The following is a 57,671-nucleotide window of genomic DNA, read 5'->3' on the forward strand; positions in this document are numbered from 1 at the left end:
TTGCATGTATTAGGCACGCCGCCAGCGTTCGTCCTGAGCCAGGATCAAACTCTCCATAAAAGAAGAAAATGAATAGCTCATTTCTTGCTGACTTTGAATCCGAAGATTCGTTTGTGTTTGTACCCCAACAGAGTTGGTTCAACAAACTGTATTTGTTAACGTTTTGCTGTTCAGTTTTCAAGGTTCATATCGTTACTGCGTTTCAGCAGCAACTCTTATATCATATCAAGTTGTCTTCTTCGTGTCAACAACTTTTTTAATTTCTTTTTTTCAAAAAGTAAACCGTTTGTCTCTCGGGCGTTTTGCTTAACTCCCTCAGCGACGTTTACTATGTTAGCACGGTTCATATTCCACTGTCAACAAAAATATTGGAGCAATTTTAAAAATCGCTCCAACACCGCATTCCCATCACTCTACTCTGTAATCTCTATGAAAGATGAACTCGTTTTTCGAGTCACTTTGCACCACTTTAATGATTCCTTTTTCAATCAAAAATTCGATAAACACTTCAAGATCGATTGAATATAATCTTGCCTCCTCATGCTCATGTAACTCTTGAATGGTCCATTGCTCTTTTTCAGCCAGCACATCCATCAAGTGGCGGGCTCCGTCAATCGTCCGATTATGGATGAAAAATTCACTGGCTAGAAATAATAGTTCTAATCTTTTTTCCAGTGGCTCTTCACTCATAATCAGTTCTTTGTACAATTTATAAATAGCCGGATCAATTTTCTTCACTTGGGACCATACTGTCACTTCCGGAACTAATCCATTTTCAATTACCGCCAGTCTCGCTAAATGATGGAGTGATTTGACGACGTGGTGATACGCGTCCATGCCATTTCCTTGTTCAAAAAAAGTTTTCCCTTCCATATAGTCTCTGACTAGTTGTGAAAACTCGAGTCCCATTTTAATATTTCGACCATGGAACGGATATTCTTGAAACTCTGTTTTTAATCGTTCCACGAATTCATTCCGATCGAAATAGACCTTTCCATAGAATAACCAATCTACCACTTTCCGCTTCGATCCCTGCAATAACCATTTCCGCAATTGTTTTTCACTAATGATATGCATGGCGGCTTTTTCATTTCCGTCTGTGTAATGTTTTGTAAAGATAGGGGGATCTTCGTCAGCAGTAATAATAAGGAGGATTGCATCAAAAGTATCGGTTGTCGGATCCCCTTTTCCTCTCTTTTCTACAATGATGACTCCTAACGTTTCCGGAAAACTTGCCCGTTCCTGATAAATCGGTCTTAAAACTTGTTCCACTTCCACACCTCCATGCCGATTCTTTTCGACAAAGCTATCAAATTATCCTTTATTCAAAGTGACAGTTTGAAATTTATGCTATAGTAATTGAAGATAGTTCAAGGAGGTCCATAAGATGAAACCCTATAAAAATAAGATAAACCGAATACGTTCTTTTGCCCTTTCTTTAATCTTCATCGGGGTTGTCATTATGTATATCGGCATTTTCTTCCGGAATAACGAGATCGTCATGCTCAGCTTTATGGTACTCGGTGTTCTTGCGATTATTGCCAGTACGGTTGTGTATGCTTGGATCGGTTCGCTTTCCACACGGGCAGTGCAGATTCAATGTCCGACCTGCGGAAGACATACAAAGATGCTTGGACGTGTCGATATGTGCGGACATTGCCGTGAGCCGCTAACACTCGATCCTACGTTGGAAGGTAAGGAATTTGACGAATCTTATAACCGATCCCGTCCAAAATCAAAATCAGAAAAAACACAACAAGAAAACAACTCATAAAAGTACAGAACATCCTAGCACTTGTACCAAGACAGAAAAAAAGCGTCTGGATCCTTTTCATATAGAAGGATCGCAGACGCTTTTTCATTTCGTATCCGCAACGCGCGCGGCGCAAGTAGGACATGTTCCGTATACTTCCAAACGGTGTGAATTCACTTTAAATCCAGTCACATGAGAAGCTAAATGTTCCACTTCCTCAAGGCCAGGATGATGAAAATCTACAATTGTTCCACATTCATCACAAATAATATGATAATGATCATGTGTCACAAAATCAAAACGACTGGAGGAATCCCCATATGTGAGCTCCTTGACGAGCCCGGCATTTCGAAATACACGTAAGTTATTATATACTGTCGCAACACTCATATTTGGAAAGTCATCCGCTAGTGCTTTATAGATCTCATCAGCCGTTGGATGTGTGTCAGAAGATATCAGAAATTCTAATATCGCATGCCTTTGTGGAGTAATTCTTACACCACTTGTTTTCAATGCGTCCAGCGCGTCTTTTAATTGGACTTCAGACATCGCTCATGCACCTCAATTCGAAAAGATTCTTTCTTTATAATCATTATAATTAGTTTACTGAATGGAGGTGCTATTGTCAACAGATGTGCTGTCGTCCCCACGGAGGACGTGTTTATATGTAAGTGTCATTCTCAATAACCTTTCTTCAAGTCGACCAGATTGTCAAATGTATGGTCGCCTTTCAACCATTTCTCCAGATTCTTTTCAAATATGATAAGAGACCTCTCAACATATTTGCCGGAAAGGCTGGAGACATGAGGAGATACCGTACAGTTCGGCAATGTCCAAAATTCATTTTCGACCGGGAGCGGTTCGGTTTCAAAGACATCCAGTACCGCATGACCGATCATTTCATTTTTCAACGCCTTGATCAGAACGGATTCAGCAACTAGATCGCCACGACCAAAGTTCATGAAAACACTCGTATCTTTCATCGCTTGGAAATGTTCTTCTGTCAGCAATCCTCTTGTCTCTTGCGTACTCGGCAATACCGATATGACGTAGTCCGCTTCGGGCAAGCGATCGAGTAGCCCATCAAATCGGATCATTTCATCCATTAATGGATTTGCATTCCCGGAACGGTTGCACCCGATCGTCCGAACACCGAAAGCTTGAAGTAATCTACCGATTTCAGAACCAATCGCACCAGGTCCTAGAATCAGTGCAGTTGACCCCTTCAACTCCGACGAACGGACTCGCCGGTTCCATTCTTTCGCTTCCTGATTTTTGTACATGAACGGCAAGGAGCGCTTTAGCGCCAAAATATGCGCTAACACCGATTCGGCCATCGGTGTCTTATGGATGCCACGAACATTCGTGACCATAATGTGCTTTTCCGCAATTTCCGCAAGCGGCATTGTATCAATACCTGCAGAGGCGACCATGAGCCACTTTAATGACTTCGTCTTTTCCAGCAGAGTGACATTGATGTTGCTACCATAGCTGACGATTGCAGCTGCTGTTTCAATCTCTTTGTCGTCCGCTGTTTTATCGAAATGAAAGGTTACGTCCGGAAACTTTGTCACCAATCTTTCCTCTTGAAACGGTTTTAATTTTATCGTGAACAGTACTTCCATTCTCTTTTCCCCCAAACCCCTTATGATTGCGTCAGTTGTTCCAGTGTAGCAAGTGCTTCTTCGATATGGCCTTTCACTTTCACCTTGCGCCATTCCTTCACAACCGTCCCCGTCGGATCGATGAGGAATGTCGACCTCTCAATACCCATATACTCTTTCCCGAACATCTTTTTCAGTTTCCATACGTCATATTTTTCTGCAACCGCGTGGTCTGCATCGACGAGTAAGGAAAAGGGCAAGCCGTGTTTGCCAATAAACTTTTCATGTGAAGCTTCACTGTCCGGGCTTACCCCAAGTACAACGGCATTTAGTTTACTAAAATCTTCATATGCATCGCGGAAATCGCATGCTTGCGTTGTGCATCCCGGTGTCGAATCTTTTGGATAAAAATAAAGGATGACATATTTTTCACCTGCAAAGTCTTTCAGTGAGATCGTTTCCCCTTTTTCGTTCGGCAATGAAAATTCCGGTGCTTGCAATCCTTCCAGCTTTGTCATGTTCCATTCCTCCAATATCTTTTTTTGTTTAGGCTCCGGGCGCCAGATGCTTGGGTCATAAGTCGTTCCGGCTGTGAGGCTAAAAGCGCCTCTTCGCCGCCCCGCCTTATGCCTGTCGCATCTAAGCAGGCACCCTACGCTTTTCTTTTTGTTTAGGCTCCTTGTTCAGAGCTTTCTCCTTTCTTCATCGTACCGAACAAGCTGGACACTTTCAATTTCTTTGGCGTAATGGGCGTGTTTTGTTTAGAATAGAAGATGTAAAGAAGGGAACGGAGGAATTATTTATGAACAGAACAAATTCGGAACAGATCTATGCGCAGGCTTGCGAACATATAGTAGGTGGGGTAAATAGCCCTTCACGCGGTTATCGTGCGGTTGGCGGCGGTGCACCTACCGTTATGGAACGGGCAGAAGGCGCCTACTTTTGGGATGTCGATGGCAATAAATACATCGATTATCTAGCTGCCTATGGTCCGATCATTACCGGACATGCGCATCCACATATTACTGAAGCTATCGTGAAAGCTGCACAAACAGGTGTCCTCTACGGTACACCGACGAAACATGAAGTGAAATTCGCGAAAATGTTGAAAGAAGCCATGCCAGGCATGGATAAGGTCCGTTTCGTCAATTCTGGAACTGAAGCTGTCATGACAACAATCCGTGTAGCCCGTGCATTTACCGGCCGCACAAAAATCATGAAATTTGCCGGTTGTTACCATGGCCATTCCGATCTCGTACTCGTCGCAGCTGGATCAGGTCCTGCAACGCTTGGCACTCCGGATTCTGCCGGCGTTCCGAAAACGATCGCTGAAGAAGTTATTACAATCCCGTTTAACGACCCGGAATCCTATAAAGAAGCAATGGCCAAATGGGGAGACGAAATTGCCTGTGTTCTTGTCGAGCCGATTGTCGGTAATTTCGGGATCGTCGAGCCGAACGAAGGCTTCCTACCGCTTGTCCATGAACTCGCAGCTGAAAAAGGGGCATTGATCGTCTACGATGAAGTCATAACAGCATTCCGCTTCCACTATGGCGGCGCACAGAACTTGCTCGGTTTGACGCCTGACCTCACTGCATTTGGAAAAATTATCGGCGGTGGCTTACCAATCGGGGCTTACGGCGGCAAGAAAGAAATCATGGAACAAGTCGCTCCACTGGGTCCGGCTTATCAAGCGGGGACGATGGCAGGAAATCCGGCATCTATGCTGGCGGGAATCGCTTGTTTGGAAGTGCTCCAACAACCGGGCATCTATGAAGAAATGGATCGCCTTGGCGCGCTATTGGAAGAAGGGATTTTGAAATCCGCAAAAGAACATGGCATTACGTTAACGACCAACCGATTAGGCGGTGCGCTGACGCTCTTTTTCACCGATGTCAAAGTGGAAAACTATGCGCAAGCTGAAGCGACGGACGGGGAAGTATTTGCGAAGTTCTTTAAACTGATGCTCAAAAACGGCATCAATCTTGCGCCTTCCAAATATGAAGCATGGTTCTTGACGACTGCACATACTGAGAAAGATATTGAAGATACTTTGGTTGCGGTCAATAAATCCTTCCAGGAACTCGCTACACTCCTCAAGGATTAACCCTTTTCAAGTGACTTAAAAATAGCAATATAAGAAAGGAATTACTGCATGAAACTTGGTGCCCGCATCTTTAAAACGGGCATTGCAATTGTATTCGCATTGTTCCTGGCAGACATTTTGCAATTGCCCCATCCTGTATTTGCAGGAATCGCAGCGATCTTCGCCATCCAACCTTCCATCTATCGATCGTATTTGACGATCGTTGAACAGATTCAAGGGAATGTCATCGGTGCGGTGATCGGGATTTCGTTCGTCCTTCTATTCGGTCATCAGTTAGTGGTCATCGGGTTGGCAGCCGTCATCATCATTTTAATCATGCTGAAATTAGGACTTGAAAAATCCATCTCTTTAGCACTCGTCATGATGATTGCCATTATGGAGATTAAAGGAGACGATTTCCTCTCCTATGCATTGCTCCGTTTCCTGACGCTCATCATCGGTGTGTTGGCGGCATTTTCAGTGAATTTATTGTTCGTGCCTCCAAAATATGAAACGAAGCTGTTTCAATCGATCCACTCTGCCCAAGATGAAATCATCCGGTGGACCCGGCTCGCCGGCAGACAGGCATCCGAACATGTGGCAACGAAAAAATCGCTGAACAAATTGAAAGAACGGCTTTCACAGGTCGATCAATTGTACAGCCTCTTTAGAGAAGAACGGAGCTATTTCAAAAAGAGCTCCCGTGCCAAAACGAGAAAACTTGTCATTTATCGGCAGATGATCGCCACGTCAAGAAGCAGCTACGACGTGTTGAAACGGCTTCACCAATTTGAAAATGAGCTGATCAATCTGCCTGAGCATTTTCGGATGATGGTGCAGGAACGCTTGGATTCCCTGCTCAATTATCACGAACAGCTCCACCTGAAGTTTACCGGCCAACTGAAATCCGACAAAGAGACGATGAACGCCAACGAGGATTATATCCAGCGTCATGAAGTGATGGAAATTTTCGTGAAGGAAATAGCGCTGACAAAGGAAGAAGAGGAATTTTCCGCCTACCATCTTCTACACATCCTATCAGCCATTTTGAATTACGAAGAACAGCTTGAACATCTCGACAAGCTCATCGTATCATTTCAAAAACATCACAATAATGAAGTGAACGCGGAATTGAAAGAAGAGATCTATTAAAAAATCCCGGAAGTCAACATTTCATTGACTTCCGGGATTTTTCATTGGATTTATTAGGTGCACTTGATGGATGAACTTTATTTTGCAGATTCTGCATCTTCATCTTCTGTAAATTCTAGGTTAGAAAGCATATCCGGACCAGTTGCATACGGAAGGTAACCGATTATAAGCTTATCGCCAGCAAGGAGTGGCTTGACTGCGCTATTTACGGAAGGCTGTTCAAATAACTGAAGATCTTCATAGCCTTCAATCACTGCGCCGTCAGCTGGATTGATGCCATCTGCGAGATCGATATCGCCGGCAAGTAATGCATTCAGACGTGCAGTGTCATTCGGAATCGAACGGAAGATGACTTTTTTCAGTTTCGGTAAACCTTCCTGCCAATACTCATCGAATTTGTCAATCGTAATTGTTCCCTCGGGTTCCCATCCTACAAATTTGAATGGTCCTGTACCGACAGGATTCTCTTCGAATTCATCGTCCCCTTCTTCAAATGCGGTCGGACTGGCGATCGCGAACGAATCCATTGTGATGTCTTCCAAGAATGATGCTTGCGGGCGCGTCAATTTGATAATGACCGTATCATCGCCATCCGCTGTCACCGATTCGATAACATGGCCTTCTTCCCCTTTGAAACCACCAAACACGGCATGATAATTCGGGAATTTTTCCGCGCTCCCTTTAGCCCAACGCTCGAAGTTTTTAACGACCGCTTCTGCATTGAAGTCCGTTCCGTCATGGAATTTAACCCCTTCTCGCAGTGTAAATGTATACGTCAACCCATCGTCACTTGTCTTCCATTCTTTCGCTAGACCTTCAACGATCATCGCATCCTGTTCATCGGATTTCAATAATGTTTCATAAAGATTCTTCGTCACTTTAAACGTCTCGTCATCTGTTGCACTCGCCGGGTCGAGTGAAGTCGAATCTTCACCTCGTCCAAATACAAGTATAGTTTGTACAATTTTACCACTTTCCGTCTCATTGTTTGCATCGCCCGCGTCTGACGAACAAGCTGCAAGCACTATCGAGAGAACAAAAAGCAATAACCACATTTTGATTTTTCCCACGCTGACTCCTCCAACTGTTTTATATCTCTACTTCACTCTTATTAAGGCAATGCTCTAATCATAATATAAAAATCAATACCACACCACTGAATAAAGAATATCAGTGGTGTGATGACGACAGCTCATGTTCCAAGCCTTTGTACTTGGAACAAACTATAATAGATGCCTTGCTGTTCCATCAGCTGCTCATGTGTCCCCATTTCTTTCAATTTACCGGCATCAATCACGACAATCTTGTCCGCATGCGTAATGGTAGAAAGTCTATGTGCAACGATAAATGTTGTGCGATTGGACGCCAAACGGTCCAGCGATTCCTGAATGAGCGCTTCACTTTCGAGATCGAGTGCTGATGTCGCTTCGTCCAAGACGAGAAGCGGCGGATTTTTCAAGAAAACCCGGGCGATGGCGACCCGCTGTTTCTGTCCACCTGATAACTTCACACCTCGCTCCCCGACTTTCGTCTCGTAACCTTGTGGTAATGATTCGATAAAGTCATGTGCATTCGCAGCTTTGGCCGCTGCGATCACTTCTTCATCTGTCGCATCGGGTTTCCCCATCAGGATATTACTTTTGACAGAATCACTGAACAGAATATTATCCTGCAAAACCATTCCGATCTGACTTCGTAAAGTTTTCACTTGCACATCCCGCAGGTCATATCCATCGATGCGGACACTGCCTTCTGTGACATCATGGAACCTCGGAATAAGGCTGACAATTGTCGATTTCCCTCCACCGCTCATACCGACGAAAGCGACTGTCTCTCCAGGCTGCACGGTCAAATTAATCCCGTCCAGGACCATTTCCCCTTCTTCCTCATAAGCAAAGCTAACGTTTTTGAACTCAACTTCGCCCCGAATGGCCGGAAGTGCAACTGCCTGTTGCTTATCCGTAATCTCATACTGTTCCTCCATCAAATCGAAGACACGATCCATCGACGCAAATGATTGTGTAAGCGAAGTCGATGCATTGACAAGACGGCGAAGCGGATTGTACAAACGGTCAATATACGCAATGAACGCGACCATCGTCCCGACTGATAAATGCCCATGGATGACTTGGTAGCCGGCATAAGCAAGCACCAGAAGCGGCGCAACATCCGTAATCGTATTGACGACAGCAAACGCCTTCGCGTTCCAACGTGTATGATCAATAGCCTTGTCTAAAAAATTTCCATTGGTCTTTTCAAAAAGGCGCTGCTCCTTCTCTTCCAACGCAAAACTTTTAATGACGCTGACACCCGCCACCCGTTCGTGTAAATAACTTTGGACATCCGCTAGCGCTTGTGAACGCTTCCTTGTCAACTCACGCAATTTCCCGAAGAAATGTTTCACACTGTATGCGTAAAACGGAAATGCAAGAAGTGTCACAAGCGTTAATGGAATGTCCATTGTCAACATGATGCAGACGGCGATGATGATGGTTGCCAAATCCAGCCAGACGTTCATCAACCCGATCATCACGAAGTTTTTTGTTTGTTCCACGTCATTGATGACGCGCGAAATGATTTCGCCTGCACGTGTATTCGAGTAATAACGAAGACTCAGCTTTTGCAAATGCGCGTACAATTCCTCACGGATATCGTACAAAACTTTATTGCTGACGTACTGCGCATAGTATTGCCTGTAATATTCAACTGGCGGTCTGATAATGAAAAAGAGCAACACCGTCCCGCCTAGCCAATAAAATAATTGACGCGTCATTTCTTCTTTTGTCAGCACATCCGAGCCGATGATATCGTCAATGACAATTTTCATAAGAAGCGGAATGAATAACGGAATCGCAAATTTGACGATGCCGATTAAAATCGTCAAGATGATTTGCCAAGTATACGGTTTGACAAATTGTAAATACCGTTTCATGCTATCTCCCATCAGCTCCACCTCCCAGATATCAAAAAACCTGCCGCAGCCCATTCGGCGGTCAGGTTTTCCCACTGATTTTTCACCTTATTTATAGAATTCATATCTGGATGTCCACACATCGATGAAGTCTGGGGCAAACGGACCTCTTCGTTGCTTGATCCATCCGAGCAGCGTATCCAAATTCCGATGCAAAATTTGATCGATCACTTCAGGATATCCCATTTGTTTTTTATGTTCGGCATATTCATCCTCATCCAAAATCATATAACTCATATCAGGAAACACTTTCACATCAAGATCATAATCGATATATTTCAACGACTGATTGTCATAGACAAATGGTGAGCTCATGTTAATGTAATAATAAACGCCGTCTTCCCTCAACATACAAATAATGTTGAACCAATATTCTGCATGGAAATAACAAATGGAAGGTTCGCGCGTAAGCCATGTACGCCCATCCGCTTCTGTCACAAGTGTCCGCTCATTCGCCCCGATCACAATATTGCGGGTTCCTTTCAACACCACTGTTTCCTGCCAAACACGGTGGATGCTTCCATCATGCTTGTAGCTATGTATCTGAATCCTATCTCCTTCTGTAGCAATTGCCATACGTACACCTACCTTTTAGTTGCCGGAAAATTTGGAAGCCAATATGATTTCCCTATTATACCAAGAACCCTCGAGGATTTGAAACGTTTCAAGTTACCTCAGCGGTTTTCTTCCTCAAGACAATAAAAAAACCGGCAGAAGTTCATTCCTCTGCCGGCCGGTGATGTCCATCCACTTATTTGGTCCCGTTTTCGTAACGATTCGCGCGCGGACCGGAAGCATTGTTTTTGTTTGCTTCAGATTGTTGGTTTTGTCGTCTTACTTCGTTCACGTCCGTTTCAGAACCGAATTCCTCAGTCATTCCTTGTTGAGAAAGTTGGTTCTGCTGACGAACTTGCCTCGCGTTTGTTTTACTTGGGTCGCTGTTTTTATTAGCCATGGATTTTCACCTCCGTGCTAATTATCATGTCCACTGTTCCAAAATTTATGCCACTGGAAATTTTTTAATAAAATATTTACAATTCCTGTAAATTAATTATGTAGTTCCTTTGATTTCATTCCAAATTTTAATAACAGGCACGGGTTTCGGCAATGCTTCTACTTCTTCCTCCGTAAAGAATTGAGCATCATCGGGTATTTGTGTCATTGATGACAGCTCTGCCAAATAACTTTGCATTTCCCATGTGATGTGGGAAAAAACATGTTTAAAGTCGAGTAACGCCTTGCAATGATGTAGTTCAATGCCAAATTGCTCACGCATTTTATCTTGCAGTCGTTCTTCACCTGTCAACTCAATCATCGGGAATTCCCATAAGTTTGCCAAGAGCCCTTTGGCAGGACGTTGACGCAGCAACCATTGTCCTTGCTCGTTCCGAATGGCAACAGAGACGACCGGGGTGATTTTCATCTTCGTTTTCTTTGTTTTCACTGGCAATTCCTCTTGCCGTCCTTCTAGGAACGCCGCGCAAAAGTCGCGCACGGGGCACAGCAGACATCTCGGCTTCGGCGTACAAATCGTAGCGCCCAGTTCCATCAGGCCTTGATTGAAAGAAGAGGGATCTTCTTTATCAATCAAGTCCATGACCACTTGTTCAAATATCTTTTTCGTTTTGGGAATTGCGATATCTTCTTCTATAATTAATAAACGTGATAGGACACGCATGACATTACCATCGACGGCATGCTCCGGGATGCCGTATGCAATGCTGAGTACCGCCCCCGCCGTATAGGGACCGACACCTTTTAGCGCAGAAATTTCTTTGCGGTTTGCAGGCACACTGCCGCCATAATTCTCCACCACTTCACGGACACCTGCTTGTAAATTCCTCGCGCGGGAATAGTAGCCAAGCCCCTCCCACTGTTTCAATAGTTCCTCTTCCTCTGCCTCGGCAAGTGCCGACATCGTAGGAAATTTTTTGATAAATCGCTCATAATAAGGGATGACTGTGTCGACTCTTGTCTGTTGGAGCATCACTTCTGAAATCCAAATATAGTACGGGTTTGAAGTGCGTCTCCATGGCAGATCCCTTTTTTCTCGTCGGTACCAAGATAGGAGGGATTCGCGGAATTCGTCTTGATGTTCTAAAATTTGCATGTTTTCCTCCTTATCACATATGCTTATTGTTGATCGGAAACGGGTATAGGAAAGTGATTATTGAATTTTCCAGCGCCTTGATTGGACTTCAGGTTTAAGGAGTGATTGTTTGGATACTGGAACACATATTGTCATGGGGATTGCACTCGGCGGTCTGGCCATGGTGGATCCGGTTGTCGCATCCGAGCCGGCAACAATGAGCACAGTCGTTGCTGGTGTCATTGTCGGATCCCTTATCCCGGACATCGATACCATTCTAAAACTGAGGAATAATGCGGTCTACATTAGGCATCACCGAGGGATCACCCATTCTATTCCTGCGGTATTATTATGGCCGCTACTCATTACGCTATTATTTTCGCTCATTGCTCCCGAGGCGAATTTCATCCATTTATGGGCATGGACATTTCTTGCCGTTTTCCTACATGTATTCGTTGATATTTTCAATTCATACGGGACGCAGGCGCTTCGTCCTTTTTCCAACAAATGGGTCGCTATCGGGGTCATCAATACGTTCGACCCTGTCATTTTCATCTTGCATGCAATCGCGTTGATCATCTGGGGAATCGGTGCTGATCCTGTCTATACAATCATCACCCTGTACATCGTCATATTCTTTTACTATGTACTCCGTTTTATCATTAAAGCAGCCGTGAAAAAAGCGGTCCATTTTACAATACCCGATGCAACTGAAATCATTATCGCTCCGACGATGCGCTTCTTACAATGGCGGATTGCCGCTTCTTCGGAAAATTGTCATTATGTCGGACGTGCCTATGGCCGCTCCGTCAATATTTACGACCGCTTCGAACGAGAGCCGATGCCGACATCGCCCCAGATCGAAGTGGCGATGAGTGATCATAATATACAAGCATTTACATCTTTTTCTCCGATTTACAGATGGTCCATTTCGTATATCGGCGACTTATGTGAAGTGCGCCTCATCGACCTACGCTACCGAAGTAAAGGCTATTATCCGTTCGTTGCCGTCGCCCACGTAGATAAGGACTTGAATATTCTCAACTCCTACACGGGTTGGATTTTTTCCGAAGACAAACTGCGGAAAAAGCTAAAATTCATGCCGAATTCATAACAAAAGCGAAGGCGCCTGATCAGGGGCTGGAGTCTAGACGATAACAAAAGCGCAGGGCGCCTGTCTAATCAATTACGCCTCGGCGTAATTGCGTCCAGATTTTGAATTGCGCTTGCTAATGGCTGGTGCCTTAATTTCTGCAAAGAACGCAGAAATTAAGGCAAATCGAACCCTTCGCTGTTCGATTGGCTATAGACATGAATCTGCGTCTGTAGCCTTAGCCGTTGTTGTGTTATTTACCCGTTTTCACCGATTTGAGCATCGCGATCGGCAACGCTTCCTCGGCGCGCTCACCACCAAGTCGATAGCCCCATGCAAAGCGTCCTTTCAAATAATCGACATGGAAAAAGACGCCTTCATCCCCATCGATTCGGTAAATTTCACCCGGTTCGATCGTTTTAGGATCGACTAGAAATGACTGCGCCATGACCGCTTTCCGCTGGTAGACCGCATACTCATTGACGATGCCGAGCTGCTCTGCCTTCCGTGCCTTCTCCATCAGTCTGCCGATTTCAGTACGTAATTCATGTTCAGTCATTTCACTATATTTTTTTTCAATCTCCATCTTCTTCATTCTCCTTCTTTGCAATAAACGCATCAATCCGGTCAAACGGGATACCCTTTTGATACATCGCCTGTTTCACACGATTATTCAAATTCCGTCCACTGAATTTCGAGCTATAGCGACGCCAAGCCTTCTCTCCGACCGAGTCGGTTATCCCGGCCCATTCATCTTCTTCTCGATCAAAGTCAATGCCTTCAAGCGCTTGTTTAATAATATCAAATGAATACCCTTTACGGAGCAACGCATTTTGGATTTTCTGTTTCAGTTGCGCAGGTGCAATAGTGCGGTTCGCATTGGCTGCTTTCTCTGCCAGTTTTGTAGCGATTTGAAGCTGTTCATCTTCCGAATAAGATTCGAGCACTTGGGCTTGCAGCTCCTTCCCGATTCCTTTTTTTTGCAATTCTTGGCGAATCGCCCTTGGGCCTTTACTAGATGCATTTTTCTGCGTTTGAAGAAGGGCTTCCGAAAATGTCTCATCATTCAAGAAACCGAGATTCCTCAATTTCACCATCGCTTCCCGAACAACCGCTTCACCAAACCCTACATCCAGCAGCTTTTTCTTCACCTCATGCTCGCTCCGCATCCTGAATCCAAGGTAATGGAGAGCACGATTGAATGCTTTTCGGATTTCATCTTCATAGACCATGTCATCAATCGACCAGTCCTCCAACGTCATCCCTTTGGTAAGTCCAAATTTTACGAGGATCGCTTCATCCACACTGAAAGCATATTTTTCATCTAAAAAAATATTGTATCGTTCGCTATCTTTTTTCTGTTGTGTTATTTTCGTAATGACAGGCAATTCGCATAAAACCTCCCTGCTTCTTCTATTCAGTATACATGTTCTATCCATCACATTCAGCTTTATCGTCCAGTTTTTCAAAAGGTCATCTATTGGAGGTGGAAACTATGAAAATCGTTATTGCCGGCGGTTCCGGTTTCGTCGGGCGGGAGTTAACCACATTATTATTGGAAGAAGGACATGAACTCATCATTTTAACCAGAGGCGCATCCAAAAGAGTTCGCAACATTTCCTATGTCCAATGGCTTCAAGCAGGGGTAGCTCCTGAAAAAGCAATCCAGTCTGCGGATGTATTCATCAATCTTGCCGGCATTTCCATCAATGCCGGGCGCTGGAATCATGAGCACCAACAGCAAATTTACGATAGTCGGATGACAGCGACGGAGGAATTATTACGGATCATCGCTACTTTGGAAACGAAGCCGTCTGTCCTTATCAATGCCAGTGCTATTGGGATTTATCCCGTTTCTGATGACATCGTCTATACGGAGGATTCGATGGATTTAGCTTCGGATTTTCTTGCAAAGACAGTGGCGGACTGGGAAAAGAAAGCGGCACAAGCGGAAAAGGATTCGGTTAGGACAGTCTTCATGCGATTCGGTGTCATTCTTGGGAAAGATGCCGGTGCGCTTCCGCCCATGATCTTGCCCTATAAATTATTTGCAGGAGGAACAGTCGGGACAGGCCGACAGTGGATTTCATGGGTCCATATACAGGATGTGGCGCGTGCCGTTTCGTTTGCCATTCAAAATGAGAATATACAGGGTCCCGTCAATGTGACAGCCCCCTTTCCGAAAAGGATGGCGTATTTCGGCAAGACGATCGGTGCGATATTGCATCGTCCCCATTGGCTCCCCGTCCCTTCCCTTATGATGAAGATAGCTCTCGGTAAAAAAAGTGCGCTTGTTCTCGAAGGACAGCATGTAGTGCCCCAAAAATTGCTCGACAACGGTTTCGAATTTCAATATCCGACATTGGAAGCCGCCCTAAAAAATTTATTGTAACCTTTGCATAGTGTACCCATTTTGACGCATCCTACGAGTAAAAAGAAGGGTGCGTTTTGGATGTTCAAACAACATGTTTCCGGTATTGTATTGGCTCTTGCCATCATACTGGCTGGTTTCCTATTCAATCCTTTCACTGCGGGAGCGGAGGAATTCCATTGGGGCTTCAAAAAAGCGACTAATGGCGAACCACCTGATGCGGGAGCCGCATTGAATACTTTATTGGATGATTATGGGGCAATTTATAAAGGGAAGCCAGATGAGAAAATTGTTTATTTAACCTTTGATAATGGTTATGAGAACGGCTATACGGAAAGCATTTTAGATACGTTAAAAAAAGAGGAAGTACCGGCAACCTTTTTCCTGACAGGCCATTACTTGAAAAGCGCTACCCCCCTTGTCAAACGGATGATTAAAGAAGGGCACGGCATCGGTAACCATACGTACGACCATCCGAATTTGACAACTGTTTCCGTCAAGCGAATGGAAGAAGAATGGACAAGATTCGACAAATTATTGCATGAGCTAACTGGCGTTAAACGAACTGTCTATACAAGACCCCCTGAGGGCGTTTTCAATGAAAAAGTACTCGCCAAAGGAAATGAGCTCGGTTACCGGCATATTTTTTGGTCCATCGCTTTCATCGACTGGCACAAAGATAAACCACGCGGCCGTGATTATGCCTATAACGAATTGATGACCCAGCTCCATCCCGGTGCAGTCATTTTAATGCATACCGTCTCACCTGATAACGCACAAGCCCTGCCTTCCTTTATCCAAGACGCAAAAAAAGCCGGCTATACATTCCATACACTGGATGACCTTGTAATGGAACACGAAAATATCCATTCTTTCTTTAGATAATGTAAAGGCCCAGTCCATATCTGATTGTCAGAATACGGCTGGGCCTTTACTTATGTTCGCTATCTTCATTTTCCATTTTCATTTGCATAATTCGTAGTCGTTTCCAAGCGTAAGGCTATCGAACGTTTACGGATCCCCTCCTTCAATATCAGGATTCGATACGTTTTTCACTACGCCCTCCTTTTCATTTAATTACTTGTAGCTTATCACATTATCAACCTATTGTAAAGATTCTGTTAATAATTATTTACAATTCATACGAAAGTCCCGTCACACTTCATTGATAATTTCTGTTTTTTCGTTTACGATAACGTAGGATGAAAGAAGGAAGGTGTACAGATGGATAAACCACAAACAAACAGCACGATTGAAAGTTTGAAGTCAAGATTGCATCAATTCCTTGAGACATTGGATTCGATTGAACCAGAAACAGCTGATTTGCAAGACATCGATCATCTCATCAGCATGATCGATGAACTCGAAGAACAAATGGATAAAATAAAAACAGATAACTAAACTATTGGGGGAAATTTGGGAATGTACATAGAACAAATTGAAAAAAGTCTTTATGAACTCATTTGCGAAACCTCAACAAATCTACCTAAAGATGTACGGCGGAAAATCCGGGCTGCCAAAGAGCAAGAAGATGCCGGTACCCGTGCAGCAATGAGCCTCGATACCATTGCGCAAAACATCAATATGGCGGACGAGAAAATCTCCCCGATTTGTCAAGATACGGGTCTGCCGACATTTAAAATCAAAACACCAGTAGGCGTCAACCAACTGGAAATCAAAGCTGCGATCAAACGAGCCATCGTACAGGCAACAAAAGACGCCAAACTTCGCCCGAACTCCGTCGATTCATTGACCGGAGACAATAGCGGAGACAATCTTGGAGAAGGTGTACCTGTTGTTAAATTTGAACAGTGGGAACAAGATCATATCGAAGTCAAATTGATTTTAAAAGGCGGCGGCTGCGAAAATAAAAATATCCAATACAGCTTGCCAACTGAACTGGAAGGCCTCGGACGTGCCGGCCGTGACCTCGATGGCATCCGTAAATGTATTTTGCATTCTGTCTACCAAGCACAAGGACAAGGGTGCTCGGCAGGATTCATCGGCGTAGGCATCGGCGGAGACCGTTCTTCCGGATATGATCTGGCAAAAGAGCAACTCTTCCGTGAAGTGGATGATGTCAACCCACACGCACAACTGGCGGAGCTGGAAGACTATATTTTAGATACGGCAAACAAACTTGGCATCGGAACGATGGGCTTCGGCGGCGAAGCAACCCTCCTCGGCTGTAAAGTAGGGGTCATGCATCGCATTCCGGCAAGTTTCTATGTGTCTGTAGCGTACAATTGCTGGGCATACCGTCGGATGGCGGTAGATATTGACGCAAAAACTGGCGAAATTACAAACTGGCATTATAATGATGGCGAAAAAATCGCCTTCGCACAGCAAGCTGAACAGCAGGACGAAAAGAAGTCAACATCCCGCACAGTGGAATTGAAGGCTCCTATCACAGAAGAGCAAATCCGTGATCTGAAAGTCGGCGATGTCGTCAAAATTAGCGGACGGATTTACACAGGTCGAGACGCGATTCATAAGCATTTGATGGAAAATGACTCACCAGTGGACTTGGACGGACAAATCATCTATCATTGCGGTCCTGTTGTTGCGAAAGACGAAGACGGCAATTATGAAATCAAAGCTGCCGGGCCGACGACATCCGCACGTGAAGAACCATACCAAGGTGATATCATGAAAAAATTCGGTGTCCGCGCTGTCATCGGAAAAGGCGGTATGGGGCCGAAAACGCTCGCAGCTCTCGAAGAACACGGTGGCGTCTACTTGAACGCAATCGGTGGTGCAGCTCAATATTATGCCGATTGTATCAAAGCCGTCGAAGGTGTCGATCTGCTTGAATTCGGAATCCCTGAAGCGATGTGGCATTTACGCGTAGAAGATTTCACAGCAGTCGTCACAATGGACTCCCATGGCAATAGCCTACACGCAGACGTCGACAAATCTTCTCTCGAGAAATTGGCACAATTCAAAGAAAAGGTATATAGCTAATACTACAAAACGTCTTGGATTCGGTTGAAAGCCGAACCCAAGGCTTTTTTATTCCTCCCTGTCAAACCACCCTGATTCTTCCTCCTACCCTTCCGACACTTTTTCAAGCAAACTAGTGTCATTTTGTTTTCACAGTTGATATACTATAGATTATAATTATTATTATTAAGTAATTAATATCAAACTCTGGATACAGACCAGGTAAAACAAGTGAAAAATTGCTTAAGTAACAGAATGATATTGAAAACAATTCTCAATTAGGAGGTAGTCTCATGACTGTTCTTACGGAAAAACTATCCATGACTCAATTTTCATGGCAGAAGCATTTAGAATTAATCGCTGCCCTTCTTTCCGGCATTCTGATCGCCGCAGCTTGGCTCATTGGAAGGGATGAAAATAGCACACTGACAGTCGCTCTTTATATTGTTGCTTTCCTCATTGGCGGGTTTGCCAAAGCGAAAGAGGGAATCGAGGAAACAATTAACAACCGGCAGTTAAATGTTGAAATGCTCATGATTTTCGCTGCTGTCGGTTCGGCCATCATCGGTTACTGGACAGAAGGGGCGATTCTAATCTTCATTTTTGCAGTCAGTGGCGCACTTGAAACGTACACGCTCAATAAAAGCCATCGAGAAATTTCTTCTCTTATGGAATTACAGCCTGAAGAAGCTTGGCTGATCCATGAAGACGGAACCGAAATCAAAGTGCCTACGAGCTCTTTACCGGTCGGTTCACTTCTTCTTGTGAAACCGGGAGAAAGAATACCAGTCGATGGGCTCATCACTTATGGGCGCTCTACAATAGACATGTCCGCCATTAATGGCGAATCGATCCCCGTTTCCAAAGGTGTAGGGGATGAGCTATTTGCAGGGACCGTCAATCTAAACGGTGTTCTCCATATCCAAATGACAAAACCGAGCTCTGAAACACTTTTTCAAAAAATCATCACACTTGTTCAAAGCGCACAAAGTGAAAAATCCCCTTCTCAGCAATTCATCGAAAAGTTTGAAGGGACTTATGTTAAGGCCGTCATCATCGCCGTCCTCGTCATGATGGTCCTGCCCCATTACCTGTTGGGCTGGGATTGGACGACAACACTCTATCGCGCTATCGTGCTGCTTGTTGTCGCATCTCCTTGTGCCCTTGTCGCGTCCATCATGCCCGCAACACTTGCGACCATTTCCCAAGCGGCAAAACATGGCATTTTATTCAAAGGCGGTGTCCATCTGGAGCATCTGGCTACCATCCAAGCGATCGCTTTCGACAAAACCGGAACACTGACAAACGGTAAACCGATCGTCACGGATTTCCTTGTCCGTGACGACGCGAATCCCGGCGAAACATTGGCCTTGCTAGCAGGTATCGAAGCACATTCAAATCACCCGCTTGCTGCAGCGATTGTGATGTATGCAAAAGACGAAGGGATTCTAGTTAAACCGACAGGCCATCTCGAAGACGTCCCAGGTTACGGAGTCCGCGCATTTTCGGCTGATTCCGAATGGCTTGTCGGCAATCCTCGCTTTGTCGGGCAAAAGGAAGCTGAGTATTTTAAAAACGGCTTTGCCTTCCAACTTATTGAAGATGGGAAAACAGTTATTTTCTTAAAGGACAAAAAAGGCATTTTAGCTGCAGTCGCGCTTCAAGATACATTACGAGACGAAGCGGTACAGACCATCCGCCAATTGAAACGCGCAAACATCCAGACAATGATGCTGACGGGTGATAATGAAAAAACAGCCGCAGCCATCGCCAGCGCAGCCGGACTGGATACCTTTGTAGCAGAATGCACGCCTGAAACGAAAGTCGATCGATTAAAACACGTATTGACCACCAAACGGACAGTCGGGATGGTTGGAGACGGCGTCAATGATGCACCCGCCCTCGCTACTGCAACATCCGGAATCGCTATGGGAGAAGGGACGGATGTCGCACTTGAAACGGCGGATATTGTGCTCATGAAAAATGATTTATCCCGCCTCCCTTATGCGATCAAACTATCACGGAAAATGCAGCGGATCGTCAAACAGAATGTCATCTTTTCCATCGCAATCATCATCATTCTCGTCATTTCGAATTTCATGCAAGTCGTCGATCTTCCACTTGGCGTCATCGGCCATGAAGGAAGCACCATTCTCGTCATCTTAAACGGCTTACGAATGCTGAACCCTATTAAATAACTGCACAAAAAAAGCAATGCGGTCATTTACATGACCGCATTGCTTTTTCGTTTGGCTTTTTTTGCTTCGGCTCTTTCCGTCATGACCGCATTTAACTGGCCGCCAAGCATCAAGATGATCGCCGAAAAATAAAGCCACATCATTAGAACGATAATCGTTCCGATACTTCCGTATGTCTTTGAATAGTTGGCAAAACTACTAACATAAAATGAGAATCCAAGAGATGTCACAATCCACCCGATTGTCGCAAACACTGCTCCCGGCAATGCGCTTTTAAATCGGACCTTTATATCGGGTACAATCCAGTAAATGACTGTAAAAACGCAGAAAATTAAAATCGGCGGTATCGTCCAGCGCAAATTATTCCATAGAGTTAGGAAATCATCTTCCATTCCAAAAGCTGAAAATGCAATGACCCCTATTTGCTCACCGAATATCGGTAAAACGAGCGCAACGATGAACACGGCAATCAGCATGATGGTAAAAGCTACCGACATTCCCCGTGCCACGATGAAAGAACGGGTCTCCTCTGTAAAATAAGAGCGGTTCAAAGCTTTCGTCAATGCATTCATCCCTTTGGATGCAGACCAGATTGTCGCCAAGACACCGATAGATAATAAACCTCCATTTCGATTCTCCAACACTTCCCTTAATGTCTGTTCAATGAGAATCCCGACATTTTCAGGAGCGTAATCGCGTATGAAGAGGAAAATCTGCGCCTGATCCAAATTCAAAAAGGGTAACAGTGTCATGATGAAGATTAGTAGAGGGAATAATGACAAAAGGAAAAAGAAGGCGAGTTGGGAGCCAAGCCCCGTAACATCGACTTTCTTGATCCTGACAAGCAGTTCTTTCCCAAAACCGTGCATCGTCGTCACATCAAATTGTTCCAAATCCCCATCCTTTACATCGTCGATAAATTTCGTAATAGAGGAATTGTGCAAAATTCCCTCTTTTTCATCTTCCCGCTTTTTATTGACGGGTGTTTTTTCCGTATCTGTCCATATTGGAGTTGGTCGATCATTTCTCACATTCGCTTCACTCCTTTCATTGCCATTTACTTTTTTGTATCGCTGTCCTGTGGTAAAGGGGTCTCATTGACGATCGATTTGTATTCGTCTTTGGATTCGACAAAGGCATCCTTCGTATTCACAACAAGATCCTTTACTTGAGGGGTTAATGTTTTCAACTCCTCCACTTGCTGTTTAATGTATGTAACATCTTCCGTTAGCTGATCAAAAACGGATTGATATTTTTCTTTTTTCTCTTTCAATTTCCATTTTAAAATATCCGGATTTTTGGAATAAAAACCGATTTCCGTTAAGACCGCATTGGATTTTCTGGTTACTTGTTCACGTGTATGGCGATCAAAGAAACTGACTGCAGCACCTAGAAGTGCTCCAAAAAGGACATATTTTCCGAATTTGTTTTTACCCATTTTAAACCCTCCATTTGATGTCGAATATACTTTTTCCATTATACCCTCAACAATGGGAATGCAAACAATCTAACCCATTTACAAAAATAACACTTGACGAGGAACATGAAATTTCGGAATATTAGTATTAACAAAAAATATACTAGAGAAATAGGAGAGAGGTGACCCATCGCTAAATAAGACTAATCTACTATTCAAAGCGACTTTATATTAACAAAGGGGGTAAGGGAAATGGAAGCGATTTCAATTTTTTTGAATAAAATAGGTGGCGTTATCTGGGGACCGCCGCTTCTCGTTCTTCTTGTCGGTACTGGTATTTTTTTAACGGCTAGACTTGCATTTATTCAAGTACGATTATTACCATATTCTTTAAAACAAGTTTTTTCACGAAAGCATGACAAAAAAGTGGATGGCGATATTTCACAATTCCAAGCACTGATGACCGCAATGGCGGCCACCGTCGGGGTAGGTAACATCGTCGGGGTTGCAACAGCTGTTTACATGGGTGGACCTGGAGCGGTTTTTTGGATGTGGGTCGCAGGTTTCTTCGGAATGGCGACAAAATATGGAGAAGCGATCCTTGCTGTTAAATACCGCGTCAAAGACTCCAACGGTCAAATGGCGGGCGGACCGATGTATTATCTTGAACATGGTTTGAAACAACGTTGGCTCGGCGTCCTGTTCGCTATCTTCGGTGCTTTTGCAGCGTTTGGCATCGGAAATGGAACACAATCAAAAGCGGTTGCGGATGTCGTCCATAACACATTTGGAGTTTCACACTGGATTACAGGAATTGCGCTTGTCATTTTCGGGGCATTGGTCATCCTAGGCGGTATTAAATCAATCGGTCGAGTGACGGCTTTCTTCGTACCAATCATGGCCTTGTTCTATTTCATTGCCGGCCTTATCGTATTGGTCACGAATGTTGGTCTAATTCCAGAAGCTTTTAAGACAATCTTTACATTCGCCTTCACTGGAGAAGCGGCGGTCGGCGGAGCAATCGGGGCTGCCATCCGATTCGGGGTCGCTCGTGGTCTATTCTCCAATGAAGCAGGGCTTGGTTCCGCTCCGATCGCTGCAGCAGCAGCCAGAACGGATATGCCCGGCCGTCAAGCATTGATCTCGATGACCCAGGTGTTATTCGATACACTTATCATCTGTTCGATTACAGGCGTGACGATCGTTATGTCCGGTCAATGGCATAACAAAGACATTGATGCTGGTGCACTGACTGCTGAAGCGTTTGGTACATTCCTTGGTTCAGCAGGTCCGATTGTCGTGGCTATCGGTTTGATCTTCTTTGCCACGTCAACGATTTTAGGGTGGAGCTATTACGGAGAAAAATGTTTCCAATACTTGTTCCCAAATCGAACAGCAGTCCTTGGATATCGCGTGATTTTCGTCCTATTCATCTTTGTTGGGGCAATCGCTTCACTCGACGTCGTTTGGGCCCTTGCGGACGTGTTGAACGGTTTGATGGCCATTCCGAACTTGATTGGTCTTCTCGGATTGTCCGGTGTCATCGTCTATGAAACGAAGCGATTCCAAAAGAAAATCGATGAGGAAAAGGCAGCAGCGAAAGCCGGGAAACTTGCAGATCCGGTTGACAGTAAGCTAGATTAATGAAATGATAAAGAGAAACTTCAATCAGTGGGGGGTTTTCCCATCCCTACTGATTGTTAGTTGAAACAATCGGGCTTTTACGAGCAGTTGATCTCCCACCTATCCTTTTCGTTTTACTTAACTCTTGAGGTGGGAGTCTTACTGCCCGTTAATGCGGGATAAAGTCCGATGCTAACGAAAGGCGGATAAGACTCATGGATCTATCTAACCCTACACCGGAAAATGTCACCTACATGATTGAGCAGATCAAAGAAAAACTCCGCATGGTCAACGTAGATGCATTAAAAGCAGAAAATTTCAATACATCGCAATACGAAGACCTGCACTATATGTACAATATGGTGATGAAACGTGAAACGATCACACCAAATGAGATGCAAGCGATCGTCGCAGAACTCGGCTCACTCAGAAATTAACAGCGCCAGTGTTCAACGAATTGACTGGTATCTACATAAAAAGATTCACGGAATCGACTCCCGTGAATCTTTTTATTTGCCTAAAATGGATTTCATTCGAATGCTCTGCCGTCTTCTAGTACAAGCGGTTGGACCAACACTTCTACGCGCCGGTTTTTACTCCGGCCTTCTGCTGTATCATTGGATGCGATCGGCTGGAATTCTCCGTATCCTTTCGCACTGAACAATAACGGATCGATCCCTTCGTTATCGACAAGGATCGTTAGAAAATTCACAGCACGCTTGACGCTCAGCTCCCAGTTGGAAGCGAATTGGGCAGTGTGAATTGGAATATTATCCGTATGGCCCGTCACTACAACTTGACGTGGCGGGTCGAATTTTAATAGTTCCGCAATATCCGATGCAAAACTTTCATATTGTGGGGCAATCTCTGCACTCCCTGTATTGAAAAGAATACTATCCCGAATCGTAATGAGCAATCCTTCGTCAGTCAACTTCGTTTCAAACTGGTTTTCCAACTCATGCACTGCTATATATTCATCCACCCGATCTTGGATTTCACCTAACGAACGACGGTCCTCTAAAAACGACGAGTTTTCACTCTCTGTTCCAACCGAATCTTTTGGAACAGGAACGGCTGTCGGAGACGCATTATCCATAACACCATGGCCTCCCTCGAAAATTTCGCTGAAGACAGACGAAATTTGACTAAATTTCGCCTCATCAAGCGAGCTCGATGCAAACAGCACAATGAACACCGCTAGCAACAAAGTGAGGAGGTCCGCATACGGTAACAGCCAGGATTCATTCACTTCATGATCTTCCTTTTTGCGCTTACGTCTCTTCGGCAAGCTGTCCCGCCTCCTTATCATCCCTGTTTTTCACAGCAAGTTTTCGTCGCTCTTCTACAGATAGATAGGATGACAGTTTCTGTTCAATCACACGTGGCGCTTCCCCTTCCAGGACAGAAAGAATTCCTTCAATCATCATTTTTTTCTGTCTGACTTCCTCATTGGATTTCCGTTTTAATTTATTGGCAAATGGGTGCCAAAGCACGTATCCTGTGAAGATCCCAAGGAGTGTTGCAATGAATGCTGCGGAAATAGCCGTTCCTAAAGCATTGATATCATTCATATCCTTGAGGGCCGCAACGAGACCAACGACCGCACCGAGAACGCCCAACGTTGGAGCATACGTCCCGGCTTGTGAAAAAATCTGCGATCCAGCCGAGTGACGCTCTTCCATCGCTTCGACTTCCTCTGTTAAAACATCCCGGATATAATCTGCATTTTGTCCATCAATTGCTAAACCAAGCCCATTTTTCAAAAATGGGTCTTCGATTTCATCTGCCTTTGCTTCCAGTGACAATAGCCCTTCACGTCTTGCAATATCCGCCCAATTGGAAAACATGCGGATAATGTCGGAATCAGCCGCCAGTTTCTGCTCTTTAAATAAAACGCCAAAAAGTTTTGGGACACGCTTCAACTCGCTCATCGGAAAAGCGATGACGACAGCTGCAACTGTCCCGACAATGATAATCAGAATCGCTGCAAAGTTTAACAGGTTATCTGGTGTGACTCCCTTCATGGCCATTCCTACAAAAAGAGCGACAAACCCAAGAACAAGCCCGAACACTGTTGATAAATCCATAGGTTGAACCTCCAAATATTCCATACTTCTTCTTATTTCGGCATTTATCTCAAATTCTTTAGATGCTCCATTGTAATAAACCGCTGTTATTTTTCAAATTAGGCATATCCCTAATCGGTTCTACATTGCACCCATGGAGCTTAAATTGTTACTATGAAGAGGATTAGGAAAGGAGCAATGCTTTATGTCCACTTTCGAACAACAGATCGCCCACTATGCAGATCTCGCTGTGCAAGTAGGGGTGAATATTCAACCCAATCAATATCTGTACATCAGCGCATCCACGGAAACGGTGGAGTTTGTCCGCCTTGTCACGGAAAAAGCGTATGATGCCGGTGCACGCCAAGTATTTGTAGACTGGATCGATGATGTCGTGACTCGTCTCCGCTATGAAAAAGCACCTTCTGATTCGTTTGCCGAGTTCCCACAATGGAAAGTGATGGAACGCGAACAACTAGCGGAAAAAGGTGCAGCATTTATGAGTATCATTTCTCAAAGTCCTGACTTATTAAAAGGAATCGACCCATCACGTATCGCGGACTTCCAAAAAGCTTCCGGACAAGCACTTGATAAATATCGCCAATATGTACAATCCGATAAAATCAGCTGGACCGTCATTGCCGCTCCATCCGACGCTTGGGCCGCAAAAGTATTTCCCGAACTTCCGGTTGAAGAGCGTGTACCGGCTCTTTGGAACGCCATTTTCCAATCGGTCCGTGCAGATCAGGAAAACCCCGTACAAGAATGGATTGAACACGACAATCGATTGCATGAAAAAGTCGATTATTTAAATCAGAAGCGTTATCGTAAACTCCATTACACGGCGCCTGGTACCGACCTTACGATCGAATTACCGGAAGGGCATTTATGGTGTGGTGCGGGAAGTGTCAACGAAAAAGGGCATGCATTTATGGCAAATATGCCAACCGAAGAAGTATTTACTGTGCCTTTGAAGACAGGGGTCGATGGAGTCGTCTCCAGTACGAAACCGTTAAGCTACGGCGGGAATATCATCGATCACTTCAAGATAACCTTCCAAGGCGGACGTGTTATTGACGTATCTGCCGAACAAGGAGAAGAAGTGTTGCAACAGTTGATCGATACGGATGAGGGGGCAAAATACTTAGGCGAAGTCGCGCTCGTTCCACATACGTCACCGATTTCCCAATCTGGACTACTGTTCTACAATACGCTATTTGACGAAAACGCCTCCAATCATCTTGCTCTCGGGAGTGCTTATGCATTTTGCATCGAAGGCGGGAAAAAGATGTCCCGCGAGGAATTGGAACAACGTGGGCTCAATCAAAGTATTACACATGTCGACTTCATGATCGGTTCTGCCGAAATGGATATTGACGGTATACTAGATGACGGTTCTACAGAGCCGATCTTCCGTAATGGCAACTGGGCATTCTAAGATATGTCACAATTAATAAAAACATTTCAAGTTCCTCTTAAATAATAAGGTTGGATGCTGTATAATAGAGACAGTATCAAACAACCATTGGAGAGAGGGGTCTTAAACATGGGCTTAATGTTTTCGACAGTCATTGGATATACAGTATGCCTTGGTTTGGTAGGCGGATTTATCATGCATTACCTAGCAAAAGCTCTTCCTACTGCCGACTCGGTAAGAATTGATCCAAAACCAGAGAATAAGTTCTAAGAGTTGCCGATTGGCAACTCTTTTCTTTTTCCTTATCTTCCTGTATGATAAGTGGAAAATATTTGATGATAGGAGAGAGTCTATGACAATCTTATCTGAAATTCTTACGTTCAATGAAAACTTTGTAAACGAAAAAGAGTATGAACAGTATGCGACAACAAAATTTCCTAATAAGCGTATCGTCATCGTGACGTGCATGGATACGAGATTGACCGAGTTATTGCCCAAAGCGATGAATCTGAAGAATGGGGACGCTAAAATTATTAAAAGTGCCGGAGCCGTTGTCACGCATCCTTTTGGCGGGATCATGAGAAGTATTCTTATCGCAATTTACGAACTCCAAGCTGACGAGGTCTATATTGTCGGCCACCATGATTGTGGGATGAGTTCCATCGACACGGAGTCGATCATTGGAAAAATGGTGGACCGCGGAATTGATAAGAGCCTGTTTAAAACGCTAAAATATTCCGGTGTCGATATGAGACAGTGGCTTCATGGCTTTAATGATGTCACAAAAAGCGTCAAAGCGAGTGTCGATGCGGTTCAAAATCACCCGTTAATGGATCGAAACGTACCGATTCATGGGCTGGTCGTGCATCCGGATACCGGCAAACTGGATATCATTGTCGATGGCTATGCAAAAGAGGAAATAATGCATTGACATATTTCCCGGGAAATAGACAAAAGAAAAGCGTAGGGCGCCAGACGCTCGAAGTCTAGACAGAAGCCGATTCCCCTTTCAGAGGAACCGGCTTCTTATTTTTGCAGTAAGTTTCCGCCATGCGGCCTTACCCTTTCAATATTCATCCTCCAACATGGTATAGAGATAATGATCTTCCCACACACCATTGATATACAAGAGTTTCCGCAATAATCCTTCTTGCGTATAACCGGCTTTTTCCAGCACTTTTACCGACCCCGTATTGCGCGGTGAGACATAGGCCTCTACCCTATGTAAGGACACTTTTTCGATTGCGAACTTCGTTACAAGGCGAACCACTTCTGTCGCCAGTCCCCTCCCTATTTCCCGTTCATCAATCGAATACCCGATAAATCCACTCGAAAAGGGCAATCTTTTAATGCTGTAAAGTGAAATATGTCCGATTAACCGGCTCGTTGCCGAGTCAAAAACACCGAAATTATATTCCCGCCGGTCCCTCATTTGATAGAGCGATTCTCTGATTTTTTCCCTTTGAACAGCTACCGTGAAATAACTATTGTCATGACGCGGCTCAAAAATAGACCAATACTCTTTATTGGCAGTTAGCATTTCCGTAAAGATCGCTGCATCATCTTCTGTTAAGATGCGTAAATAACATGTTTGTCCTTCAAGCAAAATCAATGTCCATTCACCCTTTTGCGCAATAAATTCTCATAACTTCCCAATTACTATTCCATCATATCCTGCGATGACCAACCAAGTAAAATCTTCCGCATTCGCGTGCCGACTGATCTGCCATGATGGATATTCTCTTTGCCTAAGCAAGGAAATGTCAACGACCCTTCATCGAGCTTGCCATTCCTTTAACACAGTTCCAAATTTTCCGAAAACATATATCCAGTATAGCATGAATATTCTACAGACGAAATAATGCAATTGTGACGGAAACTTCATATTTTCTTTCGCCTTCATCATCTTTCCTCTGTATACTATTCAATAGGAGGATTTGAATATGTTTAGAATGATCGTCATGACCCTTTCTCTCATTGCAGTCGTACTTATGAATGCAGTAGCAAATATACTGCCACTCAACGGTAGAACCACCGGTGAAATCGCTAACCAATTGCCAGTGCTTTTCATCCCTGCTGGATATGTCTTTATCATTTGGGCTGTTATTTACGTATTACTGGCCTGCTGGTTAGTTGGTTTTAATCGAAACCGGGACGATGCCAATCGAGTGGCACTTAATCTTAGAGGGATATTATTCAGCATCAGTTGTCTGTTCAATATCGCTTGGATCCTATTATGGCATTTCCGTTATTTCGATTGGACAATTGTCATTATGATAAGTCTTCTGCTAACACTTCTTGCGCTTTACTTTACGTATCCGAAAAAGGATCAACAATTTTTGGGAAGATTACCAATTGCGGTCTACCTAGGATGGATTTTTGTGGCTACCATTGCGAACATCAGCTATATCCTCACTTTGCATGAATGGTCTGGCTGGGGCTTAAGCGATCCGTTGTGGACGGTCCTTTACTTGACATTCGCGACCGCTATTGCACTCCATTTCCTTTATCATCATGCTGATATCGCCTTGAACCTTGTTTTCATGTGGGCATTTATTGGTATTGCTGTGAAAAATGGAATAAATGAGTTATTTGTTTCAGCCGCCGCCCTTTTCCTAACAGCTGTGATCGGAACCGGTTGCTTCCTCGTAAGAAAAGCGAAAAGCAAGCAGTTATAAAAAAACGCCGTTCCTCCAAGTGGGAGAACGGCGTTTTTTCATTTACGCTCCAACAGACGCGGCGCTGAGGTAAATAATAATGAGGCGATAATGGCTGTTAATATAGTGGCAGGAACCATATAACTTCCGTTATACACAAGTGAATAAATCCATACGGGCTGCCCTTCTGGAGCGTAGGATCCGAAGAATACCATCCCGCCAATAAAATGGATCAAATAACGAAGTGCCCCACCGATCACTGTACCGATAACAATTGCAGTTACCATCGAGCCTTTATGGCCATTTTCCTTACTATAAAACAGCCAACCGAGTGTAACAGCTGCAACACCCACGAGCGTATAGGCAACAAAATAATCAAGAGCCGCTTGGATCGCATTGAATACATAGCCGCCCATCGCCAATTGTAATAGGCCGCTTACAAACCCTGTCAACATTCCACCAACCATCCCCCAGCGAAATGCCATGACGACAATCGGTAGCATCGACAGCGTAATCGATCCTCCCTGCGGCAACGAAAAGCCGATTTTATCAAGCACAAATGATACTGCACCTAAAATCGCCACTTCTAGCAATAGCTGAAGTTTTTGACGATCCATATAACTTCCTCCCTACTGTTTTGGCAGGAATGTGATAGTGGAAAAATACAAGCATTTAAGTATTTCTAAAAAATAAAAAAACGATCTCCCGGATAGAACGGGACATCGATCATGTCTGTTTCCATCCACATCCCTACGCAAGAATGATCTTACAGGTTCGAAGGGTCAGGACATCCCGTCCAATCTCAGCCAACTCGGCACCCCTTGTGGTTCCAATATTCAATTACAGTCTCATTGTATAAGACTGCCTCTATATAATCAAGATGAATAGTAGACGTTCCGTTTCCAATAGCGTCAGTGCCAACTGGAGGGATTATATTGACGAACCATAAACTATTAGCGGCCTTATGTTATTTCAGTGTCTTTTTTGCCCCTTTTTTACTTCCCGGGATTGTGTACTTCATTACCGACGATCGAGAAGTGAAACACCATGCAAAACGTTCGCTCGTGTCTCATCTTGTTCCTGTCATCCTGCTTATCACCGGTTTCATCATTTATACTTTTTCCATGTTATCGATGGCATCCCCGATGGATGAATTGCTTCTGCACAATAACCGATTCAATTTTTGGCAATGGGCACCCGTTCTATTCACGCTCATCTACGGTCTCCTTTTCCTAGTGATCGTCGTTTGGAACATCATTCAAGGTGTCAAACTTGTAAAATGAATGTTTACTCCCGAAACTTATAGGGAAAAAATCAACAAATGCTTGTCATAGGAGAGGAATACAATGAAATTGGGTAAAGTAGTGAAAACAGCCATTAAATTAGCACCTATCGTTTATCCGATCGTTCGGAAAGTGATGGAGGAAAAAAAAGGAAGCAGAAAGGCAGTTTCCCGAAAATGACAAAAAACCTGCAAACGCACTAAAATGTTTGCAGGCTTTTTTTTGCCTTCATTATGATATAGTATGGTATGAAAAAGAATGAACGGAAGAAAGGATTTGTGCATTTATGATTGCAAAAACTGAGCAGGAAATCCAAGCTTTACAAAAGATCGGTAAAATTGTGGCGGAAATTCGGGAAGCTTTGAAAGAGGCGACAGTCCCTGGAATTACAACGAAAGAAATCGATGAACTTGCCGGACGGCTTTTTGAAGAGAAAGATGCCGTTTCCGCTCCTATCGACCAATACGATTTTCCGGGCTATACGTGCATTAGCGTCAACAATGAAGTCGCACACGGTATCCCGGGCTCCCGCGTCATCAAAGACGGCGACCTCGTGAACATCGACGTCTCTGGGTCACATGGCGGTTATTTTGCCGATACAGGCATTTCGTTCGTCGTTGGTACACCAGACCCTAAAAAACAACAATTATGCGATGTTGCGAAAAGCGCATTCGATCGTGCCATGACCAAAGTGAAAGCCGGTTCCAGCTTGAACCAAATCGGAAAAGCGGTCGAACGTGAAGCGAAAAGTCACGGTCTCGCAGTCATTAAAAACTTAACAGGCCACGGAATCGGAACATCTTTACACGAAGAGCCCCAACATATTTTAAATTATTATGATGCTTGGGATAAAACGCTGTTAAAAGAAGGGATGGTCCTTGCTGTTGAGCCGTTCATCTCCGAAAAAGCCGAGCATATCATCGAATCCGGCGACGGTTGGACATTTATCACCCCCGATAATTCCCATGTTGCACAAATTGAACATACGATCATCGTGACAAAAGGCGAGCCGATCATCTTGACGGAAATCTGATCGCACGGTAAGAATCATCTTTCTTGAATGAGTTATTGGCGTTCATCCGGCATTTATTGGCGCATGAACTGGTGTTATTGGCGATTCATGACCTTACACCTTTAAAAAAGACTGCCCTAGAAATCCGATTCACTCGGATTCCAGGACAGTCTTTTTATTTCCGCTTCTGTTTGGCGACCGTTTTTGAGTTCCCTTCCATCAGCTTGCCTTTGTACCACATTTTTTGGACCGGTTTCATGCCCTTTGTCAGCTTGCGGTAATCGCGTTCTTCTGCATAGGACAATAAAGTGAGCACTTCACCGTCATTCCCCGCTCGTCCGGTTCTTCCTGAACGGTGTAAATACTGTTCGATTGTATGAGGCACGTCCACATGAATGACATGCGTCAACCCTTCGATATCGAGTCCACGAGCCGCTAAATCAGTAGCAATCAGAATTCGGGACTCTCCTTTGCGGAAGGCTTCCAACGTCTGTTGACGTTCAAACTTCTTCATATCCGAATAAAGAACGGCTACCGGCGCTTCGTTATACTGTAATTTCATTTCCTTCATGCGAAGCTGATCAACATTGTTGATGAATGCTAATGCACGAATCCCTTCCAAATGTGAAAGACCTCGTAGAAGATCCGTTTTATCCCGTACTTCTGTCTTCACGTAAGAATGGACCACTTTACCGGATTTCGGTAACTCTTCCTGCATCACCTGAATGCGGATTGGATCAATCATTAACCTTTTCGCAACAATTTCGATCTCCTCCGTGATGGTGGCGGAAACAACTGTCACTTGTCTGTCTGGATTCGCTGCTTCTATCAAATTTTTGACGATGACCCGATGCTCGCGTGACAAGAGCTGATCCCCTTCATCCAGTACAACCTGCCGGATATCATGCATTTTCAATTTTTTCGAGTTGACCAGCTCCGCGAGTCTACCGGGAGTCCCGACAACGATCGTCGGCTTCTTTTTCAACCGTTCAATTTGCCGTTGCATATTAGCGCCGCCAATTAGTTGTGTCACCGTGATGGATGTTCCTTCCACCCACTCTCGGATCACATTGACGATTTGCATGGAAAGCTCTTGGGAAGGCGTCATAATGAGCGCTTGCGTCTGCTTTTTATCCCCATCCACCAACTGTAAAATCGGCAATACATAGGCCAATGTCTTCCCGGAACCAGTCGGCGATTCCGCAACGATATCTTTTCCGGCCAACATTTCCGGAATCATCTTCGTTTGGATCGGCATCTCCTGCTCAAATTTCCACTTTTTTCTAAACACATCGTCCATCTTTTCCACAAAGGACATTGTCATCCCCACTTTCACTCAGTTGCCTCTATTTTAGCATAAGCCGCTTCATTACACGTCATTTCAGACTAAACTGAATCAAATTGGATGGGAGTCTGGGCGTGGGAGGAGTGTTTTGAGCGCTTGAGGGACGCTTTGGGCGCGGGGGGAAGTTCTTTGATCACTTGGAAAGCACTTTGAGCGCGAGAGGCAATCTTTGATCACTTGGAGGGCGCTTTGAGCGCGGGGGCAGAACTTTGATCACTTGAATCACTCTTTGAGCGTGAGAAGCAATCTTTGATCACTTGAATCACTCTTTAAGCGCGAGGAGCTATCTTTGATCACTTGAATCACTCTTTGAGCGCGGGGGCAATCTTTAATCACTTGAATCACTCTTTGAGCGCGAGGAGCTATCTTTGATCACTTGAATCACTCTTTGAGCGCGAGAAGCTATCTTTGATCACTTGAATCACTCTTTGAGCGCGAGAAGCTATCTTTGATCACTTGAATCACTCTTTGAGCGCGAGGAGCTATCTTTGATCATTTGAATCACGCTTTGAGCGCGGGGGCAGGTCTTTGATCACTTGAATCACTCTTTGAGCGCGAGGAGCTATCTTTAAGCACTTGGAAAACAATTTAAGCGCGAGAGATTATGAACCCTCCCTCGCGCGCGTAAGATTTAAGGTTTCTTTCTTGCTTTGACGTGTTGTTCGAATGCGTAGGCATAGCCGATTAACTGTGGCTCTGTGAATGCTTTTCCTGAGAACGTGATGCCGAATGGTTCGCCGGCTTTGGAATAGGCAGCAGGCACGGTGACGGAAGGATACCCTGCTGCTGCGCCAAAGCTGCAGCCATGGTCTTGGGGAAACACGAGGGCACTTACGTCATGCTTGTCCAAGGCTTCGCCGAGAGCGAGTGTGCCAGCTAAATAGCGGTTCCGCAATAGCGCTTCGATATAAGCTCGTTCCGTCAAGTTTCCGCTTATCCTGTTCACTCTTTCCAACATGACCTGCCCATATTTCAACGTTTCTTCCGGATGGGCATTGTTAAACGCAATGACGTCTGACAACGTACGGATCGGATTGGTCATCGGCGTTTTCCCTAAATAGGCATTTAACGCTGATTTAAATTCATAGAGCAATACGCTGTAGCCTAGATCATTTTCCATCACACCCAAGTCGATCGGGTCTACGATGATTGCACCAACCTCTTGCAATTGTTCAAGCGCCCTATTAAAAAGTTCGATTCGTTCCGTCGGCGCTTCCTTTTCAAAGATCGATCTGGCGACGCCGAGTCGAACTCCTTTCAAGGCTTGTTTGTCGAGCGTTGCCAGCCAATTGATATCCTCCAGCTCGGATGCCACTTCCGTCACCGGATCGGCGCTGTCATAACCGATCAACATACCAAATGCCAGGGCGGCATCTTCCACGGTACGCGCCATCGGTCCCGGTGTATCTTGTGTATATGAAAGGGGAATGATCCCAGAACGGCTAATCGTCCCGACAGTCGGTTTAATACCGACGATGGAGTTCTGGGCGGATGGATTTAAAATGGAGCCCGTTGTTTCCGTGCCGATCGCAAGCGCAGCCATATTCATCGCAACCGCCACACCCGCGCCGGAGCTTGATCCCCCAACGTCGAACAGTCCATACGGATGATTCACTTGTCCCCCTCTAGAACTCCAGCCATTCGTCATATGTTCAGACATGAAATTCGCCCATTCCGTCATATTCGTTTTCCCCAAAATTACGGCACCCACCGCGCGTAATTTCTTGACGAGAAAAGCATCTTCCTCGGCATAAAAATCCTTTAACGCAAGTGAGCCACAGCTCGTATGCATTTGATCTGCCGTGCCCATATTATCTTTTAATAAAATCGGGATGCCATGTAAAAACGACCGGATGCCTTGTTCACGACGTTCCACATCGAGTGCCTTGGCCATTTGCAAGGCTTGCGGATTCAGTTCCAGTACGGCGTTGACGTTTTGATTGCGTTCGGAAATCGTCGCCAAATACATGGATACTAGTTCTTCCGCGGTCAACTCGCCCGTTTCCATTTTATTTTGCATATCGAGAATGGTTGCTTCGTCTAACCATTCTTCCCGTAATCGCTTCAGTCTTCCATCTAGCATTGCCATCCCCCCGCCATGATTCTCTCTGTTAGTGTACCTCATTTTTCTTCCAATAAGACAAAAAATACCGGTGAAGGGCTTATCCCACACCGGTATTCGTTCCACCTACTCCATCCTTATCGTATAAGCTTTCATGAGAGAATAGAGAGGGAGTTCATAGAGCTGTTTCCCTTCAAGCTTATAGACCCCTTTATTGACAAGTTTCTGAATGATTTTTTCCTTTTTGACTTCCATTGGTGTTTCTTCTTGCTTTTTCATGATGAATGAAGAACCTCCTTGCTGCTGAATCCATGAACTATTTTTCCCGTATTCCATGGTTCCAAACATGTTCTAGCCTATTTGCATCGAAGGTATCATTCTTGGACAAGGAGATTCGGATCATTTGCCGGCCATTTCGAAAAATCCGTAATGATGCCATCCACCCCGTATTGATAGGCCTTCGCAATGAGCAAATGATCTTTTTTGGACCAAACGAGGACTTTCCCATCATACTTATGAACTTGATCCACAAGCCATTTATTTGTATACGAGATGTTGAAATTTATGTAAGTGGCGAAAGATGTCAAATCCTCAATTCTCTTCGTGGATAGTAAAAGGGCACTCGGTTTCATGAGGACCGCAATTTGAACATCCGGAAGAAGAACATGCATCTTCCTCATCGATTCTACATCGAATGATTGGATGATAATATTGCTCAAGTCATCATATTTCTCCAATAACGTAACGACCTGCTCCTCGATTCCTGGATACAGTTTCGGTTTCTTGATTTCAATGATCAGTCCAATTTTCCCGTAAAATTCATCGAGAAATTCGTCCAAAGTAATGATTTTTTCCCCTTCAAAGGCATCACCGAACTTGCGCCCCGCATCTAGTCTTTTCAATTCTTCAAGCGTCATATCCTTGATAAATCCTTTACCGTCCGTTGTCCGATCCACTGTCTCATCATGTATGATGATCAGCACGCCATCTTTAGATAGATGCACATCACATTCCAGAAAATCCGCTCCAAGATCTAACCCTTTCCGAAAAGCGGATCGTGTATTTTCAGGCGCATAACTGGAAGCCCCACGATGTGCGATACTCATAATTCCATTCAGTTCAACTTGTTGCAGCCGTTGTCCATTGAACCCGACAAGCAAGACCAGACAAGTCCCCACTAGTCCAATCCATAGCCAATACCCTTTCGTTCTCCACTCCCCCATTTGTAAAACCCCTCAATTCTTTATGCGAAACTTTTTTCGGTAAGTTTTTCAATAATTATGTGAATAAAATTTCTTACTTCTATAGTATGTCTACCATACTATTGATAGCAAGACAAAATTCCCCTATGCAACACACATAGAGGAATTTTATCTTCATTCAGCGGAAAAAACATCCGCCGAACGAATAATGGAAGGCAGTCTAAGTTCGCGACGTCCTGTCGCAACGACTGCATGACCTACATCCTGTAGGCCCGCGGATGTCGCAGATTTTGAGAGGAGTTAATTGAGCTCTGCTCAATTCAAAATCTGGACGCAATTACGCCGAGGCGTAATTGATTTTTACCATTGATTATTTTTATATTTGCGATAGTAATTGATTTGACGTGCGAATAAATAGAACTTGCGTTTGAAGTGGCGATCTTTTTTGTAGAATAATGGATTGCCGTATTTGCCCGCTCGTAACAATGCTTTCACATCCCGAAGGACTTCAGGATTGTTGACGAATTTCTTCAACACGATTTTTGGAACGACGGTGAATAGGAATTTCTCGTTCAACAAGGTGAGTGGTTTTTGTTCGCCATATACGAGGTCATCCACAAAGTACTTCGCCATATTATGTCCGCAAGATGTAATGTAATAGCTGGATCTGCCTTGACGGATATTCACTTCAAATACTTTGAATTTCCCGTCCCGTTCGTCATATTTCAAATCGAAGTTGGCATAGCCGACATAATTTACCGCTTCAAGGAACCCTTTCAGCTTCATCATCATCTCTTCATTATACCTTGTGATCAGTGCTGTATAATTCCCGATGGCAGTAACGGTATGCTCTTGCAATACAACTTGAGCAAATGTAATGAGTTCTGCTTTTCCATGGCTATTCATATAGAATACGGAATCCCACATATATGTATCGTCACCCGGTATGAAATCTTGAATGATCAATTCTTCTTGATAGCCGCTCGCTTTGATTGTGTCGATGACTTTGTGAATTTCTTCATACGAATCAACTTTATACACTTTTTGCATTCCCGGGAATGGGTTTTTATAATACATGACACCGTTACTCGGCTTGATGATGACCGGGAACATGACTTCTTCCATGAACGGCTGGTCATCCTTGCACGAATAATAATAGGTTGCGGGTGTATCAATGCCATGTTCCGCACATAGCTTATAGAAGTTCGATTTGACTAGCAGATTGTTCATGAGCTCTTCAGAAATATAATTGAAGACGTAATGGCTTTTTAACGCGTCTGCATTTTCAATAATCATCCGGACGTAAAGATCGTTCGTCCCGATTAACAACATCTTTTTCCCAGACTGTGCGTACTTTTCTGCAATCTCTTTTAAAAAGCTGACAAATACTTGCTTGTCCGGTAGATTGGGGTTCAATTCTATTGTTTCGGTGATGCTGCTTAAAGTGGTAAAGGATAATGGTTCTTTTCCGACTAATATTGGTTTGATCCCATACTGTTCGTGGAATGAAATAGCCATATTATAGGCGTTCATATCTGTTCCCACAATGATAGGGATGAATGGATGATTTGTCATTTGGTCCTCCAACTGTTTTTACTACTGCTAAGTGTAGGGTACCGCTTTTTCATTGTCAAGAAAGCGGAGCAATGCCTCCCGGAAGATAGGTGCGATTTCCTAGACTCCTATCTGATCGACAAGCTTTCAAAGGTCTTCTTTATTAGTGAATGAGGTTTTCCTTTTCTCCATACAATGGAGCATAAGTGAAAGGAGCTGTAAAACATGGCCACGAAACCACCTCGTTTACTGCCGGGGGATACGGTCGGAATTGTGACATTGGGCAGTCCTTTGGCGGCAAGCCGAATCAATGAAGGAATCGCCACTTTACGTAATATGGGCTATAACGTTCTTGTTGGTGAACATGTCTATGCGGCGAATGGCTTTCTTGCTGCGACGCCTCAGCAAATGGCATCGGATTTGATGAAGATGTTTCAAAATAAGGAGGTAAAATGGATTTTACCGACAAGAGGAGGTGTCGGCGTTGCCAGTATCCTTCCCTTCCTCGACTTTTCCATTATCGCTGCGAATCCTAAAATCGTTTCCGGTTATAGCGATATCACCATTTTACTGAATACACTTTATGAGTATGCAGATCTGATTACGTTTCAAAGCCTTCTCCTGCTCGATTTCAATGCACAGACGCCACCGTATAACTTCAATCAGTTTTTCACAGCGACTTCCACGGTAACCGCTCCTTGGGAAATCCGAAATCCACCTGGCATGCCGCTTATCAGTTTGGTTCAAGGAAATGTGACAGGCCAGGTAGTCGGTGGCAATCTCACGTCGTTTGTCGGGTCATTAGGCACCTCTTTTGAAATCAATACAGAAGACAAAATCATCGTCTTGGAAGAAACCCACGAACCGATCAATACCGTTTATAGATATTTGAACCACCTCTATTTAGCGAAAAAGTTTGAGGTTTGTAGCGGGATCATCATGGGCGAATGTACAAATTGTGTGGCGGCTTATGGAAAAACGTACGAAGACGTCATCCGAGAATTTCTGGTCCCTTTAGGAAAACCGCTCATGACGAATCTTGCCACCGCACACGGTATCTATAAAGCAACGATTCCGATTGGTGCGACGTTAAATATGAATACGTTCAATCAAACGCTCACTGTAACGGAGACTGTCGTCAGCCCATGATAAGTCGAACAGCGAAGGGTTCGATTTGACGTATTTCTGCGTTTTTGGAGAAGTTAAGGCACGTTCAGTACAAAAACATTTGTTGAATCAACTCAGAAAAGATTCCATGGATATTCGTTGGGCGGTTGTGAGTGGATTTTCACAGGCTCTTTCGTTGTCGGATGCGGAAATGCAAGCGTATGCGCCCATAAGGCGATTTGCTGTCCCGGCTGATTCACATGCTGGCCATATTTTTGATCGCCATAGAGCGGCCATCCGGATGCGGAAAGTTGAACACGGATTTGGTGGGAGCGACCGGTGTGAAGGCGGACGGATAGAAGGCTCAACTGTTCCGAACTGCGTATCACCTCATATTCAAGCACCGCTTTTTTAGCTTGCGCATGATTGGCTGGCACTGTATGCACTTTATTTTTCTTCGTATCTTTGTAGAGATAATGCTCCAATAAACCCTTCTTCTTTTCAGGTGTCCCTCTCACGACTGCCAAATACGTCCTGTCCATTTCCCTTTTGCGCAGGACATCCGATAAGCGGGAAGCGGCTTTGGACGTTTTGGCAAATACCATGACGCCGCCGACGGGCCGATCCAATCGATGAACAAGCCCTAAATAGACGTTTCCAGGCTTCTGATAACGGATTTTTATATCTTCTTTTAAAATCGAAAGCATATCACGATCCCGGCTATCATCTTCTTGCACGGGGATATTGACAGGCTTTTCAACGACTAATAAATGATTATCTTCGAATAATATAGGGATTTTCATATGTAAATGACTCCTTTTGTATTGTAGTATTCTTACGTCTATGAATGACGGGGTGCCCATAGGATGATTGATAACTGTTACAGAAAATCTCCTTCAAAAACTTGAAGGAGAACATTTATTTATCGATCAATGAAAGTCATTTTCTCTTCCACACTTGCCAATAGGCGCTCCATATCTGCATGACCCAAGTAACGTACATAGATGACGCCTTTTCCTTTTACGGCAAAGATTTCTTTTAATTCATCGATTTCACGGATGGTAAGGGCATCGAAGCCTTTGCGGTCCAACACTGTAAAATGTTCATCCCTGTAATCTCGTCTATCATAGTTAAATAACAAGTCATTCATCAGATGCTTCGCCATAAAGGAGAAGCGTACTTTGTATGCCTGTATGTAAATGCTTGGAGAATAGGGACCACTGCCATCTGCCCATTCTTCCTCAGTGACAATTCCCTGTTCCGTGGATTCGTATTGTTGAGGCGCGAAAAAACTGGTTTTCTTTGTGTAATGATTATTCCAGTCAAATTGCCGGTCATCCGCCTGCTCATCGCGTTCCAAATGGGATGTCTGTTCAATAGCTGCAAGCGCTACAAGCGGAAGCTCTGTATGTTTCATTGGCAAATTCACCGTCTCCTGATTCAGCACTTGTATCCAAATCAGCGAGGCTAACGGTACAGTTATCATAGCTGTCAAAGTGATAATCGCTAGATTGATGGTACGTGATTTCCTCCAAGGGACATGATAGTCAATCTCCTTCCCTTCCAACAGCCTTTTTTTCGTTTTACGGATCAGAACCATTGACCGGGTCGTAACTAGGATAAAAATCAGTTGGATGAACAATAGAGTGATTTGCGAAATTGCATCCCCCTCAACGAGTTCTAGCATCGGTGTCTGCTCATTGGACCAGAGCATTGAATAGAATATAATGGATAGCAACAACAACACGGATATGAGGATGACACTTAGCCGCATTTTTTTATAATTACTTCTTAATGTCTCGGCTTGTTCCGAGGGATTCGCATAGAGCTCGGGTGCCTGACATTTAACAGGTGAAGCAAACACATTGAATTCGCCGAAGCGTGTAATATGGTTCCAACCAGCTTCCTTGTACTCTAGCTTTTCCTCCGATGACATATTCTTATTAGATGACGTAGCAATCCTGTATCGTGTGTCTAATGGTTCGCCTTGTTGAAAATATGCAAAAAGCTTGCCGACTTTTTGTAAATGCCAACCATCCTTCGCCATATCGGCAAACCAACTTTCATATTCTCCAATGCGCCAAAAATCATTCAGCAGCATTTTACGTTTTATGTTCGCCATTTGAAGCACCTTCTTTCAATGCTTTCCAATCCTTTATGCTGGAAACTTCCTCTACCATCGTGAGGGAGGTAAAGTAGGTTGTCAATTCTTTTTATATGAATCTCCTATATTCGTAAATATTTCACTTAAAACTCGATGCATGCGAATCTTGACAAAGTGGATAGCATCGCCTAAAGTGAGGGCAATAACGAAGTAATAGAAACAGACTTTTCATTTGTATATTATTCCGATTAAGTAGATTCGAATTGTATTACATAACTTGTTAGAAATGATTCTAATATGAGGTGAGTTGTATGATCGATTTATTTGTCAAAACAGAGGTTCAAAAATCTTGGCTGGAAAAACTACGTGAAAAAGGAGCAGCTTTTCCACAGTCATCCGCAAGAATTGATGAGGACGCCCTTTTTCCAATGGACAATATCCAAACGCTAGTGGATATGGGCTATACAAGTGTGGCGTTGCCAACTGCATATGGTGGGGCAGGTTTACAAGTGTATGAAATGGTCCTTTTTCAAGAGACGCTTGCCCGTTTTGACGCCAACACAGCTCTTTCCATCGGCTGGAATTTCGGCGTCATCGGTGAGCTTTTTGAAAAGAAATTATGGACGGATGAAAACTTGGATTTTTTCGCCAAAGAAGTGTTAAATGGCGCCTTGGTCAACCGCTCCGCTAGCGAGGCACAAACAGGGAGCCCGACACGAGGCGGCCGGCCTGGTACAACTGCGGTGAAAAAGGGAGACTCCTGGGTGCTGACAGGCCGGAAAACCTTCACGACCGCTTCTCCTGCCCTCACTTATTTCCTGACCTCCGCATGGGTCGAGGATCAGCAGAAAATCGGTTTCTTCCTATTGCATAAGGATTTGGATGGGTTATCGATCGATGAAACATGGGACGTCGTTTCAATGCGAGGAACAGCGAGCCATGACCTTGTTCTGGACCAAGTGACAGTGGATGCTTCCAAACTTGTTGAACTTCCTGACAAACCACGTGGTACAGCTTTTAGTGGATGGCTTCTACATATCCCTGCCTGCTATCTCGGAGTTGCCCAAGCCGCGCGGGATTATGCCGTCCATTTTGCCAATACGCATACACCAAACAGCCTGAACGGACCGATTAGCCAATTGCCGAATGTCCAACAATTACTAGGCGAAATCGACTTGGCGCTCATACAGGCGAGGCATCTCATCTATAGTGTTGCAGAAATGTATGACGATGAATCCCGGAGAGCCCAGCTCACCAATGAAGTCGCAGTCGTCAAACATACCGTAACCAACTCCGCCATCACAATTGTCGACAAAGCGATGCGGATCGTCGGCGCCAAAAGTCTCCAACGCGGCAATCCATTGCAAAGATACTACCGCGACGTTCGAGCGGGCTTGCATAATCCCCCAATGGATGACATGACCATCAAAAGGCTGGCCTCCGCTGCAATTGAGGAAGAAAAGTCTAACAGCAAATAAACGACGACAGTCTACTATTGTTTATAGCCGAAAAAAGTGCCATGGATCGGATCCTATGAAAAGGATTCTGAAACATGGCACTTTTTTCGATATGGTTATTTCCGTCTAGACTCCGGGCGCCAGACGTCCTTCGCTTTTGGTTATTTTAAATTCCGATTCAAAAACGCTTTCGTCCGTTCGTGTTGTGGATTGGTCAATACTTCGACTGGATTGCCCGATTCGACGATTTCCCCTTTGTCCATGAAGATGACCCGGTTGGCGACTTCTTGGGCGAAGCCCATTTCATGTGTCACCACGATCATCGTCATATGTTCTTCAGCCAGGTCCTTCATCACGGCTAATACTTCCCCTGTCAATTCAGGGTCCAAGGCGGATGTCGGCTCGTCGAACAAGAGGATTTCCGGGTTCATCATCAGCGCGCGTGCAATCGCTACCCGTTGCTTTTGACCTCCGGAAAGCTTCGATGGATAAACATTCGCTTTATCCGACAGCCCGACTTTTTCCAGCAGCTCTGCACTTCGACGTCGTATCGCATCAGTTGGCTCTCGCTTCGTCATTTTAGGCGCCAATTCCAAGTTTTCTTTGACCGTCAAGTGAGGGAAGAGTTCAAAGTGTTGGAACACCATGCCCATTCTGGATGTCACTTGCTTGATCTCCTGAGGCTTTGGATAGACACCGTCCTTGACGAGATAGTCCCCGGATATCCGGATGCTCCCCCCGTTGATTTCCTCTAGATGGACAAGGCTACGGAGCATCGTACTTTTTCCGGATCCGGATGGACCAATGACCGCCACTACATCGTTTTTTTGAACGTCAAATGTAATTTGTTTCAGCACTTCAAGATCGCCAAATGATTTTTTCAGTTCGGATACTTCAATGATTGCCACGTTCCCCACTCCTTCTTAGTCAAATTTGAATCGCCGTTCAAGCCACTTAAAGAAGAAGGTCATGACAAGCGTGATTAGTAAATAAATGATCCCAGCGAAAAAGAATGGGACAATTGTAAAATCACGGTTGACTGCCGTTTGCGCAAAATGCAACAGCTCCGGAACAGCCACGGCATAGAGTAGCGCCGTATCCTTGACCAATGTCACGGACTCATTCGCGACTGCAGGCAGTGCAATGCGGAACATTTGCGGCAAAACGACCCGTGTCATCGTTTGCCAACGATTTAAGCCAAGCACTTGTGCCGCTTCATATTGTCCTTTATCGATCGCCAACAAGCCACCACGGAAAATTTCTGCGAAATACGCGGCATAATTCAAGATAAAGCCGATACAAGCCGCCACAAATCGGTCTAACACCAGATATTCTCCGACGACAGGAAGTAAAGGCAACCCGAAAACGATAACGAGCAATTGCAATAAGAGCGGTGTGCCGCGCATCAAGTAAATATAAGCGTTGGCCAACCAGGATAACGGTTTGAATTTGCTTCTGACAGCAAGCGTCAGCACAAAACCAAGCGGAATCGATGCAATAATCGCAATGATAAACAGGAGGACTGTTATTTGTGCCCCTTCCAACATCGGTTTAAGTATAGAAATAATATAATCTAAAGACATGAAAGGATTCCTCCAAAAACAAAACAGGGTTTCACAAGTGAAATCCTGTTTTGTCACCTATTTGTTCAGTCTACTTATTTTAACACCTTGTCTTCGCCAAACCATTTTGTAGAAATTTCAGCAGCTGTACCATCTTCGTTCATTTCATCAAGTGCTGCTTGAAGTTTCTCCAGCAATTCTTCATTGCCTTTTTTCACACCAACACCGTATTCTTCAGGTGCCAATGATTCATCCAACACTTTAAAAGTGCCTTCTTCTTTGGACATGTAATAATCGATGACCACTTCATCAATGACAACCGCATCAAGACGACCGGTTTTCAAGTCTGTTAGCGCAAGGACATTATCAGCAAACTCCGTGATCGTTTTAATTTTTGATTCGACTGGATTGGCGCTTAGCGCATCCGCTGCCGAAGAAAGTGCTTGCAGTCCGACTACTTTGCCCTCTAAATCATCAAGACTCGCAATTTCTGAATCAGCCAAAGTGGCAACGACTTGAGCGTTACTTAAGTAAGGCTTCGTGAAAAGTACTTTTTCTTTACGCTCGTCTGTAATCGTATATCCGTTCCAAATCAAATCAATCCGCCCACTGCTCAACTCGGTTTCTTTCGTTTTCCAATCGATTGGTTGGAATTTAGCTGTCATTCCCATCTTTTCAGCGGCTGCACTAGCTAAATCAATGTCAAAACCGACAATTTCGTTGTTTTCGTCCCGGAATCCCATCGGTGCAAATTTATCATCGATCCCGATGACCACTTCTGTTTTGCTATCTGTATTATCAGTAGATGCATTGTTATTTTCTTCATCTGTTGTTGCATTATTATTCTGTTCCCCTGATGTACCGCATCCTACTAGAAGTGCGACTAGCGCAGCCATCATGAGGAAAATCGTTGCGAAACGTTTCATTGTATCCCTATCCCCTTTCAATTCTTCAAAAGCTTTAATACTTTAGCGTGCTAACGCATTAATACTATAGCACGATTATACCAAATTGAAAACCCCTAAATGTCTTTTGGATAGGATTGGCGGACTTGTCTCTTTTTAGAGGATGATTACAGCTTGAATTGACGGACTAGACTATTCAACTCATCCGCTAATTTAGCGAGATTTTCAGCTCCGCCTGCCACTTCTTCCATCGAGCTGCTCGATTGTTGGCTTGTTGCTGCTGTTTCTTCAATGCCTGCCGCCGACTCTTGGGATATCGCGGCAATTTCACCGATTGAATGATTCAATGTCTGACTGTTTGTTGCAAGATCTGCAAGATTGTTGGCAATCCCGTTAATCGTATCTACCATCCCTGTAACCGCCTCATCAATACTATTGAAGGTGGCACTTGTTGTTTGGATATGGCGCGTCCCTTGTTCAACTTCCTTATAGCCATTTTGCAGGGATTCAGTCACGTTGGTTGACTCCACTTGAATATCGGTAACAATTCCTGTGATATCTGTAACCGAGTTCGAAACTTGCTCTGCAAGTTTCCTCACTTCATCTGCCACTACGGCAAAGCCTTTCCCTGCTTCACCGGCTCTTGCCGCTTCAATCGCTGCATTCAATGCCAAAAGATTCGTTTGCGTAGCAATTGCTTCAATCACTGAAACGAGCTTAGAAATTTCTTGCGTCTGCCTATTGAAATTCGCCATCTTTTCGACTGCTTCTTGTACAATTTCATCAATTTTCATCATCTGTTGCGAAGAGGAATCCATTAATTGCCTCCCTTCCGCTGTCATCGTCAGCACAGCTGTTGAAGAACGTTGGATTTGTTCACCTCTTTCACTCGTATCATGGACTTTTGTATCGAACATCCCCATCGTATGGGCTAGTTCACTCGCACTATCCGCTTGTTTTTCTGTTCCAAACGCAATTTCCTCCATAGTCATGGCGATTTGTTCAGAACCCGATTTCACTTCATGTGCAGATTGTGTCAATTCTTCACTTTGTGACATCACACTGGAAGAAGCTTCCGCGACCTTTTCAATCGTGTCATGCAACGTATTTTTCATCGTTTGCATCGCATTGGTCAATTGGCCGACTTCGTCTTTCCGGTCGCTACTTTGGATCGGAATGGATAAGTCACCTTTTGCAAGTTCTCCCATCCCCGTGGCAATCATTTGAATCGGTTTTGCTATTTTTCTACTGAATAGAATGGATACAAGAAGGACAACAACGATTGTTATACTAGCGAGGAGTAAGACGATATGAACAATCTGCTGTTTCGTCTCTTGGATAACCGATAAATCTTGATGAATACCAATTGTTCCGATAATTTCACTGTGAGTCGGATCATACATCGGTAGATAGGATGCTAAACTTTCTTCATTATTACGGGACAACGTTTCCCCGTTCTGAATGGCGGATACAATCGAAGAATTTTCAATCGCTTCGCCGACCTTTGTTTCATCTGAAGATACGACGACCGTTCCATCTTGGTCGTACAAATCGATGGTCACGTTTTGCAGCATATTGCTCAATTCCTTTAAAAAGGTATCATCGACACTTGTCTGCAATGTGCCGATCACTTCATGATTAGAAGTTATCGGAGCGAACGCGCGAACTGAAAGACCACTTGAGCCGAATTCAAAGCCGGAAATCGCATTCCCTTCCAAGGCTGATTGAATTGCATGCAATCCACTTTTATCATCTCCGTGCTGCTGTGGGTTATGACCACGTAGCATAACCACCCCTTCCGCGTTTCCAAATTCAAGCACGCCGATTTGATGTTCCGCTTGGAGACGTGGATAGAGTTGCGCCACTCGTTGCGTTAACGCCTTCCGATTTTCCGACTCAAATACTTCGATCAATTCAGAGTCCGTTGCATACCTTGTGGTAATGGCAAGTAGCTGTTCAGATACTTTATTGAACTGTGTTTGTACGGTATGCTCCATCTCTTCTTGCTGATTCGTCATCAGCTTCGTAAACCCTTGCTCCGTCGCATAATAGATTGTAAGCGCGGTAACCGTCAGTGGAATGATTGTCATCGTCAGAAATAGGGCCAACAGTTTTTTGTTTAAACTGTTCCAATTAAAGATGTTTTTCAATTTAAAAATCCTTTCACATAGTTTATGAGTTTAGTAGAATAGACCCTCTCATCTTACCACGCGAATGCTTCAAGGAAACTTTTCAGATTAGCTTAACAAAAGCGAGATTCGAAACGGTTTAAGAAAAAATGCCAAGCATCCGCACAACAATTTGTTGTGCGGACACTTGGCATGCTTTATTTTTAATCCCCTTTTGTTTGAACCCTATAGCGCTAATGTCTCAGCGTTTTAAAACCTCAGCAACCGCTGCCCCATCCTTCGCTTTCGCTTCAATGCGGCGCTTGTGTAAAATCGGCTCTGTGTAGCCGTTTGGCTGGTCTTTCCCCTTGAAAACCAGGTCACAAGCCGCTGCAAACGCGACCGAATCGTCAAAGTTAGGCGCCATCGGACGATAGTTTGCATCCCCTGCATTTTGTCCGTCAACGACTTTTGCCATACGCTTCATCGTTTCTTCTACTTGCTCTTCTGTACAAATGCCTTGGTGTAACCAGTTTGCAATATGCTGGCTGGAAATCCGCAAGGTCGCTCGATCCTCCATCAGACCAACGTTGTTAATATCCGGCACTTTCGAGCAACCGACACCTTGGTCAATCCAACGCACAACATAACCTAGAATGCCTTGTGCATTATTATCCAGTTCATTTTGAATTTCTTCTGGAGTCCAGTTCGGCGTGTCGGTGATGGGCACTTGCAAAATGGCATCTTGCAGATCCTGCGAACCGGAAATCCCTTTTTGAATGTCACTTACATCTACTTGATGATAATGTAGTGCATGCAAGGTCGCCGCTGTCGGCGACGGTACCCACGCCGTATTTGCCCCCGATTGAGGATGCGCGATTTTTTGTTCCAACATCGCCGACATTTGGTCTGGCATCGCCCACATTCCCTTACCGATCTGCGCATGCCCCGGCAATCCACAATCGATTCCAACCGCTACGTTTGACGTTTCATATGCTTGTAACCAAGGCGTCTTTTTCATATCATTTTTACGGATCATCACGCCTGCTTCCATGGACGTGTGGATTTCGTCACCCGTACGATCTAGAAATCCGGTATTGATGAAACCAATTCTTTCTTTCACTTCGCGAATACAAGCTTTCAAGTTGAGTGATGTGCGACGCTCTTCGTCCATCACACCAATTTTCAAGGTATAACGTTGTAAGCCTAATAGATCTTCCACACGATCAAGCAACTTATTCGCAAAGGCCACTTCTTTCGATCCATGCATTTTCGGTTTAACAATGTAGACAGATCCATGATCGGAATTTTTAAAGCCGTTATCCGTCAGTAAATTATGTTTTGCAATTAACGCTGTAATAACGCCGTCAAGAATCCCTTCCGGAACCTCTTCTCCCGCTTTGTCCAAAACAGCACTGTTTGTCATTAAATGACCGACGTTCCGAACGAACATGAGTGAGCGGCCTGGCAAAGTAATCGTTCCGCCATCTGTAGATGTGTATGTGCGGTCACGGTTCAACGTACGGGTCACCATTTTACCGCCTTTTTCAAAGGTTTCGGATAGATCTCCTTTCATAAGACCTAACCAGTTGCGGTAAACGAGCACTTTATCTTCCGCATCCACCGCAGCAATTGAATCCTCGCAGTCCATAATGGTCGAAAGCGCTGATTCCAAGTACACATCTTTCACACCGGCGCTGTCTGTTTTCCCAATCGGATGTTGGCGGTCGATTTGCACTTCGATATGCATTCCATTATTGACAAACAAGATCGCAGTCGGTTCTTGAGCTTTTCCTTGGTAGCCGACCCATTTTCCTGTGTCTTTTAGTTCTGCCGTTTGCCCGTTATTCAATATTGCGACGAATTGACCGTCAACGATGGCATATTTCTTTACTTCCGTATGGGTTGCTCCATCTAAAGCAATCGCGTCGTCTAAGAATCGTTTCGCGAAGGCGACCACTTTTTCACCGCGCACCGGATTATAGCCTTCCCCGATTTCCGCTCCATTGCCCTCACTGATGGCATCTGTTCCGTAAAGCGCATCGTACAGGCTTCCCCATCTTGCATTGGCGGCGTTCAACGCATAGCGGGCATTATTCACCGGTACGACTAACTGCGGGCCGGCCTGAGAAGCAACTTCTGCATCCACGCCTTCTGTAGACACCTTAAAATCTTCTACTTTCGGTTCAAGATAGCCGATCTCTTTTAAAAACGATTTATATTCATCAAAGTCGAATCTCTCTTTATGTTCTTTATGCCACTGATGAATCGCTTCTTGTAAGCGAGCTCGCTCCGTTAATAGTTGCCGGTTTTCCGGGGTCAGTTCATGGATAATCTCATCGATACCCGCCCAGAATTTCTCTTGTTCCACTTCAGTCTCCGGTAGTGCTTCCATATTAATGAAATCATATAGGCATTGAGCAACTTGAATGTTCCCTATCTTTACATAGTTCGTCATTTCTTCCATCCTCCCAATATAGAAGTTTCTTCTAGTATCTTGTTATATCCATTGGTAATGTTCCGGCAGCAAAGCCGACAAACATGAATCTACCTTTCCCTGTATTGCGCATGCCGTGAATTTGATTTGGCTTCGCCAACAATACCATTCCCTGTCGAATGGGAATTTCGTTCTCCAGATCTGGAAAATAGGTCCCTTCCCCCTCGATGCACACCCACATATCATCGACGTCAGAATGGGAGTGTATATAGACATCTTGCCCAGGTTCCAGGCACCAAACTGCACCTACCGTTTTATCCGTTTCATAGAAATAGTTCTTTTGAGGTTCGTCTGGGTCAAATTTGGCAATCTTATCAATTTCGAAGACTCTTTCCTTCATAATCTCCTCAATATTTGTACACGTCGCTTTCTTCACCATTCCTAAACACCCCTTTTAGTTTTGGTATATCCGCTTTACGATTCGTCTTCACATAACTAATACAGTTAACAAAATCAAAAACTGTACCACTACACATTCGATTGTATATGTTTTCTGTCTATTAGTCATTATCATAATTGAACAAAAATTATATTCTTTTTTATGCATTATAGACGAATGTATTTTTTCTCTCCGTATTCTTTCGACCTTTTCCTTAATAAAAATAAAAATAGGACCGGGAGAAAAATTCTCCACAGTCCTTTGTTTTTGTATTTAATTTAGCTATAAAGGTCATGCCCTTTTTACAAAAAGGACATGATTGCCTTTACTGAACAGCTACCTCGCCGCTACCTTCTGCAACATTTGTTTTGACTGAATGACCTTTCTTCGGCTTTTCATTGATCGTCAATGCAATAATAGCCGCTATGACGAGGGCCACAATCATCATCACGAAGGATGTGTCAAACGAGCCACTTGTTTGAATCATATATCCCATGAGGAATGGAGAGATAAAACCTGCAATGGAACCAAAACAGTTAACGGTCGCCGAACCAGATGCCATAATTTTGGCTGGAAGAGTGGCGACAACCAATCCCCAGAAAGCACCTTGCGCAAAGAACATAAAGAACGCTGCAAGACATTGCCAGATGATCACCATCGTTAAAGAAGATGTTTGGAACATAAAGAATAACGCGATGCCGCCGGCTATAGAGCCCGGGATAAACGCCCATTTACGATTCCCCTTGATTTTATCCGACACAACCCCTCCGAAGACAATGGCTATAGTCCCCACTAAATAAGGCAATGCACTGAAAATACCTGTATTCATAAGGGAAAGACCTTTTTCTTTAATCAGATAGGAAGGCAGCCATGACGTAAAGCCCCAAAATGTAATATCAAAGAAAAACCAAATAAGTGCCATTTGCCATAAAATCGGTTTCTTTAGAAGTTCTTTGAACCCACCACCGGATTGTTTTTTGTCAGAAATACTATCCTTCTCGTCCTCCTCTAATTCCGCAAGTTCCTCTTTTGTGATTTTCGGATGATCTTTTGGGTTATCCTTAAATTTAAACCAGATGTAAAGCCCGATTGCGATTCCAGGTATCCCCATGACGATGAAAACCACACGCCAACCATATAAGCCAATAATGGCAGCCGCGACAACCGCAGCGATAGCCGGTCCAAGTGTGTTTACTGTCGATTGAATCCCCGTTGCTGTTCCACGTTGCTTAGTTGGAAAGTAGGTAGCAATTGCTTTGTAGGACCCACCCGGCAAAGCAGCTTCCCCAATCCCAAAGACAAAACGAAGCAATAACAGTAGTGGATAAGAGAAAATCATTCCCGTTACACTTGTGAAAATTGACCACCAAATGATCGCTATACTGACGACACGGCGAAAACCGAACTTATCCGATAACATGCCTCCCGGAATCTGGAACAGCGCATAACCGGCAAAGAATATACTTAAGAGCAATCCTTGAGCCGTTGCATCTAATGCAAGATCTTCACCGATAAATGGCAGGGCAATGGTAATTACCATGCGATCCAGAAAAGAAAATAACCAAGCCAACCATAACACGGCCAAAACAGAGTAACGAACTTTCCACTTTTTCTTTTTTGGTAACGACTGTGATTGATTATTCATATCCGTACCTCCTTGAATTTCCTTTTAATATAATCGAATATTACAAATATTTAACGCAAACTAGCCAATAAACAATCTAACTCTTATTATAAATTCGTTTATCCTCCTACATTAGCTTGTGATTGCTTGTCTATTTGTAACTTTCAACATGAAGCGTTACCAGCTGTTAACAATTATTATTATACAAGCTTTTTTCCTTGGAGCCGTTAGGCCGAGTAGCTAAAAGTTTTCAGGCTAATTGTTAATGACGGCTAATAACATTTTCCGTTTTGTCACAAACGTACAACTAGTTGTGCATCATTGCCATAGAACCCATGAAATTCCACCTCATTTTCCAAACAACAAAAACTGACTCTTCTAGATCACTTTTCATGAGCTAGAAGAGTCAGCCTCTCCCATCTTCTATTCTTTACTTACCGGAGAGAGCAGCCGCTATCTCTGCGTATACATCGAGTACTGCTTGCAGTGCTTCAGCTACATAGACCTTTTCAACATGGCGACGGATAGATGCTTCCATTTCTTTCAAATATCGTCCATTTTAAATAGAGTCTTCTAAAATGTCCTCACCCTGTATATTGAATCATCTGAGCAATCACTAACGTGACAATCCCGATTCCTGAAAACACAAGGAATACCGGCAAATAGAAACGGATCCATTTTTGCCAGGAGACACCAGCAATAACGAGTGCAGCCATAAAGTAACCAGAAGTTGGGAATAGAATATGGGCAAATCCGTCTCCGAACTGGAACGCAAGCACAGCTGTTTGTCTCGTAACGCCGATAATATCTGCAAGCGGTCCCATAATCGGCATTGTTACTAAAGCCTGTCCACTTCCGGACGGGATAATGAAGTTAATGGTCAACTGTACGAGATACATGCCAACTGCACCAAGGACAGGTGGCAACTCTCCTACTAGCGAACCGAGGCTATAAACGATCGTATCCATAATTCGACCATCTTCAAGTACAACAGCAACAGATCGAGCAAGACCAATAATAATGGCCCCCATGAGCACATCACGGAATCCTTCCGTAAAAGCATTAGATATTTGGGTTGCGTTCAGCCCGGCAATCAGGCCAACAACGATTCCCATAAAGATGAACAGACCTGCCATCTCTACCATGAACCAACCGAGCTTAAGCACACCATACACTAATATGCCAAGGAAAATGAAAGCCGCAACTGAAGCATATTTTTGTCTTGTGTTCATGCTTTTCGCTTCAATTTTTTCTTTCTTCTTGTAAAGCGCTCTTTTTTCTTGGTCATCTTCATACACATAGCTGTTTAAAGGATCCCGCTGTACCTTTTTGGCATAGCGCATAATGAAATAAATTCCGACAGATACACAGACAACAAAAAGTAGTAGGCGCAATCCTAATCCTGAAAAAACCGGGATTCCTACAATTTTTTGCGATAATCCAACGTTAATCGGGTTTAAAACGCCGGCAGTAAACCCGACAACCGTACCGATCAGGGCAATCGCAGCAGCAACAATGGAATCATACCCTAAGGCAATGATTAATGGCATAATGACTGGGATATAAACGAGTGAAAGTTCAGGGGTCCCGATTAGCGTTGCTCCAATCGCAAATACTGTTGTTAAAATCGGGATTAGCAAAATACTTCTTTTTGCAAAACGGTTGGCCAGCCTATCCACAACAACTTCAATGATTCCGGTTGTCTTCAGCACCATAAACATACCGCCGATAATAAACGTGAAAAATACAATTTCCCCGGCATCAATCAGTCCCCGCGGAATGACAGTTAGAAAATCGGCTATCCCGATTGGTGCGGATTCCACTAATGTAAATGAGTTCGGATCAATCGACGTTCTTCCGTCAGGGCCTGGCACACGTTCAAACTCACCTGCTGGAATAAAATAAGTCGAAATGGCTGCGAGCGCACTGAATATAAATAGAATGACATAAATATGCGGAAGTTGAAACTTCTTCTTTTTGATATTTTTTTCCTTTTCCATATGGCACCTCCAATGGCCAATTGAAAAACAATGGCCGTAATTGTTTACGCTTTCACTTGTTACACTGCTTATTATACAAACTTATTTCGCTTGAGTCGTTAGACCCTATAACTAAAAACAATCGGCTTGATTGTAGAAGTTAGACAAGAGGTTTTTATAATTTGTGAGTATTGCACAATCCATTGTACGTTGTTGCCATTGAATTATTTCAATTCAATCTTTTTTAAATAAGTAGAACGCTATAAAATAAAAAGCTCAGGCGCCAAGTTATCCATAAATTAGGATGATTGATGTTTTCCTACAACAAAAAGCCGACTCTTCCAGATCCTGTTTTTAATCCGAAAGAGTCAGCCGATCATCTTATTTATTTACTTATTTATTACTGGTTGGAAAGAGTAGCCGTTTTCTCTGCGTATACATCCAATGCTGCTTGAAGCGCTTCGCCTGCATGAACCTTACCACCGTGGCGAAGGACAGATGCTTCCAACGCCGCCAATACATGCAAAATATTTTCTTTGCGGCAACTGAAGCCCATAGAACCGATACGCCAGATTTTTCCCGCGAGTGATCCGAATGTGCTTGCGATTTCCACACCAAACTCTTTTGCCATTGTAAAACGGACTTCATCACCGTTGACACCTTCCGGGATATTGATACAAGTGACAACCGGCATTTTATAACGGGCATCACCGAATAATGTAAGCCCCATTGCTTCAAGTCCAGCTACAAGTGCCTTCTCATGGTATTGATGTCTTTCAAATCGCTCTTGTAAACCTTCTTCTTGAATAATGCGTAACCCTTCCCTCAATGCGTATAGCATAGAAGTCGCTTCTGTATGGTGGTTCAGGCGTTTCGGGCTCCAATATTCTTGAATCTGGCTTAAGTCAAAATAGTTCGTTTGAATTCTTCTTGGATTTTCAGAAGTACGATCCAATCCTTGTTCGATCTTTCTACGCTCAAGGATAATCTTTTCAACTCGATCATTATACGTGATCGGAGCCATACCCGTCGGTACGCCTAAGCATTTTTGCGTACCGCTAATGACAGCGTCCACAAACCACTCATCTGTTTTAAACTCTGTTCCACCTAATGTGGCAACAGCATCTACTACAAATAAAACGTCATTTTCCCGACAGAACTTCCCAATTTTTTCAAACGGTTGCATGATGCCTGTTGACGTTTCACCATGGACCAGGGCGACAACTTTCGGATTCACGCGCTCAATCTCAGCGATAATCTCCTCTTGGTCAAAAGCTGTTCCCCATTCGCATTCCATCGTCGTGACATTTGCACCCGAACGATAAGCAATCTCCGCTAACAAGTGACCAAACCGTCCGAATATAGGAACGAGAACATTGTCTCCGGGTTCAATAATCGCATTGAGCACCGCCTCCAACCCGGAGCGTGACGTACCGTCAATCGGATAGGCCCAATGGTTTTTCGTTTGAAATGTCTTTCTCAATAACTCCATCGTTTCGTCCATAATCGCTAAAAACTCCGGATCAAATTGCCCGATGATCGGAATACTCATTGCACGAAGCACCCGCGGTTCTGCCTCGACGGGTCCGGGTGTCATTAACGTTCGTATTGAAGGATTTAGTTCTCTTAGCATAATAAAACTTCCTTTCTTCATAGACTACAGAGAATTTCAAAAACGTACCTCATTAAAACCATTCTTCCTGTGATTGATTTTAATGAATATTCTATGTACTGTCGATTATAAGAAATTCAGCCGTAAAAGTCACTGTGCGAAATATACAATTTAATCATTATTTTTTATCCATAGTAAACAAAAGCAAGTACTCGTACATACAATAAGATTCTCACCATGTTATACCCTTTCTGCCCCATATTATTCTCGTCACCATCAATTTCCTTACTATTACAAAAATAAAAAGTTTGACAACTTTGTGAACATGGTAAATAATATATATATAAAGGGGTGTTGACAAATGGAAACTAAGTTAAAAATGTTGAACGCGGTTAAAGTTGTCGGCCTGACGGTACTCGCCATCGGAATCTCCATTTTCTTATACGGATTTTTTGTAAGCGATTACAGTTCCGTTACAGGCATCGGGATTGGTACGGTAATGGGAGCGATTTTTATCTTCCTGATGGGGGTCTTCTTTGTAGCAACGGAAGAAATGCATGAAAAAGCGGATAAAGGGATGCGGATTGTTCAATAAATACGAAAAGGAGCACCTGTTGAGGTGCTCCTTTTCTTTAAAGTTTTTCCGTCTAGGCTTTTGTACTTTTACATATCCCAAACCAAGATTAACAATGTTCCAAAGATGGTTACGAGGGCTATGGCGATTCCATAATAGATATTTGCGTAAATCGCCACTTTGTCTTCCGACTCACCAGCATGCATAAAGCCGACCAGCTGTATGCCAGCCTGCACGAATGCCGTCACAAGCAGGACGGTCATCCCCATTGCAAATGACATATCTAAAAAATAGACCGTCAGTGCAGCTACCGTCAGAACCATTGAAAAGACGAAGCCCATCACTTGTTTACGCGGGAATAATTCGCTCATATTACATCATTCCTTTCAAGTAGATGAAGCTGAAAATGAAGATCCAAACAACATCTAGGAAATGCCAGTAAAGTGAGAAGATAAAGGCCTTATTCGCCGTCGCTGGCGTCAAGCCACGTTTTTTCACTTGCAGGATAATGAATAGTCCCCAGAAGAGACCGAGTGTCACGTGCGCACCGTGCGTTCCTAATGTTGTCAACAGAACGCCTGTGAATGCACTCACTTGAAGGCCTGCTCCAATATGTGCGTAATGAGTGAACTCATAGATTTCCACCCCTAAGAAGGCCAGACCGAGAAGCAATGTGATCGCAAAGAATGTGATCATCGCATTTTTCCGTCCGATTCGCATGGCATGGATACCAAGACCGATTGTGAAACTACTTGTTAACAGCAAAATCGTTTCAATGAGCACTGGCGTGATTTCAAAAATCTCCGCTCCGGACGGGCCATTCCCTGTCCGATGTTCCAATGTGAAATAGGTTGCAAAAAGCGTTGCAAAAAGCATCACTTCGGCTCCAAGGAAGATCCAGAAACCTAATATGTTCAACTTATTTTGTTCTGTGCCATATTCGAGTGGAAGCGAGTTATCTACTTTCATCTGCTAACACCTCGCTATCTTTTTCTGTTGCTTCAATTTCTTTGACGGAAATGTAATGACCGTCGTCTTTTTCAAATGAACGGTGAGCCATGCAGGCAAAGATTGCAATTGTCGTAATGATTACTGGGATCCACATGCTGAATATGAACGAGAAGCCCCATACGAAGAATATGCAACTCATGATAAACGGCACTCCGCTGTTATTCGGCATATGAATCTTCTCGATTTCGCCTTTGAATAGCGGCTGACCTTTTTTCTTGTGATCCCAGAACGCTTCAATGGAATTCACATGAGGTGTCCGCGCGAAGTTATACGATTGTACTGGACTCTGTGTAGCCCATTCAAGCGTACGTGCATTCCACGGATCGGAACCGATATCCCGTGAAGCATAGCGCGTACTATAATAGACGTTATAGACGATGATCGCAAAACCAATCGCCAAAGCAACTGCCCCTACAAAGGAAAGCATGTTCAATGCACCAAAACCGGTCGCTTCAGAATACGTGTACATCCGGCGTGCTTGCCCATCCAAGCCCGTGAAGAACATCGGGAAGAATGTGACGTTGAAACCAATCATGATAAACCAGAATGCCCATTTTCCGATTCGTTCGTTTAACATAAAGCCGAACATTTTCGGCCACCAGTACGTGAGACCGGCCAGCATCGCGAAGACAACTCCCGGAATGATCGTGTAATGGAAATGCGCAACGAGGAACATTGTATTATGGTATTGATAATCGGCACTCGCCATACCGAGCATGACCCCCGTTACCCCACCGATTGTGAAAATCGGTATGAACCCTACTGAATAGAGCATCGGAACTGTAAATACAATTTTCCCTTTCCGCATCGTCAACAGCCAGTTAAAGATTTTGATCCCGGTCGGAATCGCAATC

The 57,671-nt window shown here is 44.1% G+C and carries 56 protein-coding genes, 1 rRNA gene and 1 riboswitch (1 of these 58 running past the window's edge); of the genes, 20 read left to right on the forward strand and 37 right to left on the reverse strand.

Annotated elements, in window-relative coordinates; all coding sequences use genetic code 11:
- Positions 1 to 60: ribosomal RNA gene (locus MHZ95_RS16185) — 16S ribosomal RNA — on the reverse strand; the annotation flags it as partial.
- 348 nt (positions 61 to 408) lie between these two features.
- On the reverse strand, positions 409 to 1,272 hold the full coding sequence (locus MHZ95_RS16190; RefSeq protein ID WP_239391828.1) for a nucleotidyltransferase-like protein: 864 nt from the start codon (positions 1,270 to 1,272) through the stop codon (positions 409 to 411).
- A gap of 115 nt (positions 1,273 to 1,387) precedes the next feature.
- Here MHZ95_RS16190 and MHZ95_RS16195 point away from each other — a divergent pair, with 115 nt between their 5' ends.
- Positions 1,388 to 1,774, forward strand: a complete 387-nt coding sequence (locus MHZ95_RS16195) for a YgzB family protein (protein WP_239391829.1) — start codon at positions 1,388 to 1,390, stop codon at positions 1,772 to 1,774.
- Between the two features lie 84 nt (positions 1,775 to 1,858).
- Here the strand turns inward: MHZ95_RS16195 and perR are convergent, their stop codons facing one another.
- The 3 genes from perR to bcp form a co-directional block, all read right to left on the reverse strand.
- Complete coding sequence (gene perR, locus MHZ95_RS16200) at positions 1,859 to 2,302, reverse strand: peroxide-responsive transcriptional repressor PerR (protein ID WP_239391830.1); 444 nt, start codon at positions 2,300 to 2,302, stop codon at positions 1,859 to 1,861.
- Positions 2,303 to 2,433: 131 nt separating this feature from the next.
- Positions 2,434 to 3,378 (reverse strand): D-2-hydroxyacid dehydrogenase, encoded by a 945-nt coding sequence (locus MHZ95_RS16205; protein ID WP_239391831.1) that lies wholly within the window; start codon positions 3,376 to 3,378, stop codon positions 2,434 to 2,436.
- A 20-nt stretch (positions 3,379 to 3,398) separates the two neighbouring features.
- A complete protein-coding gene (gene bcp, locus MHZ95_RS16210; RefSeq protein ID WP_239391832.1) occupies positions 3,399 to 3,875 on the reverse strand; it encodes a thioredoxin-dependent thiol peroxidase in 477 nt (158 codons plus the stop codon).
- Positions 3,876 to 4,159: 284 nt separating this feature from the next.
- Between bcp and MHZ95_RS16215 the strand changes: the two genes are divergently transcribed.
- Together MHZ95_RS16215 and MHZ95_RS16220 are read left to right on the forward strand one after the other, a co-directional pair.
- Entirely contained in the window at positions 4,160 to 5,464 is a 1,305-nt protein-coding gene (locus MHZ95_RS16215; RefSeq protein ID WP_239391833.1) for a glutamate-1-semialdehyde 2,1-aminomutase, read from the forward strand.
- Positions 5,465 to 5,512: 48 nt separating this feature from the next.
- Positions 5,513 to 6,595: an FUSC family protein gene (locus tag MHZ95_RS16220; RefSeq protein WP_239391834.1), complete on the forward strand. Its 1,083-nt coding sequence runs from the start codon at positions 5,513 to 5,515 to the stop codon at positions 6,593 to 6,595.
- 77 nt (positions 6,596 to 6,672) lie between these two features.
- On the opposite strand, the gene MHZ95_RS16225 is transcribed toward MHZ95_RS16220, so the two are convergent.
- The 5 genes from MHZ95_RS16225 to mutY form a co-directional block, all read right to left on the reverse strand.
- Positions 6,673 to 7,665 (reverse strand): ABC transporter substrate-binding protein, encoded by a 993-nt coding sequence (locus tag MHZ95_RS16225; RefSeq protein WP_370643089.1) that lies wholly within the window; start codon positions 7,663 to 7,665, stop codon positions 6,673 to 6,675.
- Positions 7,666 to 7,787: 122 nt separating this feature from the next.
- A complete protein-coding gene (locus MHZ95_RS16230) occupies positions 7,788 to 9,539 on the reverse strand; it encodes an ABC transporter ATP-binding protein (RefSeq protein ID WP_239391835.1) in 1,752 nt (583 codons plus the stop codon).
- A gap of 75 nt (positions 9,540 to 9,614) precedes the next feature.
- On the reverse strand, positions 9,615 to 10,142 hold the full coding sequence (gene ntdP, locus MHZ95_RS16235; RefSeq protein WP_239391836.1) for a nucleoside tri-diphosphate phosphatase: 528 nt from the start codon (positions 10,140 to 10,142) through the stop codon (positions 9,615 to 9,617).
- A gap of 175 nt (positions 10,143 to 10,317) precedes the next feature.
- Positions 10,318 to 10,521, reverse strand: a complete 204-nt coding sequence (locus MHZ95_RS16240) for a gamma-type small acid-soluble spore protein (RefSeq protein WP_255726815.1) — start codon at positions 10,519 to 10,521, stop codon at positions 10,318 to 10,320.
- 96 nt (positions 10,522 to 10,617) lie between these two features.
- Positions 10,618 to 11,676, reverse strand: a complete 1,059-nt coding sequence (mutY, locus tag MHZ95_RS16245; protein ID WP_239391837.1) for an A/G-specific adenine glycosylase — start codon at positions 11,674 to 11,676, stop codon at positions 10,618 to 10,620.
- A 109-nt stretch (positions 11,677 to 11,785) separates the two neighbouring features.
- Between mutY and MHZ95_RS16250 the strand changes: the two genes are divergently transcribed.
- Positions 11,786 to 12,769, forward strand: coding sequence for a metal-dependent hydrolase (locus MHZ95_RS16250; RefSeq protein ID WP_239391838.1), 984 nt, complete (start codon positions 11,786 to 11,788; stop codon positions 12,767 to 12,769).
- Between the two features lie 232 nt (positions 12,770 to 13,001).
- Here the strand turns inward: MHZ95_RS16250 and MHZ95_RS16255 are convergent, their stop codons facing one another.
- Together MHZ95_RS16255 and recX are read right to left on the reverse strand one after the other, a co-directional pair.
- A complete protein-coding gene (locus MHZ95_RS16255) occupies positions 13,002 to 13,334 on the reverse strand; it encodes a YfhH family protein (RefSeq protein WP_239391839.1) in 333 nt (110 codons plus the stop codon).
- On the reverse strand, positions 13,324 to 14,136 hold the full coding sequence (gene recX, locus MHZ95_RS16260; RefSeq protein WP_239391840.1) for a recombination regulator RecX: 813 nt from the start codon (positions 14,134 to 14,136) through the stop codon (positions 13,324 to 13,326). The genes MHZ95_RS16255 and recX overlap by 11 nt, the downstream gene beginning before the upstream one ends.
- Positions 14,137 to 14,243: 107 nt before the next feature.
- Between recX and MHZ95_RS16265 the strand changes: the two genes are divergently transcribed.
- From MHZ95_RS16265 to MHZ95_RS16285, 5 genes are all read left to right on the forward strand, one after another.
- Positions 14,244 to 15,140: a TIGR01777 family oxidoreductase gene (locus MHZ95_RS16265; protein WP_239391841.1), complete on the forward strand. Its 897-nt coding sequence runs from the start codon at positions 14,244 to 14,246 to the stop codon at positions 15,138 to 15,140.
- 60 nt (positions 15,141 to 15,200) lie between these two features.
- Positions 15,201 to 16,004 carry a delta-lactam-biosynthetic de-N-acetylase gene (gene pdaA, locus MHZ95_RS16270; RefSeq protein WP_239391842.1) on the forward strand — a complete coding sequence of 268 codons (804 nt, stop codon included), beginning with the start codon at positions 15,201 to 15,203 and terminating at the stop codon, positions 16,002 to 16,004.
- Positions 16,005 to 16,343: 339 nt separating this feature from the next.
- Positions 16,344 to 16,520 carry an SE1561 family protein gene (locus tag MHZ95_RS16275; RefSeq protein ID WP_239391843.1) on the forward strand — a complete coding sequence of 59 codons (177 nt, stop codon included), beginning with the start codon at positions 16,344 to 16,346 and terminating at the stop codon, positions 16,518 to 16,520.
- A 21-nt stretch (positions 16,521 to 16,541) separates the two neighbouring features.
- A complete protein-coding gene (locus tag MHZ95_RS16280; protein ID WP_255726816.1) occupies positions 16,542 to 18,083 on the forward strand; it encodes a fumarate hydratase in 1,542 nt (513 codons plus the stop codon).
- Positions 18,084 to 18,355: 272 nt separating this feature from the next.
- Positions 18,356 to 20,260 carry a heavy metal translocating P-type ATPase gene (locus tag MHZ95_RS16285; protein WP_239391844.1) on the forward strand — a complete coding sequence of 635 codons (1,905 nt, stop codon included), beginning with the start codon at positions 18,356 to 18,358 and terminating at the stop codon, positions 20,258 to 20,260.
- 26 nt (positions 20,261 to 20,286) lie between these two features.
- On the opposite strand, the gene MHZ95_RS16290 is transcribed toward MHZ95_RS16285, so the two are convergent.
- Positions 20,287 to 21,291: a YihY/virulence factor BrkB family protein gene (locus tag MHZ95_RS16290; RefSeq protein WP_370643090.1), complete on the reverse strand. Its 1,005-nt coding sequence runs from the start codon at positions 21,289 to 21,291 to the stop codon at positions 20,287 to 20,289.
- A gap of 26 nt (positions 21,292 to 21,317) precedes the next feature.
- Positions 21,318 to 21,698 carry a YtxH domain-containing protein gene (locus MHZ95_RS16295; RefSeq protein ID WP_239391845.1) on the reverse strand — a complete coding sequence of 127 codons (381 nt, stop codon included), beginning with the start codon at positions 21,696 to 21,698 and terminating at the stop codon, positions 21,318 to 21,320.
- Positions 21,699 to 21,929: 231 nt separating this feature from the next.
- On the opposite strand from MHZ95_RS16295, the gene MHZ95_RS16300 reads away from it, so the two are divergent.
- Both MHZ95_RS16300 and MHZ95_RS16305 read left to right on the forward strand, forming a co-directional pair.
- Entirely contained in the window at positions 21,930 to 23,321 is a 1,392-nt protein-coding gene (locus tag MHZ95_RS16300; protein ID WP_239391846.1) for an alanine/glycine:cation symporter family protein, read from the forward strand.
- Between the two features lie 194 nt (positions 23,322 to 23,515).
- Positions 23,516 to 23,737 carry a DUF1128 domain-containing protein gene (locus MHZ95_RS16305; protein ID WP_239391847.1) on the forward strand — a complete coding sequence of 74 codons (222 nt, stop codon included), beginning with the start codon at positions 23,516 to 23,518 and terminating at the stop codon, positions 23,735 to 23,737.
- Positions 23,738 to 23,829: 92 nt separating this feature from the next.
- Here MHZ95_RS16305 and motB read toward each other — a convergent pair whose 3' ends face one another.
- A complete protein-coding gene (gene motB, locus MHZ95_RS16310) occupies positions 23,830 to 24,588 on the reverse strand; it encodes a flagellar motor protein MotB (protein ID WP_239391848.1) in 759 nt (252 codons plus the stop codon).
- On the reverse strand, positions 24,572 to 25,387 hold the full coding sequence (gene motA / locus MHZ95_RS16315; protein WP_239391849.1) for a flagellar motor stator protein MotA: 816 nt from the start codon (positions 25,385 to 25,387) through the stop codon (positions 24,572 to 24,574). The genes motB and motA overlap by 17 nt, the downstream gene beginning before the upstream one ends.
- 184 nt (positions 25,388 to 25,571) lie before the next feature.
- Here motA and MHZ95_RS16320 point away from each other — a divergent pair, with 184 nt between their 5' ends.
- Together MHZ95_RS16320 and MHZ95_RS16325 are read left to right on the forward strand one after the other, a co-directional pair.
- Positions 25,572 to 26,804: an aminopeptidase gene (locus tag MHZ95_RS16320; RefSeq protein WP_239391850.1), complete on the forward strand. Its 1,233-nt coding sequence runs from the start codon at positions 25,572 to 25,574 to the stop codon at positions 26,802 to 26,804.
- A gap of 331 nt (positions 26,805 to 27,135) precedes the next feature.
- Positions 27,136 to 27,714 carry a beta-class carbonic anhydrase gene (locus MHZ95_RS16325; RefSeq protein ID WP_239391851.1) on the forward strand — a complete coding sequence of 193 codons (579 nt, stop codon included), beginning with the start codon at positions 27,136 to 27,138 and terminating at the stop codon, positions 27,712 to 27,714.
- A 135-nt stretch (positions 27,715 to 27,849) separates the two neighbouring features.
- On the opposite strand, the gene MHZ95_RS16330 is transcribed toward MHZ95_RS16325, so the two are convergent.
- The gene (locus MHZ95_RS16330) at positions 27,850 to 28,395 is read right to left on the reverse strand and encodes a GNAT family N-acetyltransferase (RefSeq protein WP_239391852.1); all 546 of its coding nucleotides are present in this window, start codon (positions 28,393 to 28,395) and stop codon (positions 27,850 to 27,852) included.
- A 331-nt stretch (positions 28,396 to 28,726) separates the two neighbouring features.
- Between MHZ95_RS16330 and MHZ95_RS16335 the strand changes: the two genes are divergently transcribed.
- The gene (locus MHZ95_RS16335) at positions 28,727 to 29,461 is read left to right on the forward strand and encodes a tryptophan-rich sensory protein (protein ID WP_239391853.1); all 735 of its coding nucleotides are present in this window, start codon (positions 28,727 to 28,729) and stop codon (positions 29,459 to 29,461) included.
- 38 nt (positions 29,462 to 29,499) lie between these two features.
- Here the strand turns inward: MHZ95_RS16335 and thiT are convergent, their stop codons facing one another.
- Positions 29,500 to 30,057, reverse strand: coding sequence for an energy-coupled thiamine transporter ThiT (gene thiT / locus MHZ95_RS16340; protein WP_239391854.1), 558 nt, complete (start codon positions 30,055 to 30,057; stop codon positions 29,500 to 29,502).
- A 113-nt stretch (positions 30,058 to 30,170) separates the two neighbouring features.
- Positions 30,171 to 30,272, reverse strand: a riboswitch (TPP riboswitch).
- Between the two features lie 103 nt (positions 30,273 to 30,375).
- On the opposite strand from thiT, the gene MHZ95_RS16345 reads away from it, so the two are divergent.
- From MHZ95_RS16345 to map, 3 genes are all read left to right on the forward strand, one after another.
- Positions 30,376 to 30,723 carry a magnetosome magnetite crystal formation protein family gene (locus MHZ95_RS16345; protein WP_239391855.1) on the forward strand — a complete coding sequence of 116 codons (348 nt, stop codon included), beginning with the start codon at positions 30,376 to 30,378 and terminating at the stop codon, positions 30,721 to 30,723.
- A gap of 63 nt (positions 30,724 to 30,786) precedes the next feature.
- Positions 30,787 to 30,903 carry a hypothetical protein gene (locus MHZ95_RS16350; RefSeq protein WP_239391856.1) on the forward strand — a complete coding sequence of 39 codons (117 nt, stop codon included), beginning with the start codon at positions 30,787 to 30,789 and terminating at the stop codon, positions 30,901 to 30,903.
- A 106-nt stretch (positions 30,904 to 31,009) separates the two neighbouring features.
- Positions 31,010 to 31,756, forward strand: coding sequence for a type I methionyl aminopeptidase (gene map, locus MHZ95_RS16355; RefSeq protein ID WP_239391857.1), 747 nt, complete (start codon positions 31,010 to 31,012; stop codon positions 31,754 to 31,756).
- Between the two features lie 154 nt (positions 31,757 to 31,910).
- Here the strand turns inward: map and MHZ95_RS16360 are convergent, their stop codons facing one another.
- The 5 genes from MHZ95_RS16360 to MHZ95_RS16380 form a co-directional block, all read right to left on the reverse strand.
- The gene (locus MHZ95_RS16360; protein WP_239391965.1) at positions 31,911 to 33,053 is read right to left on the reverse strand and encodes a DEAD/DEAH box helicase; all 1,143 of its coding nucleotides are present in this window, start codon (positions 33,051 to 33,053) and stop codon (positions 31,911 to 31,913) included.
- 658 nt (positions 33,054 to 33,711) lie between these two features.
- The gene (locus tag MHZ95_RS16365; protein WP_239391858.1) at positions 33,712 to 35,163 is read right to left on the reverse strand and encodes an amidase family protein; all 1,452 of its coding nucleotides are present in this window, start codon (positions 35,161 to 35,163) and stop codon (positions 33,712 to 33,714) included.
- A gap of 105 nt (positions 35,164 to 35,268) precedes the next feature.
- The gene (locus tag MHZ95_RS16370) at positions 35,269 to 35,490 is read right to left on the reverse strand and encodes a Fur-regulated basic protein FbpA (RefSeq protein WP_239391859.1); all 222 of its coding nucleotides are present in this window, start codon (positions 35,488 to 35,490) and stop codon (positions 35,269 to 35,271) included.
- A gap of 26 nt (positions 35,491 to 35,516) precedes the next feature.
- Positions 35,517 to 36,365 (reverse strand): glycerophosphodiester phosphodiesterase, encoded by an 849-nt coding sequence (locus MHZ95_RS16375; RefSeq protein WP_239391860.1) that lies wholly within the window; start codon positions 36,363 to 36,365, stop codon positions 35,517 to 35,519.
- 339 nt (positions 36,366 to 36,704) lie between these two features.
- Positions 36,705 to 37,919, reverse strand: coding sequence for a carboxylate--amine ligase (locus MHZ95_RS16380; RefSeq protein WP_239391861.1), 1,215 nt, complete (start codon positions 37,917 to 37,919; stop codon positions 36,705 to 36,707).
- Positions 37,920 to 38,123: 204 nt separating this feature from the next.
- Here MHZ95_RS16380 and MHZ95_RS16385 point away from each other — a divergent pair, with 204 nt between their 5' ends.
- Positions 38,124 to 39,047: a S66 peptidase family protein gene (locus MHZ95_RS16385; RefSeq protein WP_239391862.1), complete on the forward strand. Its 924-nt coding sequence runs from the start codon at positions 38,124 to 38,126 to the stop codon at positions 39,045 to 39,047.
- Positions 39,048 to 39,139: 92 nt separating this feature from the next.
- Here the strand turns inward: MHZ95_RS16385 and MHZ95_RS16390 are convergent, their stop codons facing one another.
- Together MHZ95_RS16390 and MHZ95_RS16395 are read right to left on the reverse strand one after the other, a co-directional pair.
- Complete coding sequence (locus MHZ95_RS16390) at positions 39,140 to 39,808, reverse strand: RluA family pseudouridine synthase (RefSeq protein ID WP_239391863.1); 669 nt, start codon at positions 39,806 to 39,808, stop codon at positions 39,140 to 39,142.
- 119 nt (positions 39,809 to 39,927) lie between these two features.
- On the reverse strand, positions 39,928 to 41,127 hold the full coding sequence (locus MHZ95_RS16395) for a DUF2812 domain-containing protein (protein ID WP_239391864.1): 1,200 nt from the start codon (positions 41,125 to 41,127) through the stop codon (positions 39,928 to 39,930).
- 293 nt (positions 41,128 to 41,420) lie between these two features.
- Between MHZ95_RS16395 and MHZ95_RS16400 the strand changes: the two genes are divergently transcribed.
- On the forward strand, positions 41,421 to 42,587 hold the full coding sequence (locus MHZ95_RS16400) for an acyl-CoA dehydrogenase family protein (protein ID WP_239391865.1): 1,167 nt from the start codon (positions 41,421 to 41,423) through the stop codon (positions 42,585 to 42,587).
- A gap of 140 nt (positions 42,588 to 42,727) precedes the next feature.
- Here the strand turns inward: MHZ95_RS16400 and MHZ95_RS16405 are convergent, their stop codons facing one another.
- From MHZ95_RS16405 to MHZ95_RS16445, 9 genes are all read right to left on the reverse strand, one after another.
- Entirely contained in the window at positions 42,728 to 43,474 is a 747-nt protein-coding gene (locus MHZ95_RS16405) for an amino acid ABC transporter ATP-binding protein (RefSeq protein WP_370643091.1), read from the reverse strand.
- Positions 43,475 to 43,489: 15 nt separating this feature from the next.
- Positions 43,490 to 44,149, reverse strand: a complete 660-nt coding sequence (locus MHZ95_RS16410; RefSeq protein WP_239391866.1) for an amino acid ABC transporter permease — start codon at positions 44,147 to 44,149, stop codon at positions 43,490 to 43,492.
- 74 nt (positions 44,150 to 44,223) lie between these two features.
- Complete coding sequence (locus MHZ95_RS16415; protein WP_239391867.1) at positions 44,224 to 45,054, reverse strand: amino acid ABC transporter substrate-binding protein; 831 nt, start codon at positions 45,052 to 45,054, stop codon at positions 44,224 to 44,226.
- A 146-nt stretch (positions 45,055 to 45,200) separates the two neighbouring features.
- The gene (locus tag MHZ95_RS16420) at positions 45,201 to 47,183 is read right to left on the reverse strand and encodes a methyl-accepting chemotaxis protein (protein ID WP_239391868.1); all 1,983 of its coding nucleotides are present in this window, start codon (positions 47,181 to 47,183) and stop codon (positions 45,201 to 45,203) included.
- Between the two features lie 220 nt (positions 47,184 to 47,403).
- Positions 47,404 to 49,599: a malate synthase G gene (locus MHZ95_RS16425; protein WP_239391869.1), complete on the reverse strand. Its 2,196-nt coding sequence runs from the start codon at positions 49,597 to 49,599 to the stop codon at positions 47,404 to 47,406.
- 31 nt (positions 49,600 to 49,630) lie between these two features.
- Entirely contained in the window at positions 49,631 to 50,017 is a 387-nt protein-coding gene (locus MHZ95_RS16430) for a cupin domain-containing protein (RefSeq protein ID WP_239391870.1), read from the reverse strand.
- A 325-nt stretch (positions 50,018 to 50,342) separates the two neighbouring features.
- Positions 50,343 to 51,662: an MFS transporter gene (locus MHZ95_RS16435; protein WP_239391871.1), complete on the reverse strand. Its 1,320-nt coding sequence runs from the start codon at positions 51,660 to 51,662 to the stop codon at positions 50,343 to 50,345.
- A gap of 563 nt (positions 51,663 to 52,225) precedes the next feature.
- Positions 52,226 to 53,641 carry a YfcC family protein gene (locus tag MHZ95_RS16440; protein WP_239391872.1) on the reverse strand — a complete coding sequence of 472 codons (1,416 nt, stop codon included), beginning with the start codon at positions 53,639 to 53,641 and terminating at the stop codon, positions 52,226 to 52,228.
- A gap of 379 nt (positions 53,642 to 54,020) precedes the next feature.
- Positions 54,021 to 55,253 carry a pyridoxal-phosphate-dependent aminotransferase family protein gene (locus tag MHZ95_RS16445; RefSeq protein ID WP_239391873.1) on the reverse strand — a complete coding sequence of 411 codons (1,233 nt, stop codon included), beginning with the start codon at positions 55,251 to 55,253 and terminating at the stop codon, positions 54,021 to 54,023.
- Between the two features lie 340 nt (positions 55,254 to 55,593).
- Here MHZ95_RS16445 and MHZ95_RS16450 point away from each other — a divergent pair, with 340 nt between their 5' ends.
- Positions 55,594 to 55,827, forward strand: coding sequence for a hypothetical protein (locus MHZ95_RS16450; protein WP_239391874.1), 234 nt, complete (start codon positions 55,594 to 55,596; stop codon positions 55,825 to 55,827).
- Between the two features lie 68 nt (positions 55,828 to 55,895).
- Here the strand turns inward: MHZ95_RS16450 and qoxD are convergent, their stop codons facing one another.
- The 3 genes in view from qoxD to qoxB are tightly spaced (at most 1 nt apart) and all read right to left on the reverse strand, a layout consistent with a single transcriptional unit that may run on beyond the window.
- Positions 55,896 to 56,177, reverse strand: coding sequence for a cytochrome aa3 quinol oxidase subunit IV (gene qoxD, locus MHZ95_RS16455; protein WP_239391875.1), 282 nt, complete (start codon positions 56,175 to 56,177; stop codon positions 55,896 to 55,898).
- Position 56,178: 1 nt separating this feature from the next.
- Positions 56,179 to 56,775, reverse strand: coding sequence for a cytochrome aa3 quinol oxidase subunit III (gene qoxC, locus MHZ95_RS16460; RefSeq protein ID WP_239391876.1), 597 nt, complete (start codon positions 56,773 to 56,775; stop codon positions 56,179 to 56,181).
- Positions 56,762 to 57,671, reverse strand: the final stretch of a protein-coding gene (gene qoxB / locus MHZ95_RS16465) for a cytochrome aa3 quinol oxidase subunit I (RefSeq protein WP_239391877.1). It continues 1,049 nt past the right edge of the window; 910 of the gene's 1,959 nt are visible here — the last part of the coding sequence; its start codon lies off the right edge, out of view; the stop codon is at positions 56,762 to 56,764. The genes qoxC and qoxB overlap by 14 nt, the downstream gene beginning before the upstream one ends.

The organism is Sporosarcina sp. ACRSM, assembly GCF_022346545.1.
Taxonomy (GTDB): Bacteria; Bacillota; Bacilli; order Bacillales_A; family Planococcaceae; genus Sporosarcina.

Excerpts from the sequence above, each read along its gene's own strand:
- MHZ95_RS16300 (WP_239391846.1), top strand. The coding sequence starts at position 21,930 with ATGGAAGCGATTTCAATTTTTTTGAATAAAATAGGTGGCGTTATCTGG.
- map (WP_239391857.1), top strand. The coding sequence starts at position 31,010 with ATGATTGCAAAAACTGAGCAGGAAATCCAAGCTTTACAAAAGATCGGT.
- MHZ95_RS16205 (WP_239391831.1), bottom strand. The coding sequence starts at position 3,378 with ATGGAAGTACTGTTCACGATAAAATTAAAACCGTTTCAAGAGGAAAGA.
- ntdP (WP_239391836.1), bottom strand. The coding sequence starts at position 10,142 with ATGGCAATTGCTACAGAAGGAGATAGGATTCAGATACATAGCTACAAG.
- MHZ95_RS16220 (WP_239391834.1), top strand. The coding sequence starts at position 5,513 with ATGAAACTTGGTGCCCGCATCTTTAAAACGGGCATTGCAATTGTATTC.
- motA (WP_239391849.1), bottom strand. The coding sequence starts at position 25,387 with ATGGATTTATCAACAGTGTTCGGGCTTGTTCTTGGGTTTGTCGCTCTT.
- MHZ95_RS16295 (WP_239391845.1), bottom strand. The coding sequence starts at position 21,698 with ATGGGTAAAAACAAATTCGGAAAATATGTCCTTTTTGGAGCACTTCTA.
- MHZ95_RS16385 (WP_239391862.1), top strand. The coding sequence starts at position 38,124 with ATGGCCACGAAACCACCTCGTTTACTGCCGGGGGATACGGTCGGAATT.
- MHZ95_RS16435 (WP_239391871.1), bottom strand. The coding sequence starts at position 51,662 with ATGAATAATCAATCACAGTCGTTACCAAAAAAGAAAAAGTGGAAAGTT.
- MHZ95_RS16195 (WP_239391829.1), top strand. The coding sequence starts at position 1,388 with ATGAAACCCTATAAAAATAAGATAAACCGAATACGTTCTTTTGCCCTT.
- MHZ95_RS16390 (WP_239391863.1), bottom strand. The coding sequence starts at position 39,808 with ATGAAAATCCCTATATTATTCGAAGATAATCATTTATTAGTCGTTGAA.
- MHZ95_RS16380 (WP_239391861.1), bottom strand. The coding sequence starts at position 37,919 with ATGACAAATCATCCATTCATCCCTATCATTGTGGGAACAGATATGAAC.
- MHZ95_RS16320 (WP_239391850.1), top strand. The coding sequence starts at position 25,572 with ATGTCCACTTTCGAACAACAGATCGCCCACTATGCAGATCTCGCTGTG.
- MHZ95_RS16240 (WP_255726815.1), bottom strand. The coding sequence starts at position 10,521 with ATGGCTAATAAAAACAGCGACCCAAGTAAAACAAACGCGAGGCAAGTT.
- MHZ95_RS16370 (WP_239391859.1), bottom strand. The coding sequence starts at position 35,490 with ATGTTTGGAACCATGGAATACGGGAAAAATAGTTCATGGATTCAGCAG.
- thiT (WP_239391854.1), bottom strand. The coding sequence starts at position 30,057 with ATGGATCGTCAAAAACTTCAGCTATTGCTAGAAGTGGCGATTTTAGGT.
- mutY (WP_239391837.1), bottom strand. The coding sequence starts at position 11,676 with ATGCAAATTTTAGAACATCAAGACGAATTCCGCGAATCCCTCCTATCT.
- MHZ95_RS16360 (WP_239391965.1), bottom strand. The coding sequence starts at position 33,053 with ATGTCCTTTGTGGAAAAGATGGACGATGTGTTTAGAAAAAAGTGGAAA.
- MHZ95_RS16440 (WP_239391872.1), bottom strand. The coding sequence starts at position 53,641 with ATGGAAAAGGAAAAAAATATCAAAAAGAAGAAGTTTCAACTTCCGCAT.
- qoxC (WP_239391876.1), bottom strand. The coding sequence starts at position 56,775 with ATGAAAGTAGATAACTCGCTTCCACTCGAATATGGCACAGAACAAAAT.
- MHZ95_RS16325 (WP_239391851.1), top strand. The coding sequence starts at position 27,136 with ATGACAATCTTATCTGAAATTCTTACGTTCAATGAAAACTTTGTAAAC.
- MHZ95_RS16395 (WP_239391864.1), bottom strand. The coding sequence starts at position 41,127 with ATGGCGAACATAAAACGTAAAATGCTGCTGAATGATTTTTGGCGCATT.
- MHZ95_RS16410 (WP_239391866.1), bottom strand. The coding sequence starts at position 44,149 with ATGTCTTTAGATTATATTATTTCTATACTTAAACCGATGTTGGAAGGG.
- MHZ95_RS16350 (WP_239391856.1), top strand. The coding sequence starts at position 30,787 with ATGAAATTGGGTAAAGTAGTGAAAACAGCCATTAAATTAGCACCTATC.
- MHZ95_RS16430 (WP_239391870.1), bottom strand. The coding sequence starts at position 50,017 with ATGGTGAAGAAAGCGACGTGTACAAATATTGAGGAGATTATGAAGGAA.
- bcp (WP_239391832.1), bottom strand. The coding sequence starts at position 3,875 with ATGACAAAGCTGGAAGGATTGCAAGCACCGGAATTTTCATTGCCGAAC.
- MHZ95_RS16285 (WP_239391844.1), top strand. The coding sequence starts at position 18,356 with ATGACTGTTCTTACGGAAAAACTATCCATGACTCAATTTTCATGGCAG.
- MHZ95_RS16275 (WP_239391843.1), top strand. The coding sequence starts at position 16,344 with ATGGATAAACCACAAACAAACAGCACGATTGAAAGTTTGAAGTCAAGA.
- MHZ95_RS16415 (WP_239391867.1), bottom strand. The coding sequence starts at position 45,054 with ATGAAACGTTTCGCAACGATTTTCCTCATGATGGCTGCGCTAGTCGCA.
- MHZ95_RS16365 (WP_239391858.1), bottom strand. The coding sequence starts at position 35,163 with ATGCTAGATGGAAGACTGAAGCGATTACGGGAAGAATGGTTAGACGAA.
- MHZ95_RS16400 (WP_239391865.1), top strand. The coding sequence starts at position 41,421 with ATGATCGATTTATTTGTCAAAACAGAGGTTCAAAAATCTTGGCTGGAA.
- pdaA (WP_239391842.1), top strand. The coding sequence starts at position 15,201 with ATGTTCAAACAACATGTTTCCGGTATTGTATTGGCTCTTGCCATCATA.
- MHZ95_RS16450 (WP_239391874.1), top strand. The coding sequence starts at position 55,594 with ATGGAAACTAAGTTAAAAATGTTGAACGCGGTTAAAGTTGTCGGCCTG.
- MHZ95_RS16265 (WP_239391841.1), top strand. The coding sequence starts at position 14,244 with ATGAAAATCGTTATTGCCGGCGGTTCCGGTTTCGTCGGGCGGGAGTTA.
- MHZ95_RS16280 (WP_255726816.1), top strand. The coding sequence starts at position 16,542 with ATGTACATAGAACAAATTGAAAAAAGTCTTTATGAACTCATTTGCGAA.
- MHZ95_RS16305 (WP_239391847.1), top strand. The coding sequence starts at position 23,516 with ATGGATCTATCTAACCCTACACCGGAAAATGTCACCTACATGATTGAG.
- MHZ95_RS16445 (WP_239391873.1), bottom strand. The coding sequence starts at position 55,253 with ATGCTAAGAGAACTAAATCCTTCAATACGAACGTTAATGACACCCGGA.
- MHZ95_RS16425 (WP_239391869.1), bottom strand. The coding sequence starts at position 49,599 with ATGACGAACTATGTAAAGATAGGGAACATTCAAGTTGCTCAATGCCTA.
- MHZ95_RS16255 (WP_239391839.1), bottom strand. The coding sequence starts at position 13,334 with ATGGAGATTGAAAAAAAATATAGTGAAATGACTGAACATGAATTACGT.
- MHZ95_RS16335 (WP_239391853.1), top strand. The coding sequence starts at position 28,727 with ATGTTTAGAATGATCGTCATGACCCTTTCTCTCATTGCAGTCGTACTT.
- MHZ95_RS16375 (WP_239391860.1), bottom strand. The coding sequence starts at position 36,365 with ATGGGGGAGTGGAGAACGAAAGGGTATTGGCTATGGATTGGACTAGTG.
- perR (WP_239391830.1), bottom strand. The coding sequence starts at position 2,302 with ATGTCTGAAGTCCAATTAAAAGACGCGCTGGACGCATTGAAAACAAGT.
- MHZ95_RS16230 (WP_239391835.1), bottom strand. The coding sequence starts at position 9,539 with ATGGGAGATAGCATGAAACGGTATTTACAATTTGTCAAACCGTATACT.
- MHZ95_RS16215 (WP_239391833.1), top strand. The coding sequence starts at position 4,160 with ATGAACAGAACAAATTCGGAACAGATCTATGCGCAGGCTTGCGAACAT.
- qoxD (WP_239391875.1), bottom strand. The coding sequence starts at position 56,177 with ATGAGCGAATTATTCCCGCGTAAACAAGTGATGGGCTTCGTCTTTTCA.